Origin of the sequence: Luteibacter jiangsuensis (assembly GCF_011742555.1) — a bacterium.
Taxonomy (GTDB): domain Bacteria; phylum Pseudomonadota; class Gammaproteobacteria; order Xanthomonadales; family Rhodanobacteraceae; genus Luteibacter; species Luteibacter jiangsuensis.
Genome location: NZ_JAAQQR010000003.1, coordinates 229,206 through 286,876 on the forward strand (window position 1 = coordinate 229,206; position 57,671 = coordinate 286,876).

Here is a 57,671-nt window from a genome sequence, read left to right on the forward strand (position 1 = left end):
CATGGCGTGTCCTTGCATTGCATTTGCGATGCAAAGCTACCATGGCTGCCGCAGGGATTCCAACGCGAGGAAGGTCAGCTCTGGACGGGCAAGGCGCACGCTTCGGCGCGGGATTCCAGGAGCCGGCGCTCGCGGTCGTTTCGCGTCATGCCGGCGGCGCGGAGAAAAGCTTCGCGCGCATCCACCGGCCGGCCCAGGCGGAAGAGCAGGTCGCCGTGCACACTGGGAAGAAGGTGGTAGTCCTTCAACGCGGGCTCGTCGAGAAGCGATTCCACGATGGGCAAGGCGGCTCCCGGTCCTTCCGCCATCGATACCGCCACGGCCCGGTTGAGTTCGACCACCGGGGATGGAAGAACGGCCACCAGTTCCGCGTAGAGGGCGGCAATGCGCGGCCAGTCGGTGTCCTCGGCCCGCGTGGCGCGCGCATGGCAGGCGGCAATCGCGGCCTGCAATGCATAGGGGCCGCGCGCGCCACCCAGTTTTTCAGCGCGCTCCAGCGCTTTCAGGCCCCGGCCGATCAGCAGGCGGTTCCAGCGGCTCCGGTCCTGGTCGAGCAGCAGGATGGGCGCGCCGTCGGCGTCCGTGCGTGCGCCGGTGCGCGATGCCTGAATTTCCATGAGTGCGATCAGGCCGTGCACTTCCGGTTCGGCCGGCATCAGTTCAGCGAGCACGCGGCCGAGGCGCTGGGCCTCTTCGCACAATGCGGGGCGCATCCAGTCGCCGCCGGTAGTGGCGGCATAGCCTTCGTTGAAGACGAGGTACAGCACGCGCAGCACTGACGCGAGGCGTTCCTTCAGGGCCTCGCCGCGCGGCACCTCGTAAGCCACCGATTCAGCGGCGAGGCTACGCTTCGCGCGCACGATGCGCTGGGCCACCGTGGCCTCGGGAAGGATGAAGGCGCGCGCGATCTCGTCGGTGGTGAGGCCGCCCAGGAGGCGCAAGGTGAGCGCCACGCGTGCCTCGATCGACAGCACGGGGTGGCAGGCGGTGAAGATCAACCGCAGCATGTCGTCGCCGATGTCGTCGTCGAGCGCGTCGATCAGTTTCTCGTCGTGCGACTCCAGCAATCCTTCCATGTCCTGGCCCAGCGCTTCGAGCTTGCGCCCGGCCATGCGCTCGCGCCGGATGCGGTCCACTGCGCGATGTTTCGCGGCCTGGGTGAGCCAGGCGCCGGGATTGCGCGGCACGCCGTCGCGCGGCCATTGCTCCAGCGCGGAAACGAGCGCGTCCTGGGCCAGTTCCTCGGCAAGGTCGAGGTCGCGGACCATGCGCGCGATCGTCGCGATCAGCCGCGGCGATTCGATCTTCCAGATCGCGTCGATGGCGCGGTGGGTGTCGTGCGTGGTCATGGCCACGCATGACAGCATTCGCCGTCATGCGTGGCAAGCCGCGTTGCGGCAATTACGCGGGGATCAGGTCTTCCATCCGCCACAGCTCGCGGATCTCCAGGCGGGCATCGTCGCCGTCCGGGAACGGAAAGGTTTCCGTCCAGGCAATGACGTCGTCGATGCTGTCCACCCGGAGCACCCAGAAGCCCGCGACCATTTCCTTGATCTCGGCGAAGGGGCCGTCGAGCACCGTCGCCTTGCCTCCGGAAAAGCTGACCCGTTTCGCGTGCCGGCTGGAAGACAGACCATGGCCAGCGATGAGGAAGCCGGCTTCATGTCCCGCCCGGTTGGCCTCGCTCATGCGGCCGAGGATCTCCGGACCGGGGTTCCAGTCGGTTTCGCTGCGCTCGTTCGCCTTGAGCATGACGATGTAGCGTGGCTTGGGCGAATCCTCCTCGCTCGGATTGCCGAAACCGGACAAACCCCCGGGACAACCGATCGGGCGGATCTCTATCTCGGCCTGGCCGTTGGCATCCTCCGCCGGCCAGTCCTTAACCCATGCCACGGCCTCTTCCATGGAATCGGCTTCGATGATGCTGAAGCCGGCGACCAGTTCCTTCGTTTCGGTAAAGGGACCGTCCACCGTCACCGCCTTGCGCCCCGGCGCGAACGTGACACGCACACCGGTGCTGCTCGGCTTCAACCCTTCGCCGGCCAGCAGCCGGCCCTCGGCCGCCAGTGTGTCGATGTAGTCGCCCATGGCGTCGATCAATTCGCGGCTCGGCTTCACGCCGGCCTCGCTGTCATGGTCCGCCTTGCGGACGATGAGGAACTGCATGGCTCACTCCTTACGGACTGGGTTTGTCGCCTGCGTTGACCATCCACGGCACGCCGAACTTGTCGGTGCACATGCCGAAGCCCTTCGCCCAGAAGGTTTCCTGGAACGGCATCTTCACCTCGCCTCCTTCCGACAGCGCTTCGAAGACCTTGCGGCCTTTCTCGACGTCGTCGATGCCGATGGAGATGGAGAGGCCACGGACGGTACCTTCATCCTGCGGGCTGTCCGAGCCCATGAGCATCATCTGGCCGTCGACGGTGAGGTTGACGTGCATGATGCTCTCGTCGAATTTGGCCTTCTGCTCCGGCGTCATCGGACCGCAACCGTTGTCGTCGCCACCTTCCTGTGGGGGCATGTCCTTGTAGCGATGCAGCTCGTTGATCTTCCCGCCGAGGGCCTTCTCGTAGAATTTGAATGCTTCTTCGCAGTTACCGTTGAAGAACAGGTAAGGCTGGATATGCATGTGTGGACTCCTTTCGTTGGTTGGGGGTACTTAGTTACTGACGGGACGCCAGTTCGGCGCGCAGCCGTTCCTCCTGCGCACGCGCCTCGGGCGTGAATTCCGCGCCGAAGTCGTCGGCATCGTAAACGCGGCGAATCTCAATTTCTGAGTCGATGCCGCCTTCGAACGGGTTGGGCGCACGTTTCATCCACTCGATCGCCTCATCGAGCGAGCGCACCTGGATCAACCAGAATCCGGCGATGAGTTCGCGGGTTTCCGCGAAGGGCCCGTCGATCACCTCGCGGCGATCGCCGAGGAAACGCACGCGGGCCCCGGCGCTGCTGGGGTGCAAACCCTCGCCAGCCAGCATCACCCCAGCCCGGCACATCTCCTCGTTGAAATGGCCCATGGCCGTGAGCAATGCCTCACTCGGCATCTCGCCGGCCTCCGAGGCGGGTGTCGCTCGCACCATCACCATGAATCGCATCGTCGTTCTCCTACGCGAAGCCGGGGCTGTCCGGCCTTTCATGGAGACGTCGATTGTGAACCCGTTGGATCGACAAGGGCGACCGACATTTATTTCGACGCGTTGCCGGGGAGGGTCAGGCCGGGCGGGCGGGTGCCTCGAAAACGGCCCGCACCCCGTCCGGTTCGAAGCGTACGGCCGCCTCGCCATGCGCCTCGCACGCCAGCGTCCGTTCGATGAACCGGGTGCCGAACCCCCGGCGGAGCGGCGGCTTCACCGGCGGGCCGCCGCGCTCCTTCCACTCCAGCCGTACCCGGCCGCCGTCTGGACAGGGAAAGAAGGTCCACGCGAGGGTTACCGTGCCCGAGGCCGTTGAAAGAGCGCCGTATTTGCTCGCGTTGGTCATCAGTTCGTGCAGGGCCATGGCCACGGCCACGGCGGTCTCGCCGTCCAGCACGAGCGGCGGCCCGGAAAAGCTCACGCGGGCATTGCCCGGGTCGTGCGGCGCGATGGTGGACTCCACCATGCCGAAGAACGCGACGTGCCGGGAGGGTCCCGCCAGCAGCAAGTCGTGGGCGCTGGCGAGGGCACGCAGGCGGCTCTCGAAGGCCTCCATCGAGCAGTCGAGGGAGCGGTCGCAACGAAAGCTCTGCCGCGCCATGGCCTGCACGACCATGAGGATATTCTTCATTCGATGGTTCAGGTCGTCGATCACCACCCGTTGGGTGCGTGCCATGTTGCGCAACGTCATCACGTCGTCGAGGGAACTGGTCGCATCGTCGCTCATCGTTTCTACCGTCGGGCCCCGCGTCCGCCCCTGATTCCCCGGCGCAGGGCGTCCATGGCGGCAGAGGCGCTCCCTGCGCGCCTGCCACTACGCCCGAAACCGGGCGGCGTGGCGAAGATAAAGCAACATAACCGCGTGTTACATGACGTTACGCGGTCAGCGTGAGCCACGTCACGCGCGAAGTACTTCACTCTTATTTTCAGAATTCTTCTATTGTGTATCCAGGATGCAACAGCGCGCGCATTGCCTTTGCTGTGCCAGAATTCCGCCGTCGCTGCGGCATACGTTGCGCACAGCATCGTACGCAAGGGGATAGGTGGGCTTTTGATCCGGCCGTCGCAGTCGCGACGGGCGGTCTGCTCGCGTATCCGCAGCGCGCCGCGACGCCGTCAACCGGATTAAGGAAAGGGAAACGACCATGGACTTGCTTCGCTTCATCGCATTGTTGCCGCTGCGCCTCGTCCGCGGCCTTTTCCGGGCACTGGCCTGGGCGTTGCGGCCCCTTTTCGGCAATGTGTCCTGGTCGGCGCCGGCCTGGGTGCCCGCCACCGGCCGGGCGGCGCGCAGCCACCCCCTGAAATTCACCGCGACCGTCGCCGGCGCCCTGCTGTTGGCCGGTGCATGCTGGTTCGGCTGGCACTGGTGGCAGAACCGGCCGAGACCTGCCGAACCCGAGCGCATCACGTTCGAGGCGCCCGCGCCGCAGACCACCGACTACGCCAATACCCCCGTCACGATCCATCCCCTCGTCGTGACCTTCTCGGCCTCGGCCGCACGGCTGGAGTCGCTCGGCAAGCCGGTGACGGACGGCATCGCCATGGACCCGAAGCTGCCCGGCCAGTGGACCTGGGAGAACGACCGGGTGCTGCGCTTCACCCCGGCGGGCGACTGGCCCGTAGGCCGGAAGGTGAGCGTTCGCTTCGACAAGGCGAAGGTATTCGCGCCGCAGGCGCTCCTCGCCGATGACCAGTTCGCCTTCGAAACCGCGCCGTTCACCGTTCGCGTGGTGAACGGCGAGTTCTACCAGGACCCGCAGGACCCCACCCGCAAGAAGACCATCGTGCAACTCGGGTTCAACTACCCGGTGGACTCGGCGCAACTGGAGAAACGGCTGTCCCTGGAACTGCGCAACGGCAACGAGAAGCGCGGCAGCGATCTCAAGTTCACGGTGACCTACGACGAGCAGCGGCTCAACGCCTTCGTCCATTCGCAGCCGCTGCAACTGCCTCGCGACGACGGATCGGTGGCCCTGAAGCTAGACGACGGCGTCCGTTCCAGCCGTGGCGGCGACGGCACGGAGAAGGAGCTGGAAACCTCGGTGCGCGTGCCCGGCCTTTACAGCCTGAAACTCGACGAGGTGTCGGCCACCCTGGTGGACAACGAGCGCTTCGAGCCCGAACAGGTGGTGGTGATGCAGTTCGGTGGCCCGGTGAGCGACGCCGAGCTGGCGAAGAAACTGCAGGTGTGGGCGCTGCCCATGGACGACCACAAGCACTACGGCGTCGACACCATCGGCGAGGCCGACCTGCGTGGCTTCGCGCGGCTGAAGCCCGAGATCGTTCCGACGGAAAACGACTGGTCCGAAACCCAGAGCTTCCGTTACCACGCCCAGCCGGGCCAACGCATCTACGTGCGGGTCGACAAGGGCATGACATCCTTCGGCGGCTACGTGATGCCCAAGGCACGGGCGGACCTGCTTACCGTGCCCGATTATCCCAAGCTGCTGCGTTTCATGGCCGACGGCTCCCTGCTGTCGCTGAGCGGCGATCACCGCGTTTCCGTGGTGTCGCGCAACATGCCGGGCATGCGCATCGAGGTGGGACGGGTGCTGCCCGACCAGCTGCAGCATCTCGTTTCGCTCAATTCCGGCACGTACACGAAACCCGAGATGTACAGTTTCACGCCGGATCACATCGTCGACCGTTTCGTGAGCAAGGTGTCCTTCCCCGACGAAGGCCCGGGCAAGGCGCATTACGAAGGATTCGACCTGGGCAAGTACCTTGCTTCCGGCAAGCGCGGGGTGTTCCTCCTGAAGCTTGCCGGCTTCGACCCGAAGGCGGCCGAGGCTGCACGCGCGGCGCGCGAAAAGGCGGCCCGCGAGGCCGCTGCCCGCGAGGCCGGCGGCGATCCCGACGCGGCGGCCGCCGCAGCCGCCGCCGAGAAAGAGAACGACGGCATGATGTACGACGCGCCGCGGGACGAGCGCCTGGTCGTCATTACCGACCTGGGCATGATCGCGAAGAAGTCGCTCGACGGCAGCTACGACCTCTTCGTGCAGTCCATCCGCAGCGGTGCCCCGGTCGGCGGTGCTTCGGTGTCAGTCATTGCCAGGAACGGCAGCACGCTGTTCACCCAGACCACCGATGCCGACGGAAGTGCGCATTTCGCGGATCTGGCGGGCTTTACGCAGGAGAAGGCGCCGGCGATGTTCGTGGTGCGCCAGGGCGAGGATCTCTCGTTCCTCCCGATCGGCTCGTACGACCGGTCCCTGGATTTTTCCCGCTTCGATATCGGCGGCGAACCCAATGCGCACAGCCAGGGCCAGTTGTCGGGGTATCTCTTCTCGGACCGCGGCATCTACCGCCCCGGCGACCTTTTCCACATCGGCATGATCGTGCGGGCCAATAGCTGGACGCGCAGCGTGGCGGGCATGCCGCTCATTGCCGAAGTGGTGGACCCGCGCGGCACCACGGTGCGCCAGGAAACCGTGTCCATGGACACGGCCGGCTTCGCCGAACTGGCATATACGACCGCGGAAACCTCGCCCACGGGCAACTGGACGGTGAACCTGTACATCGCCAAGGACGGCAAGCCGTATTCGCAGATCGGCAGTACGACGGTGCAGGTGAAGGAGTTCCAGCCCGATCGAATGAAGGTGTCCGCGAAGCTTTCCACGACGGTGGCGGAAGGATGGGTCAAGCCCGCGCAGTTGAAGGCGCTGGTCGATGTGCAGAACCTGTTCGGCACGCCGGCGGCGAACCGTCGGGTGGAAGGTTCGCTCGTGCTCCGTCCGGCGTTCCCGTCGTTCCCGAGCTATAAGGACTACCGTTTCTACGACATCCGTCGCGCCAAGGAAGGTTTCGAGGAGAAACTGGCCGACGCGAAAACCGACGACAAGGGCCATGCGGAATTCGCGCTCGATCTCACGCGCTATGCCGACGCCACCTATCAGCTCTACTTCCTCGCCAAGGCGTACGAAGCCGAGGGCGGACGCAGCGTGGCCGCCGCCACGCAGGGCATGGTGTCTTCCAACGACTGGCTGGTGGGATACAAGTCGGTGGACAACCTGGATTACGTGAGCCGCGATGCGAAGCGCACCGTGAACCTCGTGGCCATCGATCCGGGTGCGAAGCGCATCGAATTGAAAGGCCTGAAACAGGCCATCGTCGAAACGCGCTTCGTGTCGGTCCTGACGAAGCAGGACTCCGGTGTATTCAAGTACGAATCCAAGGCACGCGAGACCACGCTTTCCGAAACGCCGCTCACGATCCCCGCGGCCGGACTCGACGTGGCGCTGCCGACGGACAAGCCGGGCAACTTCGCGCTGGTGGTGAAGAACGCCGACGGCAAGGAAGTGAATCGCGTGGCGTGGTCCGTAGCGGGCGATGGCAACGTTTCACGCTCACTGGAGCGGAACGCCGAGCTCCAGCTCACCTTGTCCAAGAAGGACTATGCGCCCGGCGAAGCGGTGGACGTGGCCATCCGTGCGCCATACGCCGGCTCCGGGCTCATCACGATCGAGCGCGACAAGGTGTACGCGCACGCGTGGTTCCACGCGGACACGACGAGTTCCGTGCAGCACATCACCGTACCGGCGGGCTTCGAGGGGAACGGCTACATCAACGTGCAGTATGTCCGAGATCCGTCATCCGACGAGATCTTCATGAGTCCGCTGTCGTTCGGCGTGGTGCCGTTCTCCGTGAACATGGACGCACGCCGCGATGCCATCACCGTGGAATCGCCCGCGCTCGTGAAGCCCGGCGACACCGTGACCTTCCATGTCACGTCGCCCACGCCCACCCGCGCCGTGGTGTTCGCGGTGGACGAGGGCATCCTCCAGGTGGCCCGTTACAAGCTGGGTGACCCGCTCCAGTATTTCTTCCGCAAGCGCATGCTCGAGGTCTCCACCTCGCAGATCCTGGATCTCATCATTCCGGACTTCCAGAAGCTGATGGGCATGGCGGCACCGGGCGGCGATGCCGAGGGCGCGATCGGGCGTCAGCTGAATCCGTTCCGGCGCAAGCGCGACAAGCCGGTGGCGTATTGGTCGGGCATCGTCGACGTCGACGGTTCGCGCGACCTCACCTACAAGGTGCCGGACTACTTCAACGGCAAGCTCCGCGTGATGGCCGTGGCCGTGTCGCCCGAGCGGATGGGCACCTTCGAGGGCGCGACCACCGTGCGTGGCGACTTCGTGCTGTCGCCGAACGTACCGACCACGCTCGCGCCCGGCGACGAAGCGGAAATCAGCGTCGGCGTGGCCAACAACCTCACCGGTCTGGGCGGGAAGGACGTGCCGGTGGCCGTCAACCTGAAGCTCGGTCCGCAGTTGCAGATCGTAGGCGACGCCGCGAAAACGCTCAGCCTTGGCGAGATGCGTGAAGGCGTGGCGATCTTCCGGGTCCGCGCCACGGACAAGCTGGGTTCCGGCAACATGACCTTCACCGCGAACTACGGCGGCAAGTCGGCGAAGCAAAGCGTGGACCTCTCGGTGCGGCCCGCCTCGCCGATGCGCACCGACCTCGCGTTCGGCCACGTGGATGCGCACTCGCGCGGCGACGTCACAGGTCTTCGCGACATGCACGACGAGTACGCCGTGCGCGACGCCGCGTTCTCCACGGTGCCGGCGGTGCTCGCGCGCGGGCTGGCGGCTTATCTCGTGGACTTTCCGCACTACTGCACGGAACAGGTGATCAGCGCGGCGATGCCGGCGCTGGTGTTCGGCAAGCATCCGGAGTTCGGCGACGTGAAGCCGGCGCACATGCAGGACGGCTCGGCACCGCCGGCGGACCCGGTGGCTGCCTTGCTCGACACGCTGCGTGCCCGGCAGAACGGGCAGGGTGGCTTCGGCCTGTGGACGGCCACGCCCGATACGCACGCCTTCGCCACCGATTACGCCGTGCATTACCTGATCGAGGCGAGCGACCGTGGCGTGGCCATACCGCGCGACATGCTCGCTTCGGCCGACAACGCATTGCGCCAGATCGCCGCCGACGACTCGGGAGACGCGTTGGCGGACATGCGGCAGCGTGCCTACGCCATCTATCTGCTCACCCGGCAGGGCAACGTCACCACGAACGACCTGGCGTCCGTGCAGCGGCGCCTGCAGGAGGCCTATCCGAAGGAATGGAAGAACGACCTGGCCGCCGCCTGGCTTGCGGCATCGTACAAGCTGATGCACCAGGACAAGCTGGCCGCCGACCTGATCGCGGGGCCGCGAAAGCTGCTCACGCGTACACCGGCGGATGAAGCGTATGCGTACGCGGACTACTACGACGCACCGATCCGCGATGCCTCGGTGCTCTACCTCCTGGCGAAGCACTTCCCCGAAGAGGCCAGGGCGCTTCCGCCACAGACGGTGGAGAACCTGGTGCGTCCGCTGGGCAAGGGGCACTACAACACCTTGTCGTCCGGCATGATCGTGCTTGCGCTCGACGCCTGGGCGAAGGAGGGCGGCGATTCCGCGAAGCTGTCGATCGGCGCGGTGGCTGCCAACGGCACGGTGACGCCGATCGGAGCGCCCAAGGGCGCCATCCTCGATGCGCATTGGACGGCGGGCACGCAGAGGCTGCGCCTCGTCAACGATGCCGACACCACCGCGTGGTACGGGGTGGCGCAGACGGGCTTCGACCGCAAGCCGTCGACCGACGTGCGCAAGGACGGCCTGGAAATCACCCGCACCTATACGACGCTGGACGGCAAGTCGGTCGACACCGTGAATACGGGCGACGAAGTGAACGTGCACGTGCGCATTCGCGCCACGAAGGATGACGGCGTGGCCGATGTCGCGATCGTGGACCTCCTTCCGGGTGGTTTCGAGCCGGTACTCGACACGGCGCCCGCGGAGGCGGCCGCAACCGAGGCCGCGGCTGGCGACGATGCTTCCTCGGAGGAATCGTCCGAGGAGGGCGAAGCGGAAGGCGGCGAAAGTCAGGACGGCACGCCAGCCTGGCGCTCGCCGGTTGGCCTTCCGGAGTCCACGTGGAAGCCGGAGTACGCGGACGTGCGGGAGGATCGCGTGGTGGTCTACGGCTACGCGAGCCGCGACGTGCAGGAGTTCGTCTACCGTATAAAGGCAACCAATGCCGGACGGTTCGTCATTCCACCCGCGCTCGCGCAATCGCTGTACGACCGCACCGTGCAGGCGCAGGCGCCGGGCGGCGGCACGCTGACCGTGGAGCGCAAACCCTGACCGCCTGTCTGTAGGAGCCGCCATGGCGGCTCCTACAGGGGGCGCGCCGGTCATCGCATCGCATGAGGTCCTTCCTTCCTTTCAGGCTTCCCCGCTGGCACAACGCGCTGGCGGCGGTGCTGCTGGTCGCCGGTGTCCTCGTCGGATGCCGCCTCTGGCCGCACGATCCGCTGCGTGCATCGTTTCCGTCGTCCACGGCGGTCTACGACGCGAACGGGCGGCTGCTGCGCCTTACGCTCGCCAGCGACCAGCAGTATCGGCTCTGGGTGCCGCTAGAGGACGTGTCGCCGGCGATGGTGAACGCGGTGCTCCTGCATGAGGATCGCTGGTTCCGCTGGCATCCCGGCGTGAGCGCATGGGGCCTCCTGCGCGGTGCCTGGATGACCTATGTCCGTGGGCGCCATCCGCAGGGTGGGTCGACCATCACGATGCAGCTGGCCCGATTGATGTGGCACCTCGACACGCGCAGCCCCGGCGGCAAGCTCGTGCAGGTGGGCCGCGCGTTGCAGCTGGAACTCTTCTATTCCAAGCACGACATCCTGGAGGCCTATCTCAATGCGGCGCCCTTCGGTCGAAACGTGGAAGGGGTTGGAGCCGCCAGCCTCGCCTATTTCGGCAAGGCGCCGTCGCGGCTCAGCCTGCCGGAGTCTCTTACCCTTGCAGTGATTCCGCAGGAGCCCGGCCGCGGCGTGCCGGGGCGCATGGACGGTGCAGCGGTGATCGACACGTCGCTGAAGATGTCGCGCGACCGCCTGTTCGCCCGCTGGATAACGCGGCATCCCGAAGATGCCGCCGCGCGTCCGCTTTTCGAACTTCCGTTGCGCCTGAGGCCGTTGTCCCGTCTGCCGTTCGAAGCACCGCACTTCGTCGAGCAAGTGCTAGCGGAGCGCCGCATCGACGGCGGCGACGACATGCGCGTTAGCACCACGCTCGATCTGGGCCTGCAGCACAGCCTGGAAAGACAGGTAAGGCAATACGTGGAGCGCGGGGCCGATCGTGGCATCCGCAACGCGGCGGCGATCCTCGTGGACACGCGGGACATGGGCGTGAAGGCCATAGTCGGCTCGGCCGACTATTTCGACGCCTCCATCCTCGGTCAGGTGAACGGCACACTGGCAAAGCGCTCGCCGGGCTCGACGTTGAAGCCCTTCATCTACGCGCTGGGCTTCGATCAGGGGGTGCTGCATCCGGAAACCGTGCTGCGCGATGTACCGTCGGCCTTCGGTCCCTATACACCGGAGAATTTCGACGGCCATTTCCTCGGACCGGTCACGGCGACGCAGGCATTGGTGCGCAGCCGAAATATCCCCGCCGTGCAGATCGCGGCGAAACTGGCATCGCCGAATCTCTACCAGTTCCTGCGCGACGCCGGCGTCTCGCGGATGGCCAGCGAACAGCATTACGGCCTGGCCCTTGTGCTCGGCGGTGGGGAAGTGACCATGCAGGAACTGGCTCGGCTGTACGCCATGCTGGCGAACCGCGGCGAGCTTCGGCCGCTTCGCCTGCTTGAAAACACGCCGTCCAGTCGCGGCACGCGCATGCTCAGCGAAGAGGCCAGCTTCATGGTCATGGACATGCTTCGCCAGAATCCGCGGCCCGACGATGCGCTGCCGGCGCAACCGTCGCGTCTGCCCGTGTATTGGAAGACCGGTACGTCGTGGAGTTTCCGCGATGCATGGACGGCCGGAAGCTTCGGTCCCTACGTGCTCGTGGTCTGGATCGGCAACTTCGACGGTGCGGGGAATCCCGCCTTCGTCGGCATCGACGCGGCGGCACCGCTGTTCTTCCGTATCGCGGATGCGTTGCGCGCCGAGCGGCCCGGCCTGGCCGAGCCGATCCGCCGCAATCCACCCAACCTCAGGCGCGTGCCGATCTGCCTCGCCAGCGGCGACCTGCCGAATGCCTGGTGCCCGCAAGTCGGCAGCACGTGGTTCATTCCCGGCAAGTCGCCCATCCGCGTAAGCAATGTGCACCGCCCGGTGGTCGTGGACATCGCCACCGGCAAGCCCGCATGCCCGCCGTACGATCCTGCGAGGACGCGCGTGGAAGTTTACGAATATTGGCCGTCGGATCTCGCGCGGGTCTTCGCGCAGGCAGGCATGCCGCGGCGCACGCCGCCCGCGCTTCCCGACTGCCAGGGCGGCGGACAACCGGCCGGCGACCCGCCCAGGATCACCTCGCCGCTCAAGGGCAGCAGCTACCAGATCCGCACGTCACGCATGGGCAGCGAGCGCATCGCCTTCGTCGCGACGGCCGACGCCGGGTCGCGCACGCTGTACTGGTTCGTCGACGACGCTTACCTGGGTAGCGTCCCGAACGGACAGCCGCTCATGTGGACCCCGGAACACGTGGGGCGCTTCCTCGTCCGCGTGGTGGACGACCAGGGTCGGACCGATTCGAGAGCACTGGTTCTGGAAGCGCGACAGTAGGCCAAACCTGTGGGAGCCGGCTTCGCCGGCGATCCCGCGGCAGCGGGCAAGCTTGCCGCAAGCGCCCATCGCCGCTGAAGCGGCTCCCACAATACCTACGGTATCCAAGACGCGCGGGCCCATTACGAGCGCGCACGGAAGGCGGGGGCCACCATCGTCGATGCCTACGAGGAAAAGGAATACGGCGGCGCCGGTTACTCGGCTCGCGACCCGGAGGGCCACCTCTGGTACTTCGGCAGTTATGATCCCTGGGTTCAGGGGGAAAGCGACGACAACTGAGCGGACGGTCCCTTGACACCCCGGGCAGTCGCCCGGGCACACGCGCGCCGCCCGGGCGGCGCGTACACAACTTCAATACATGTCACGGCATCCAATGCCGGGATCGCCACGCAAGGAACCGTTGATGGATGCCGCCACGCAGCAAACCCACGCCGCCCACCCCAAGGCGGCCATCGTCACCACCTGTATCCTCGCCGCCCTCGCGGGCCTCATGTTCGGACTCGATGTCGGCGTGATATCCGGCGCCACGCAGTTCATCCAGGCGGAGTTCAAGGTTTCGGACCACGTCATCGAGTGGATCGTCAGCGCGATGATGGGTGGCGCCGCTGTCGGCTCGGTGGGCGCTGGCTGGATGTCGGCCGCCCTGGGACGCAAGCGTTCCCTCATTCTCGCCGGCATCCTCTTCGTCGCCGGCTCGATCTTCTGCGCCGTGGCGGGAACGCCCACTATTCTCATTGTGGCGCGCTTCGTGCTCGGCCTCGCCATCGGCATCGCGGCATTCACCGCGCCGCTTTATCTTGCGGAAGTTGCGCCGGAGAAGATTCGCGGTGCGATGATCTCCACCTACCAGCTGATGATCACCACCGGCATCTTCCTTGCCTTCCTTTCCGACACGGCCTTCAGCGCCAGCGGCAACTGGCGCTGGATGCTCGGCGTGATCGCCGCACCGGGCGTGCTGTTCCTCATCGGCCTGTTCTTCCTGCCGGACAGCCCGCGCTGGCTGCTGCTCGTGGGACGGCGGCACGACGCGGAAACGGTGCTGACCAGGCTGCGCGGCGACCAGGACACGGTGCGGCGCGAAATCGCCGACATCGACGAGCAGCTCAAGACCCGCCAACACGGCTGGAGCATGTTCCGCGAGAACCCGAACTTCCGCCGCTCCGTGGGCCTGGGCGTCCTGCTCCAGGTGGTGCAGCAGTTCACCGGCATCAACGTGGTGATGTACTACGCGCCGCGCATCTTCAAGGAGATGGGTTACGACACGCACACCCAGATGGTGTTCACCGCGGTGGTGGGCCTCACGAACATGCTGGCGACGCTCATCGCGCTCGCGTTCGTCGACCGGTGGGGCCGCAAGCCCATTCTCTACGCCGGCTTCGCCATGATGGCCGTGGGCCTGGGCACCGTGGGCACCATGATGTCGCTCGGTATCGCCACGCGCGGCGAGCAGCTGTTCACCGTCGGCATGCTGCTGTTCTTCATCGTGGGCTTCGCGATGTCCGCGGGCCCGCTGATCTGGACGCTGTGTGCGGAAGTGCAGCCGCTCAAGGGCCGCGACTTCGGTATCGCCTGCTCCACGTTTACCAACTGGATCACCAACATGGTGGTGGGCGCGACCTTCCTGAGCCTGCTGAGCGGCTTCGGCAATGCGAACACGTTCTGGCTCTATGCCGGGCTGAACGCCGTTTTCATCGTCGTCACCTTCTGGCTGGTTCCGGAAACGAAGAACGTGAGCCTCGAGCAGATCGAGCGCAATCTCATGAGTGGCAAGGCACTGCGCAAGATCGGCCAATAGATCGCGGGCGCGCAATAACACGGTGGGCACCGGTCTGTCATGAGAACGGTGCCCCATGTGTCGCAAAGTGCGAGACTCTTCGGACTTCCGAAAGGAAGTCCGATTTTTGAGCAATCTTCCATATGGCTTGTAGGCCAAATCCGACAAAATCCTTGTCGCTCGCGTAGACGAGCACTCGGCTGCGTGAGCACGGGGAAAGGCCCCGTGCCTCCCTACGGCCGACGACCCACTCTGGGTCGTTGCTTCTCTAGAACGTAACAAGGTTAATCGGATGAACCTCAAGGCAATCACATCGGCCCTGCTCATCGCAGGGCTGGCGGCTCCGGCCGCCTTCGCTTCCACCGGCACGATCACGTTCACCGGTTCCATCAGCAATGTCACCTGCACCGTCAGCGGCGGCCAGCCCGGCACGGGCAACCCCGATTTCACCGTGCCCATCGAGGGCGTCAATGCCGGCGACTTCCCGAACGTGGGCAGCCACGCCGGCACGACGGGCTTTCGTATCTACGTGGGCCAGACCGGTGAAACGACCTGCACGAACGGCACTCAGGTGTGGGCGGCGTTCGAGCCGGGCTCCACGGTCGATCCTCTCACCGGTGCCCTCATCACCACCGGCGCCGCACAGGGCGTGCAGATCCGTCTGTTCAACAAGAACGGCGATCCCATCGACGTCTGGAGCCCGGACCAGAGCGTGATCAAGGAAACGGTTGCGGACAACCAGGCTGTGATCGCCCACTCCGCGGCTTTCGAACGCACCGGCAACATCACCGCCGGTGATGCGAACAGCTCGGTCGTGTACTCGATCCGCTACGAGGCACCGTAAGCAAAAGATCGGCCGCCGGCATACCGGCGGCCGAACGCCTTCGCCAAGGAATATCCGAACCATGCAAGGAACGATCCGCAAAGCGGGGCGCGGGATCTGTGTTGCCGCCGTCGCGCTGGCAGCCGCCGGCGCAGCGCAGGCCACTGTCGTGATGAACTCGACGCGCTATGTCTACGGAAAGAGGTAACCATGAAACAACGGACACAACCATTCCTTCGCCACGCGCTTTGCGGCGCCATCGCTTACGGAGCGATGCATGCCGCCCCTGCCATGGCTTTGCCGGGATGCGTCATGAACAATCTGGCCACGTACCAGATCGGCCAGACAACGTATGTCGACGTGTACAACGACATCCCCGTGGGTACGATGGTGCGCGAGGGGCGCGCCGCGGGCGAAGGCAAGCTCCTGCTCACCTGTGGCGCTGGCGATGCCACCTTCCGGGGACGCTGGCAGGCCGGCAATCCACCCGACGGTCTGCTGCCGCTCACGGTCGGCGGCAAGCCGTCCGGATTCGGCATCCGCCTCTTCCTCGAGGAAGGCGCGAGCGGCATCCGACGCAGCTTCCCGCACGACTTCACGCGAACGTTCAACGAAGGAGACACCGTTCGCAGCGACCAGGACGTGGTCAGCTACGAGATCTACCGCATGAGCGGTCCGGTGGAATTCGGAAACGTGGATCCCGGCGCCATCGCCCAATCGAACGTGGACCAGAGCGGCGGCGGTCTGGTCGTCTTCCGTTCGATGGAAATCTTCAAGCTGATCTTCCGGCGGCCCGCCTGCTCGATCGCCAGCGACAGCATCAACCAGGAGTTCAATGTCGGCGATTACAGCGTGGCGAACTTCGCCACGCCCGAGCGGGCTACACAGTGGAAGGAATTTCACCTCACGGTGGAGAATTGCCTGGAACCCGTGGGCATGGTCGCGCACTTCACCTTCGGCACTCCCGCCGATGCCGATGCGGATACCCCAGAACTGTTCTCGCTGCGTGGCAGCGATGCGCCCGAGAACGTGGGCCTCGAGATCGGCGACAGCCGGCGGAACACCATCAAGCCGGGCGAAGAGGTTCGCTTCAACGCAGTGGGGACGGGCGAGGACTTCGTTTTCAACGTGCGCCTGCGCGAAAGCAAACCGACCGTGCGCGGCGGCCGCTTCCGCAGGCCCGTTACGGTCCTCGTCGACTTCATGTGAGCGCGGTCGTGTCCGGGCATCGCGCGGCGTGGCTTCCGCGGGTCGCGCTGATTGCGCTTGTCACCTCGGTCACGGGCTGCGCATCAGTCGCGAGCGTCGGCAAGCGCGTCGACGGGGGTGACGACGTCGTGGTTCGCAAGCTGGCGCTCTATTCGTTCGCACCGCTGCATGCCATGGGGTACGAACGGTTGCATCGCGACGCAAGGCAGCTGGACAGCGAGCTTGCGAAGCAACTTGCGGCGCGCAACATCGAGACAATCGTCACCGACGTGGACGAATCCGTGCGGCGTCATGCGCTGGCCATCGACGTACGCGTGGCCGACGGCGAGGGTATGCGGCGCAGCAGTGTGCTACCGGAGAACGCATTGCTCGAGGCCCAGCGGCCGGACGAGTCGGCGGCAGGCGTCACGCATCGGCTCGTCATCGTGCCCTTGCGCCTGAACGTCGATGCCGGCACGGGCGTGGCGCATGGCGTGCTCCGCTGGCGTGTGGAGGCCGTGGACGGCGCCTCCACCGTGGCCGTGGGGTTGATGCGCTACACGGCGGATGCCAGAGGTTACCCCTCGAAGCGAATGGCGACCCTCCTCGTGGCGAAGCTTCGGTCCCTGGGCATCCGTTGAGGAATCTTCGGCGCTAGAATCGGGGGATCCGCAAGCAACGAAGCACGCACCATGCGCAACCCCCTGCAAGAACAGCTCCTCAAGGCCGGCCTCGTGAAGAAGGACAAGGCCGCCAAGATCGTTCGCGACCAGGCGAAGCAGCGCCAGGGCAAGGCACCCGCCGCGCCGGCGGAAGAGCAGGTGGACGCTCGCCGCCTGCAGGCCGAACGTGCCGAGCGCGACAGGGCCCTGGCAGCGGAACGCAATGCCGAGGCCCGTGCGCGGGAGATCCGCGCGCAGGTGCGGCAGATCGTCGAGACCACCCGCGTGAAGCGCGAAGGCGATGTCGCCTACCGCTTCCCCGACGGCGAGAAGATCGCCAGCATCTTCGTGAACGAATCCCTGCGCGGCCAGCTCGCATCCGGCGCACTGGTCATCGCGCGCCTTGGCGACGGCTACGAGCTCATCCCTCGACTGCCGGCGGACAAGATCCATGCGAGGTCCCCCGAAACCATCGTGCTGGATCACGGCCGGAAGGAAGGCGCGGCCGTGCAGTCCGAGGAAGAAGTTGACGACTACTACAAGCAGTTCGTCGTACCCGACGATCTCATCTGGTAAGGGACCATGACCGTCCTCGTCACCGGTAGCGCGGGGCACCTGGGCGAGGCGCTGGTGCGCCGCCTGCAGGCCGAAGGCCGCGACGTGCGCGGCCTCGACATCAAGCCTTCCGCGCATACGCATGTCGTCGGCTCCATTCACGACGAGGCCTTCGTGCGCGAGGCGTTGTCAGGTGTGGAACAGGTCATTCATAGCGCCACCCTGCACAAGCCGCACGTGGCCACGCATTCCAAGCGCGAATTCGTCGATACCAACGTGGGCGGCACCGTGGCGCTGCTGGAGGCCGCGGTGGCGCAGGGTGTGCGCGCTTTCGTCTTCACCAGCACCACCAGTGCGTTCGGTGCGGCGCTGTCGCCTGCGCCCGGCGAGCCGGCGGCATGGATCGACGAAGATGTGGTGCCGGTGCCGAAGAACATCTACGGTGCGACGAAGATCGCGGCGGAAGGCATGTGCGAACTGGTCGCCCGGAAAGAAGGCTTACCCGTGCTGGTGCTCCGCACCTCGCGCTTCTTCCCGGAGGACGACGACAACGCGCACGTGCGCTCCGCTTACGACACAGCCAATATGCAGGCCAACGAGCTGCTCTATCGCCGTGCCGACATCGACGACATCGTTCAGGCACATCTGCTGGCCCTCGAACGAGCCCCTGTGCTGGGGTTCGGCCGGTATATCGTGTCGGCAACGACGCCCTTCTCTCGCGACGACACAGCGGCCCTGCGTTGTGACGCCGCCGCCGTGGTTCGCCGCCTGTTTCCCGATGTCGACGCGCTGTACGCGACACGAGGCTGGAAGCTGCTGCCGTCGCTGGATCGTGTCTACGACAGCAGCCGCTCCACGCGCGACCTGGGGTGGAAGCCGAAGCGCGATTTCGCGTTCGTGCTCGACTGCCTGCGCCGCGGCGACGATTTTCGCAGCGAGATGGCGCGCGCGGTGGGAGTGAAGGGGTACCACGACACCGTGTTCGAGAACGGGCCGTATCCTGTGGTGGGGTGAGGCAAGCACCATCGCCGCTGAAGCGGCTCCCACAGAAAGCCGACAGCTCCAGGGGCAGCAGATATCCCGCCGAGCGCTCTTGGACTCGCCGCCGCCTGTGGGAGCCGGCTCTGCCGGCGATCCCGCGGCAGCGGCCAGCTACGGCAAGCCCGCGAACTTGCGCTCGTGCCGCAGCAGCCAGTCCTTCCGCCACAGCCCGCCGCCGTAGCCCGTCAGCGAGCCGTCGGCACCGATCACCCGGTGGCACGGAATCACAATGGCGATCTGATTCGCCCCATTTGCACGCGCCACGGCACGCACTGCCGTATGCCGGCCCGCCGCCGCGGCAATCTCCGAGTAGCTCCGCGTCGTGCCTGGGGGGATCGCCATCAGCTCGTCCCACACCGCGCGGGTGAAGGGCGAGCCATGCATCGCCAACGGCGTCTCGAACGTGTGGCGAGTACCCGCGAAATACTCGCGCAGTTCCGCTTCGATCCGCTCGATGGCGGCCGTACGGCCGAAGGCGATCGTGGAACGCGTGGCCGCACGCAGGCGTTTCAGTTCGTTCGGCAAGGCGGCACGGTCGAAGAATTCGAGCAGGTGCAGCGATCGTGCGTCGGCCACCGCAAGCATGCTGCCGATCGGTGTCTCGACCCACTCGGCCTTCAGCCATTCGCGGCCGCGCAGTTCGGTCGGACAGTCGCCCAGCAGTCTGGCGATCGCTTCGCGGAAGCCGCTACCCGACGCATATCCCGCCTCCTGCTGCGCGTCGATCACGCTGGCGCCGGCCGCCAGCCGGTCCATGCCTCGGCCGGCACGGCGCAACCGGGCCATGTCGAGGAAGGTGAGGCCAAGGTGGCGCTTGAAGCTGCGCCGCACCGTCGACGGGTCATAGCCGAGGCGCACCAGGTCGTCCTCCGACCATATCCGCTCCGGTTCGTCCTCGAGATGGCGCAGCAGGGCCGAGACCATCGGCTCGCGCTGGCCCAGGGGGTCGAGCGGCCGGCAGCGCAGGCACGGCCGGAAACCGGCCTCGAAACAGCCTGCGACGGAATCGAAGAAGCGGGTGTTCTCCAGCCTGGGCTTGCGCGCGGGGCAGGTCAGCCGGCAGAACACGCCGGTGCTCGTCACGCCGACGTACACGTGCCCGTCGTAAGCGGGGTCACGGTCCAGCAGGGCCCGGTAGAGGGTGTCGTGGTCGGGGAGGTCGAAGAGCATGGGCGCTAGGGTAGCGCCCGAACGGCCGGCCGCGCCGCCGGAGATCGGGCGGCTATTTCGGACGCCCGGCGCGGCAAGAGATGGGTAGGAGCGCGCCTTGCGCGCGACATGTTTTGAGTCCGTGCCCGGGAGCTGGCGCGCCAGCTCAAAGCCACCGCGAAACGATGTCGCGCGCAGGGCGCGCTCCTACGGGAGCCGCCCAGGTCACCCTCGGGGCTTACGCCTTGTTCTTGTCGGTTTCCAGCGCCCGGTTGATGCGCAGGGCCAGCAACGTGCAAGCCACGCCGGAGAGCAGGTAGAGGCTGACCGCGCCCAGGCCGAAGCGCTGGGACAGGCCCAGGGCCACCAGCGGCGCAAAGGCGGCGCCCACCAGCCAGGCGAAGTCGGAGGTCAGGGCCGCGCCCGTGTAGCGGAAGCGGCGGGCGAAATTGGCGGTGACCGTGCCGGCCGCCTGGCCGTACGACAGGCCCAGCAGCGCAAAACCGATGACCAGGAAGGCGTCCTGGGCCACCTTGCCGCCGCCCAGCAGCCACGGGGAGGCGATGGCGAAGAGGCCGATCAGCACGGCCATGGTGCCGAGCGTGTTGCGACGGCCCACCTTGTCGGCGATGACGCCCGAGGCCACGGTGGCCAGGATGGCCACGAAGGCGCCCACGATCTGCACGATCAGGACGTTGTTGATGTCCTGCGAGCGGGTGAGCGAGATCCACGACAGCGGGAAGATCGTGACGATGTGGAACAGGGCATAGCTGGCCAGGGCCGCGAAGGCGCCGATGAACAGGTTGTACCCCTGGGCCCGCACCATCTCGATGATGCCGATGGGCTCGAGCTGGCCTTCTTCGAGAAGCTGGGTGTATTCCTCGGTGACCACCAGGCGCAGACGGGCGAACAGGGCCACCACGTTGATGGCGAAGGCCACGAAGAACGGATAGCGCCAGCCCCAGCCGAGGAAGTCTTCACGCGACAGCTGGGTGTTCAGGAACAGGAACAGGGAGGCGGCGATCAGGAAGCCCGTGGGGGCCCCCAGCTGGCCGAGCATGGCGTACCAGCCGCGGCGGTGCTTGGGGGCGTTGAGCGACAGCAGGGAGGGCAGGCCGTCCCAGGAGCCGCCCAGCGCAATGCCCTGCAAGAAGCGCAAAACGGCAAGAATCACAATCACCGCGTAGCCGTGCGAGGTGTTCGCGGGCAGGAAGGCGATACATACCGTGGAGGTGCCGAGCAGGAAGAGGGCGGCGGTAAGCTTGGTGCCGCGGCTCCAGTTGCGCTGGATCGCCATGAACAGGGTGGTGCCGATCGGCCGGGCGATGAAGGCGAACGAGAAAATGGTGAAGGCCAGCAGGATGCCGTCCAGCTGGTTCAGGAACGGAAAGAACACCGACGGGAACACGAGGACGGACGCGATGCCGTACGTGAAGAAGTCGAAGTACTCCGAGGCGCGGCCGATGACCACGCCCACGGCGATCTCGCCGGGCGCGACCGCCGCGTGGCTGGTCTGGTGCTGGCGCCGGACGTCGCGTTCGGCGCCCTCGGCGGCATGGTGATCGGCGTGTGAAATCGACATCGTATTCGGCCCGCTCGGGGAAGGTGGATGGCAGGATAGCCAAGGATCGCACTACTCGGCTTGCAGGGCCATGGGACAAAGTGTCCTATGGTGGCCGCGAGCCGTTCGGCGTATTTTTTCGTGTCCCCACGGTTGCCTCCATCATGCGAATGTCCATGAAGATGTTGCGCGGATTACTCGTCCCCGCCCTGGCCCTGCTCTTGTCGGGCTGCGACGCCGTGCTGCTTTCCCCGTCCGGCGACATCGCCCGGCAGCAGCGCGACCTGATCATCATTTCCGTGGTCCTGATGCTGATCATCATCGTCCCGGTGATCGTGATGATCCTGGCCTTCGCGTGGAAGTACCGCGAGTCCAACAAGGCGGCCCATGCCGAATACGATCCGGACTGGAACCACTCCACGGTGCTGGAGCTGCTGATCTGGTCGGCCCCGCTGCTGATCATCATCGCCCTGGGCGCCGTCACCTGGACCAGCACGCACAAGCTCGACCCGTACCGTCCCGTGGACCAGATCGACCACGCCCGCGCCCTGGCGCCGAACACCAAGCCGCTGGTGGTCGAGGTCGTGGCGCTCGACTGGAAATGGCTGTTCCTTTACCCGGAGCAGGGCATTGCCACCGTGAACGAGATGGCCGCGCCGGTCGATCGTCCCATCGAGTTCCACATCACCGCCTCCACCGTCATGAACGCCTTCTTCGTCCCGTCCCTGGCCGGCATGATCTATGCCATGCCGGGCATGGAAACGAAGCTCAACGCGGTCATGAACAAAACCGGCGATTTCGAGGGCATTTCGGCCAACTACAGCGGCGCCGGCTTCTCCGACATGCGCTTCCGCTTCCACAGCCTGTCCGACGCCGACTTCCAGGCCTGGGTGGCCAAGGCCAAGGCCAGCGGCACGGCCCTGGGCCGCGAGGACTACCTGAAGCTCGAGCAGCCCAGCGAGAAGGAACCGGTGCACTACTACGCCTCGGTGGCCCCGGGCCTGTACAACGCCATCCTCAACCGCTGCGTCGAGTCCAACCGCATGTGCATGAGCGACATGATGGCGCTCGATGCCCAGGGCGGGCAGGGCATCGTCGGCACCTACAACGTCACGTCGCTCGATGCAGCCACGCGCACGCGGGTGGGCATTGCCGACGACAAGCGCTACGTGGGCGCCCTGTGCGTCGCCAGCAATGCCGGCGGCCAGCCGATGACGCCTGCCGGACGGCCGCTTTGAGCGCCCCGGCTTCCAACGAACTCAAGCCTTGCCGAGCCCGGTAATGAACATGCCCGATCTAGCCAAACTGATCTTCGGACGCCTCACCCTCGAGGCGATTCCGTACCACGAGCCGATCCTCATCGGCACCTTCATCGCGGTGGCCATCGGCGGCATCGCGCTGCTGGCGCTCATCACGAAGCACAAGCTCTGGGGTTATCTGTGGAGCGAGTGGTTCACCAGCATCGACCACAAGAAGATCGGCATCATGTACATGGTGCTCGGCATCGTGATGCTGCTGCGAGGCTTCTCCGACGCCATCATGATGCGCGCCCAGCAGGCCATCGCCTTCAACGGCAATCCCGGCTTCCTGCCACCGCACCACTACGATCAGATCTTCACCGCCCACGGCGTGATCATGATCTTCTTCGTGGCGATGCCGCTGGTCACGGGCCTCATGAACTACGTGGTGCCGCTGCAGATCGGCGCGCGCGACGTGGCGTTCCCGTTCCTCAACAACTTCAGCTTCTGGATGACCGTGGCGGGCGCCATGCTCGTCATGGCGTCGCTGTTCGTGGGTGAGTTCGCGCGCACCGGCTGGCTGGCCTATCCGCCGCTGTCGGGCCTGGCACAGAGTCCGGATGTCGGTGTCGACTACTACATATGGTCGCTACAGGTGGCCGGCGTCGGGACCACGCTATCGGGCATCAACCTGATCGCCACCATCGTGAAGATGCGCGCCCCGGGCATGTCGATGATGAAGATGCCCATCTTCACCTGGACCTCGCTCTGCACCAACGTGCTGATCGTCGCCGCCTTCCCGGTGCTGACGGCCGTGCTGGTGCTGCTCTCGCTCGATCGTTACGTAGGCACCAACTTCTTCACGAACGACTTCGGCGGCAACGCCATGATGTACGTGAACCTCATCTGGATCTGGGGCCACCCCGAGGTCTACATCCTGGTGCTGCCGGTGTTCGGCGTGTTCTCCGAAGTCACCTCCACCTTCAGCCGGAAGCGCCTGTTCGGCTATGCGTCCATGGTGTATGCCACGGTGGTGATCACGGTGCTGTCGTACCTCGTGTGGCTGCACCACTTCTTCACCATGGGCTCGGGTGCCAGCGTCAACTCGTTCTTCGGCATCACCACCATGATCATCTCGATCCCCACGGGCGCGAAGATCTTCAACTGGCTGTTCACCATGTACCGCGGGCGCATCAAGTTCGACGTGCCCATGCTGTGGACGGTTGGCTTCATGGTCACCTTCGTCATCGGCGGCATGACCGGCGTCATGCTTGCCGTGCCGCCGGCCGACTTCCTGCTGCACAACAGCCTGTTCCTGATCGCGCACTTCCATAACGTGATCATCGGTGGCGTCATCTTCGGCTTGTTCGCGGGCATCAACTACTGGTTCCCGAAAGCGTTCGGCTATCGGCTCGATCCGTTCTGGGGCAAGGTGTCCTTCTGGTTCTGGCTGGTCGGTTTCTGGGTCGCCTTCATGCCGCTGTATGTCCTCGGCTTCATGGGCGTCACCCGCCGCATGAACCACTTCGAGGACCCGTCGCTGCAGATCTGGTTCCAGATTGCCGCCTTCGGCGCCTTCCTCATCGCGCTCGGCATCGGTGCCTTCCTGGTGCAGCTCTGGGTCAGCTACAAGCGCCGCGACGAACTGCGCGACGTTACCGGCGATCCGTGGCACGGCCGCACGCTGGAGTGGTCCACCTCGTCGCCGCCGCCGGAATACAACTTCGCGTTCACCCCGGTCATCCATGACATGGACGCCTGGTGGGACATGAAGGAGCGCAACGCCGGCCGTCGCCTCGAAGGTTACCTGCCCATCCACATGCCGAAGAACACCGGCGCGGGCATCATCCTCGCGGGCCTCGCCTTCGTGTTCGGTTTCGCCATGATCTGGCACATGTTCCTGGTGGCCGGCCTTGCCTTCGTGGCCCTGATCGTCACGGCCATCGGCCACACCTTCAACTACAAGCGCGACTACCACATCCCCGCCGACGTCGTGGCACGGACCGAGGCCGCCCGCACGGAAGAGCTTGCCGCCCATGTCTGATATGCACGCCACGCCTTCCGCCGCCATCGCGGAACAGGACATCGAATTCTGGATGTCCAAGGACCACCACCCGGCCAACGGCACGTTGCTCGGGTTCTGGATCTACCTGATGAGCGACTGCCTCATCTTCGCCTGTCTGTTCGCCACCTATGGCGTGCTGGGGCGGAGCTATGCGGGCGGTCCGTCCGGTGCCGATCTCTTCGACCTGCCGCTGGTGGCGGTCAACACCACCATGCTTCTGCTGTCTTCCATCACCTACGGCTTCGCCGTGCTGGAGATGCAGAAGAACCGCCGCGGCACGATGATGGCCTGGCTTATCGTCACCGGGCTGTTCGGTGCGGCCTTCCTCGGCATCGAGCTCTTCGAGTTCGCACATCTGATCCACGAGGGCGCCGGTCCGCAGCGCAGCGCGTTCCTGTCCTCGTTCTTCACCCTGGTCGGCACCCACGGCCTGCACGTGACCTTCGGCATCATCTGGCTGATCACGCTGCTGTTCCAGGTGGGTCGCTTCGGCCTTACGCCCGCCAACAAGCGCCGCATCATGTGCCTGTCGATGTTCTGGCACTTCCTCGACGTGGTCTGGGTTGGCGTCTTCACCTTCGTTTACCTGATGGGAGTGCTGCCGTGAGCGCGCACATCGAATCGCACGACCACCACGACGCGCACGATCACCACGAGCACGACGACGGCCACGCGCCCAGCACGCTGAAGGGCTACATGATGGGGTTCTTCCTCGCCGTGGTGCTAACGGCGATCCCCTTCTGGCTGGTCATGGACAAGGTCATCCCGAACTCGCAGACGCTGGCGGTGGTGATCCTCACCTTCGCGGCGATCCAGATCGTGGTGCACATGGTCTACTTCCTGCACATGAACACGAAGGCCGAAGGCGGCTGGAGCATGCTGGCGCTGATCTTCACGCTGGTCATGGTGGTGATCACGCTGTCGGGCTCGATCTGGGTCATGTACCACATGAACTCGAACATGATGCCGGGCATGTCGCACGAGATGACCGAGCAGCAGGCCAAGAACCTGCCTTGAGCGCGCGCGTGGACACGGGTAACGACAAGCAGACGCCGCGCCCACCGCGCGGCGTCTTCGTTCTGGGGTCGCTCGCGCTGCTCGGTGCGGTGCTGTTCGCCGGCTTCATGGCGCTGGGCACGTGGCAGGTGCATCGGCGGGCATGGAAGCACGACCTCATCGCTCGCGTCGACGCGCGGGTACACGCGCAACCGGTGGACGCGCCGGCTCGCGGCCAATGGCCGGTCGTGAGCGCGGCGAACGACGAATACAGGCGGGTGCGACTCACGGGAACGTTCCTGCAAGACAAGAGCGTGCGTGTGCGTGCCAGCACGGAGCTGGGCATGGGCTCCTGGTTGCTGACGCCGCTCCGGCTGCGCAATGGCGACGTGGTGCTGGTGAACCGCGGCTTCGTGTCGCCTGGCTGGTGCGGCGGCAAGGCCACGTGCACGCCCGGTCCGTCCGGCGAGACCACGATCTCCGGGCTGCTGCGCATCAGCGAGCCGCGAGGCGCCTTCCTCCAGGCGAACGATCCGGCCAACGACCGCTGGTATTCCCGCGACGTGGCTGCCATCGCGGCTGCGAAGGGCCTGGACCACGTGGCTCCCTACTTCGTGGATGCCGACGCGGCCTCGTCTCCCGGCCGTGGCGGTGGCGACGACGGCCCCGTGGGCGGGCTCACGGTGATCGCCTTCCCTGACAACCACCTGATGTACGCCATCACCTGGTACGCGCTGGCCCTGCTGACCTTGCTGGGGGCCTGGATCGTCTGGAAGGACGAGCGGCGCAAGCGCGGCGCTTGAGGCAGCCCCATCGCCGCTGAAGCGGCTCCCACACAAAGCTCGCAGCATGCGGCGGCACTTGGGCCAGTATGGGGTGCCAGCGTGTGTCGTAAGCAGCGGGATCGTCCGTCGAACTGTGGGAGCCGGCTATCTGCCGGCGATCCCGCGGCAGCGGGCCATCTCGCAGTGGATTTCAATTTTTCGAGCCTCGCACGTCTTGTAGGCATGCAGTCCCGATATCAGCACAGTGCGCCTTACGACGACCTCGCCCTGGGTTGGCCTCAGGAGCGCCCCGAGCGCGGCCCTCTCGCGCTGGTTCTCGACCATGCCCGCCGGCGCGCGGCGCTGCGGCGGTTGCGGCCGATGCCCGAGCGCCGGCTGACTTACCTGCTGCGCACCCTTGCCGCCTTCCGACGCCAGGCCCAGTGGCTGCGCCTCGTCGGGGCGTCCCGCACGATGCGGGCGGCGGCCGAGTCCAACCCGCGGGTGTACGAGCGCTGGCAGTCGCACTACATCTCGCGGTCTTTCGACCTGGCGACCCGTGCGCGGCTCATCGAGGCGCACTATCGCTTCGTGGCGCGCGAGTTCCCGGAGCGGCTGCGCAGCCGCCTGCTGAAGGGCCACGACGTGCGCCTGGCCACCCTGCCGTTAGGCGGGGGCGAAGTGGCCTACCTGCACGCGCGGGCACCCGAGCACGAATGCACGGGCGAGCTCGGCCTGTTCCTCCTGAACGGCGACAAGGAAGTGATCTCCTCCTGCACCATCACTTTTGGTGGGGATGACGGGCTGCTCATCGGCGCGGTGCGGGGCTCCTGGGCCTACCTCGGCCGCGGTGCGATCGCGCGATTCACGCGCGCCACCGGCGGCGTCCGCCCACGCGACCTGTTGCTGTCGGTGGTGCGCGCGCTGGCCGGGCATTACGGGTTCGCACGGTTGCGCGGCGTGGGCCATGAGGCGCATCCCCTCGATCGTCGCGCCGGCGTTACCGTGGCGGCGTATGACCGGTTATGGCGGCGTCACGGGGGTGTCGTAGGTGACGACGGTTGCTACGACATTCCCCTTGTTGATGGACCGGCCGGTTTCGCCGGGAACGATGCGTTTCGCAGGGAGGCATGCGATGTCGCGCTGAAGACGTTCGGCAAGTCCGCGCCGGTTCCCACATAGGGCAGGCTGGCATTTGTGGGAGCCGCTTCAGCGGCGATGGGTGCTCGTGGCAAGTTTGCCCGCTGCCGCGGGATCGCCGGCGTAGCCGGCTCCCACAAAAATTAAAAGTCGTAGACGCCGGTGAGGAGTACCACGCGGCCTTGCCGGATCGGCACGAAGGTCTCGTCGAAGTTCACCGCGTAGAGCGTTCGCGCGAAAAGGTTCTTCACGCCGAGCGTCACGCGCCAGTTCGAGCCGTAGCGCGTGACGTTCGTCTCCACGCTTGCCTGGCCAGGAATGCCGAAATACTGGCCGTCCGCACTCGTGCGGCCCAGACTGCGGCTGCGCGCCAGCACGCCGGCTCCTACGCCCCACGGTTTCAGCGGGCCCGCGCCGAAACGGTAGCTTGCCCATACCGCAGCCTGGTGCTTCGGTGCGCCGGTGGGGCGGGTGTCGTCGTTGTTGCGGATGCGCGCCTCGGTGAGGCTGGCCAGCACGTCCAGCCCGGGCGCGATCCGTCCCGCGAATTCCACTTCGAGACCGCGGTTGGTCTGGCCCGGCCCTGGCGTGGCGAAGAAGGGCGGTTCCGGCGATACCAGATCCACGCTGTGGTCCACACGGATGCGGTAGAGCGCGGCCGTGAGCCGTGCACGCTGGTCGAACAGGTCGAACTTGCCGCCGACCTCCAGCTGGCGCGACGTCGCCACGGGCAGGGGTTGGCCGTCCTTGCCCAGCAATGGGTCGGGTTGGAAACCCGTGGACGTGTCGGCATAGAGAGAGACCTCCGGCGACACCTTGTAGACCACGCCCAGCTTCGGTATCCAGCGCGATTCGTCCACGCGGCGCGGCGACCCGTCTTGCCAGCGCGTGTCCAGGCGATAACTGGTGCGACGCAGGGCGGCAAGCAGGTTCCAGCGATCGGCGATCGCCACCTGGTCCTGGAAATACAGCCCGGCGTTCGTCTGCCATGAACCGCCCAGGTGCTGCACCGTGGTGTCGAGCGGTGCAACAAACGTGTCGAATTTCTTCGAGAAGGCATCCGTTGCACGCAGGAAAGCGACCGGCCGCGTGACGATCACCGCACTGCGGTTGCCGTCGTCCACGACGTCGCCTTCCTCGATGCTGCCGCTGCCGTTGTCGCCGGCGTGCGTGCGCGCCAGGTCGAGGCCCACGAGAACGTTGTGGGTGACATTGCCGTGGCGGAAGCTGGCGCTCAGGTCGTTCTGCCAGGTCCAGTAGGTGCCGGAATAACGGAAGCTGCGCGCCACGGCATCCAGCGAACCGACGAAACCGGTGGAGAGGTAGGACAGACTGCGGCCGTCGCTGCGCTGGCGCACGTATTGCCCCTGGCTGTGCAGCGTCCAGTCGCCGCCGAACTCGTGTTGCAGTTCGAACACGGCGCGGCTCGTGCGGAAACGCGAGACGTCGTTGGGATCGTCGCGGGTGCGCGTCGCGAGCGTCGCGGTGGACACCGTGGGCCCGAAGAGCACCGAGTGGTCGGGGCCGGGAACCCGGTTGTCCACGTATTCCAGACCCGCCATCACGCGGGTGTTCGCGCCCTGCCAGGCGAGCGACGGCGCGAGGTACGCGCCGCGCCCTCCGCCATAGCCTTGCGGAGTCTTCTCGCCGCGCTGTCCGGCGGCCACGAGGCGATAGCTCAGTGCGCCGTCGCGCGATGCCGCGCCCGCCAGGTCGACGCCGAGCCGTCCGCCATCGTATTCGCCGAGCGAGTAGGTGAGGGTTCGCACCGGGTCCGCCTGCGGACGCTTCATCACCACGTTGATCGAACCGCCGAAATTGTTGTTCTGCGACGCGTCGCCCAGGATGGCTTCCGGCCCGCGCAGGACCTCGACGCGCTCGATACCGATGAGCGGCGGAAGATCTTCCGTGCGCGCGATGCCGTTGGGCATGCCATCGGTCAGGCCGTGCCCCGCGTCGAATCCACGAATGAGGAACAGCGGCGAGCCACCGTAGCCATCGACGTACTGCACGCCGGCCACATAGCGGGCGACGTCGCCGATGTCGACCGCCTGCTGCGATTCGATCACGTCCCGTGTCACCACCGTGACCGATTGCGGCACGTCCGCCAGCGCCGTTTCCTGGCGCGTCACGGTGCGGGTGGTGTCGGCCTTGAAGCCGGTGTCGGACACGAGGCCCTGCACATCGACGGTGGCCAGGGGCACGACCGTGGTGGGGTCGAAGGGCGCCACCGGGTCGACGGGCGTGGGGGTGGCGTCGTTGGGATTCTGCCGCTGCCTTACGACCACCGTGCGCGGGTCGTAGCGCTCGCGCTCCAGGTCGGTGCCCTGCAGCAATTCGTCCAGGGCGGCATCGGGTGTGAGGACGCCATGGGCGCCGCCGGAACGCCAGTTGGCGATGGAACCGGACGCGGTGAGCACTTGCACGTTGGCCTGCTTGCCCCACGCGAGAAGCGCCGTGGCGAGGGGCTGCGGGGCAATGGCGAAAGCCATGGCGGGAGGACCGCTGTCGCCGGAGCCCTCGGCGGCACCGGCGGCCCGGGCGACGAGGGCCAGCGCGAGCGCGCCGGTGAGTACGCGCCGACGCCCGCGAAGCATGTGTTGCAAGACCAGCGGCCCCAATGGGTTCTACATGTTCAGCGCGGTCGGGCACCCCGCGCGGCGGTCGTCTGGCGTGCCAGCTCCAGTCGGTCGGGATAGGCGTCGACGCGGACCGGGAACACCCGCGGGAGTGCCGCCACCCAGCTGTCGATGGTATCGACCTGGACGGTGCCGGTAAACGTCATCCGGCCCAGCGACGGATCGGCGAGGCGGATGGGGCGGGCGCTGTAACGGTTCACGTTTTCCACCACCGAGGACAGCGGCTCGTTGACGAATTCAAGCCGATGGCCGCGCCAGGCCGTGGCGGTGGCCGGATCGACGTCCAGGATGCGCATGGCCTGGGTTTCCGGATCGAAGGACACCTCCCGGCCGGCGCCGAGTTCGACGGTGGCGGCATCGCCCTGGCCCGCCAGCGGCGAGACCCGCACCCTGCCTTCCGTGACTGCGACGGTCACCCGGTCGCCGGTGCGGCGCACATTGAATGCGGTACCGAGGTCGCGAATGCGCAGCGGCCCGGCGTTCACCACGAACGGGCGCTCGGCATGGGCCACGCGGAAGAAGGCCTCGCCGGATTCCAGGTCGATGGCGCGTTCGTCGCGCCCGTAGCGTGCGGTGACCGACGTGGCGCCGCCCAGTTCGATGCTGGAGCCGTCCGGGAGATCGATGTCGCGATGGCCCGCGCGCTCGCTGGTGTATTGCTGGGGAGCGCCGGACAGGCCGGGGCGCAGTCCGAGGAAGAGGCCTGCCCCGAGCACGACCAGGGCGACGGCGGCGGCCAGGCTCAGCACGAAGCGCGAGGGGCCGCGGCGGCCACCGCGGGCGGAGGCGAAGCGGCCTACGAATGCGCTGCGCGTCGCGGCGTCCATGGTGGAGGCGGACTCGGCCAGGGCACAGGCACGGTCGAAGGCGGCGGCGTGGCGGGGGTCGGCTTCCAGCCATTCGCTCCATTGCAGGAGGGCCGGTTCGGGCAGGGCCGGATCGCGCAGGCGTGCCCACCAGTCGGCGGCGGCATGCTCGATCTGCCGGTCGAAGGAATAAAACGTGGCGGTCATTGGGAGTTCTCCGCGTGGTCGCGGCGTTGGCGGCAGTGCGCCAGGGCATTGCCGACGTGGTAGCGCACCATGCGCTCACTGAGGTTCATCTCACGGGCGATGGCGGCGAAGTCGCGGCCGTCGATCACATGCATCACGAAAGCCCGGCTCGTCTTCGGCGGCAGTTCGTCCAGGGCCTGGCGCAAGTCGCGCCACTGTTCGTGGGCCGAGGTGTGCTGTTCCGGCATGGGCGTGACGTGCCAGTCGTCGTTGTCCGGATCGGCCGGCGCGGTGGCCCGGACGTTGCGCATGCGCAGGCGGTCCACGGCCAGGTTTGCCGCGGCTCGGAAGAGAAAGGCGCGAGGCGAATCGATCTTCGTGCCCTCGTCGAGCGAGAGCAGCTTGAGATAAACCTCCTGCGCCACCTCCTGTGCGTCGGCCAGCGAGTTGAGCCGTACGCGAAGGAATGCGACAAGGGCCGCGTTGTGCTCACGGAACAGGGCGACCACCTGGGCCGCCCGCGTACCCGGCGGGGACGCGCCCGTCTCCGATGGATCCATGGTCTGCCTGACTGCGTTCATGGGGCGGTAACTAATGGTCGCACGGTGGGAAATCGGCGCCCGTACGGGCAGGGACGAACGCCGATTTCCGCACCGGCGAAACCCTTAGACGTCCCAGCCCCGAAAAATTGAAATGGGTGCCTGCCGAATTCGCGCGACGCCCGCTAAGGAAACGATAGGGCAGGTGACGCGACGGTCCGTTAGGATGCGTCGATCATTCGACCAGACCCCGCCATGCCTCCCATCGACGAACGCTCCTCCCGCCGCGAGTTCGGCTGGTTCATGCTGATCGCCCTGGTCGTGCTGGCGGCGGGCATCGGCCTGCGTTCCCCCTGGCCGCCCGACGAGCCGCGCTTCGCCCTGGTGGCCCGGCAGATGCTCGAGTCCGGCCAGTGGCTGTTCCCGCACCGTGGCATCGAGCTGTATTCGGACAAGCCGCCCATGCTGATGTGGACGGAAGCCTTCTGGATGTGGCTCACCGGCGGGTGGCGCGGCGCCTTCCTGCTCACGTCGCTCCTTTCCGGCCTGGGCACCCTGGCCCTCGTCTGGCACCTGGGGCGCCGTCTCTGGAACGATCGCGTGGGCCTGATCGCCGCCACCCTGGTGCTGGCGACCATGCAGTTCGTGGACGTGGTCAAGCACGCCCAGATCGATCCGCTGAACCTCTTCTGGATCACCCTGGGCAACACCGGCATCCTGCTGCACTGCCTGCGCGGCCCCAACTGGCGCATGTACTGGCTGGGCTGCTTCGCTGCCGGCCTGGGGGTCATCACCAAGGGCGTGGGCGTCATCGCCCTCTTCATGCTGCTGCCCTATGCGGTCATGCGGATGCGCCAGTGGCCCGGGGTCGTCCGCACGCAAGGCGACGGCTGGCGCTGGGCGGGCGGCGCAGTGGCGTTCCTGCTGGCCATCGCGTTGTGGCTTGTACCCATGCTCACGGCCGCGTACGGGCTGCGCACGCCGGAATACCTGGCCTATGTGCAGGACATCCTGTTCCGGCAGACGGCCGAGCGCTATGCCAATTCCTGGCAGCACGAGGAAGCCCCGTGGTTCTTCCTGGTGGTGATTCTCCGGGAGTGGATTCCCACCTGGCTGCTGTTGCCCTTCGTCGTGGCGGGCTGGCGCGCTGCCCTGCGGTTGCGCGACCCGCGCGTGTGGTTGCCTCTGGCGTGGGTTGTGCTCGTGCTGGTGTTCTTCTCCATACCCAGTGGCAAGCGTGCCATCTACATCCTGCCCGCGCTGCCCATGCTGGCGCTGGCGATGGCGCCGGAGGTGGCCGCGCTGCTCAAGACCCGCTGGCTGCCCCGCGTCGCGTTCGGCATTGCTTCCGTCTGTGCCGTCGTCTTCGTCGGGGTCGGCGCATGGGCGCTGCTCAAGGCGCCCAAAGCCGCGCGGCGGATCGCCGAGGGCTACGAGCTGCCCGGCCACGGCGAGCCCTTGTGGTGGTGTGTGATCGCCGTGGGCGTCGGCTTCCTGGTCGCGGCAGCGGTGTTCCGGCCGCGCCGTGGCGTGGCCGCGTTACTCGCGGGCATCGGCCTCGGCTGGATCATCTGGCCCGTGGGCACCTATCCCTTGCTGGACGCGAACCAGTCCACCCGGCAGTTGATGGAAGAGGCCGATCAGCGCATCGGCCCGGACGGCCAGTTGGGTCTGGTCCTCTGGCGCGAGGAACTTCTGTACCAGGCGCGCCGCCCGGTGGCCGAGTTCGGGTTCGCGCGCGACGCCGCGGACCAGCTCCGAGACGGCCGGGCCTGGCAGGCCGCCGATCCGGCGCATCGCTGGTTGCTGATCAACGACGAAGCGCTCGATGCGTGCGTAGTGACGGAGAAAGTGGTGCCGCTGGGCGTCGCGAACCGCACCCGGTTCTCGCTGCTGCCCGCGGACGCGTCGAAGCCCGGCTGCGTTCCGACTGCCCCGAAGCCGTAGGAGCGCGCCCTGCGCGCGACAGCTTTTCGCCCCTGTTCCCGGCCTGGCGCGCCAGCTTCCAGGCATCCGCGAAAAACTGTCGCGCGCAAGGCGCGCTCCTACCGGGCTGGCAGCTACGCCGATGTGGGCGCTTCCGCCTTTGTCCTCCGCACCATCCGTTCGTACTTCTTCTTCGTGCGCGATGCGTTGTGCGCGCGGCTCATGGAGCAGTGCGGGATGATGTTCTTCTCGCCGAAGCCGTCGATCATCACCAGGCGCGGTCCGCCGCGCGAATCCTCGCCGTACACGACGTTCCATGCATGAAGATCGGCGGCGATGGTGTCGTGCGAGAGCAGTCGCGCGTAGAACGCCTCCAACTCGGCCTGCGTCTTCCCGGTGAACCCCTCGGCCTTCACCCAGTCGTGCAGCGTCGGCGCGAGCCCGCCGTCGGGTGCGCGCACCTTCTCGACGATCTGCCCCAGGCCGATGTCGGTCATTTCCAGTCCGACCACACGGGCGATGGGGGACGTGGCATAGCCCCCCACGTAGATGCCCGTGACGTATTCACGGAACTCGCGGACGAAATCCTTGTAAGGTCCGCTGCGCGCCATGCGGCGGTACCACGGGGCCTTGTTCCAGCGCTCTTCGATGGAGCCGCTGGCGATCACCTTGATCAGCAGATCGGCGTCGTCCGGGTGCTGGTACACCTCACGGACGTGCCCGGTGGCGATCGGCGTGGCCTCGGCCAGTCTGAACATCGTCGGTCCTCGCGCGGCGGCCGAAAGGCCCCCGTAAGTTGTCGAAAAGACCGTCAGTGTAAAGTCTCAGGCCTGTAACATGCCTCTTTCACGCGTGGCGGCTGCCGCGCCCACCCCGGACCACTCAACGTGCGCAAGCTTACCTGGCGCTTCATCGTCGCCGCCCTCGTGTTCCTGACCCTGTCCCGCGTGGGGCTTTCGCTGTGGCAGTGGACCCGCGTCCACGACGCGGGCGGGCTGTGGCCGATCCTCCTTGGCGGCTGGCGTATCGATCTTTCTCTGGTGGCCATGATTGTCGCCTGGCCCGCGCTGCTGTCGCCCTGGCTCGGGCATCGCGCCTGGCCCACGCGCATCGCCGCGTGGTGGCTGCGCTTCTGGTGGCTGGCCTTCGTGCTGCTGGAAGTGTCCACACCCCAGTTCATCGTGGAATACGACACGCGTCCGAACCGTCTGTACTTCGAGTACCTGACCAGCCCGAACGAAGTGCTGGCGATGCTCTGGCACGGCTACAAGGTGGTGGTGGCCGGTGCGCTCATCGTCTTTGCGTTGGTCGGGTGGGTGGGCTTCCGCCTGTTGCCCACGCGTCGTCCCGACCCTGTGCCGATGCGCGGTTGGCTGCGCCCGGTGGCGACGGTGCTGGCCTTCGTCGTCCTTTTCCTGGCCGGCCGCGGCACCTTGCAACATCGTCCTTTGAACGCGTCGCAGGTGGCGTTCACCAACGACGCGATGGTGAACGCGCTGCCGCTCAACTCCCTTTACAGCGTGCTCAACGCGGCCATCGCTCTGGGCAACGAGCGCTCGGCGTCCGCCGTGTACGGCAAGATGCCCGAAGCCGAGATGCAGTCCATCGTGCGCGCCACCGCCGGATTCGAAGGCGCGCCGCTCGATCCGCAATACCCGAGCCTGCACCGCCAGCAGGCCACGCGGCAAGGCGACAAGCCGCTCAACCTCGTCATCATCCTCGAGGAAAGCCTCGGTGCGCAGTTTGTCGGCAGCCTGGGCGGCGCGGGCTACACGCCCGAACTCGACAAGCTGTCGAACGACGGCTGGTGGCTCACCCGCACGTATGCCACGGGCACGCGCAGCGCGCGCGGCCTGGAAGCGGTGACCACCGGGTTCCTGCCCACGCCGGCCGAGGCCGTGCTGAAGCTGCCGCGCAGCCAGCGCGACTTCTTCACCCTGGGCGCGCTGCTGGATACCTTCGGTTACCACACCCGGTTCCTTTACGGCGGCGAGGCGCACTTCGACAACATGCGCTCGTTCTTCTTCGGCAACGGGTTCAACGAGGTCGTCGACCGCGCCACCTTCAAGACGAAGCCGGCCTTCGTCGGTTCCTGGGGCGCGTCCGACGAGGACATGTTCAACGAACTGCACCAGCGCCTGCTCGACGACGGCGACAAGCCGACCCTGACCGTCGCCTTCTCCGTATCCAATCACACGCCGTGGGAATACCCTGCCGGCCGCATCAAGCCGGAAGGCGATCCGGCGAGCAACGCGAACGCGGTGCGCTACGCCGACTGGTCCATCGGACAGTTCTTCGCCAAGGCGAAGCAGTCGCCGTACTGGAACCACACCGTGTTCCTCGTGGTGGCCGACCACGACGCGCGCGTGTTCGGCGCCAGCCTGGTGCCGGTGCGCCACTTCCACATCCCGGCGCTGATCATCGGCGCGGGCGTGCCGGTGAAGAAGGACGATCACATCGTCAGCCAGGTGGACCTCGCGCCGACCCTGCTCTCGCTCATCGGCATCAGCAGCGAACACCCGATGCTCGGCGCCGATCTCACCCGGCATTACCCTGACCGCGCCATCATGCAGTACGGTGACAACTACGGTTATCTCAGCAAAGACACCCTCGTGGTATTGCGCCCGAACCAGCCTGCCGCGCAGTACCACTACACGGTGGAGGGGGAGAAGCTGGAACCGGAGGCGGTGGACCCGCAGCTCGAAAAGGTGGCGCTGGCACACGCGCTGTGGCCGAGCTGGGCCTACGGACACCAGCGATACCGCCTGCCGCAGGCCATCGGCAAGAAGGACTGAGCCCGCCGGACCCGGCACTGCGCGACTACCTCGTGCGCAACCTGCGCCTCGGCGGCAAGGCCCTCACCATGGCAGCAAGCGCCAGCCCTCCGGCGTCGGCGACAGCCGGTCCGTGAGGGCAAGCCGGTCGAGGAACGCCTCGTCGTGCGATACGACGACGAGTGCACCCTCGTACTGCATCAGCATCGCCTCCAGGGCTTCCAGCGAAGCGATGTCCAGGTGGTTGCCCGGTTCGTCGAGCAGCAGCAGCTCGGGCGGCGGCTCCGCCACCAGCGCCTGGGCAAGGGCCGCTTTCAGGCGCTCGCCACCGCTGAGCGAGCCCGTCGGTATACCGATCTTCCGCGCGTCCAGGCCGAGCAAGGCAAGGCGCAGACGCAAGGTGTCCTCGGCGACCGAAGGCGCGGCCTCGCGCATCTGCACGATGAGTGGACGTGCCGGGTCCAGCGTGGCAAGGCGCTGATCGAGCCAGGCGACGCGCACGGGCACGTCGATGCTTCCGGACAGGGGCGCGATCCGCCCTGCGAGCACATGCAGAAGCGTGGACTTGCCGCTGCCGTTTCGACCCGTGATTCCGACGCGCTGGTTTCCCCTGAGCACCACATCGATGGTTCGCGCACCGCCACGCACGTGGGGGAGCACCACGTCCTGGAGCACCGCGACACGCCTGCGGGCAACCCGAGCGGTGCCGGGTACCAGCAGCGCGGGTGCCACGTCCTCGTTCACGCGGCGTGCCGCGTCAGCCACCTTCGCCGCAAGGGCTTCGCGAGTCGCTTCCCGCTGCTGCTCCAGCTTGCCGGCGGTCGCTTCGCTGCGGCTCTGCCTTCCACCGAGCATGATGCGCGGCAGGTTGGCGTCGCCGGCGTCGCGCCTGCCACGCGACTGTCGCCGCACCTGCCTTTCCTGTTGTTCGCGCATCGCCTGTTCGGCCCGTTTCCGTTCGAGCTTGCTCGCATCCAGCGAGCGCTGCGCAGCGTCCCGTTCCTGGGCGCTGGTTTCCGCATAGAACGCGTAACCGCCACCGTAGCTGCGCAACCCCTGTGGCGATAGTTCGACGATGCGCGCCATGTCGCCGAGCAATTCGCGATCGTGACTCACGACCAGCAACCCTCCGGTCCATGTGCGAAGCCAGTTGCGCAGTTCGCTTCGCGCCTCGCGGTCGAGGTGGTTGCTGGGCTCGTCGAGGATCAGGTAGTCGGCGCCGCACAGACGCGCGCCGAGCAGGCCGACACGCATGGCTTCGCCACCGCTCAGCGCGCTCGTACGCGCGTCGGGAGTGAGATGACCAAGCCCCTCGGCCTGCAATGCATCGAGCAGGCGCTCGCGCATGTCCCAACGCTCGTCCACCGCGTCGAAGTCGCGCTGATCGCTGCTTCCCGCTTCGATGCGTGCCAGCGCGGCGATGGCTTCGCCTACGCCGGCAAGCTCGGCCACCGAACTTGCACTGTCGTCGGCGGCACGTTGCGCGAGGTAATACGTGGTGGCGGCCCGCCCGATCCTGCCGCGCGCGGGCGCCTCGTGTCCGGCCAGCATGCGGGCAAGCGTGCTCTTGCCCACGCCGTTACGGCCGACGAGGCCCGTCGGGCGATCGTCGAACGATTCGTGGAGATCGGAGAAGAGCGTCCGGCCGTCCGGCAGGACAGAGGCGACGCCGTCCAGCGTCAGAAAGGTATTCGCCATGCGTTTTTTCCAGTCATGCCACACGTTCTCCCGAGGGGGAGAGTTCGTTGTCGGCCCGAAGATCGGGCGGGCATTACTGGCGCATCGGACGAATACCTCGTTGGATGATCTACGAAATCATACTACGGCATCACCTGCTCCACCATGCTCGCCAGCGCCGCCTGGGAATAGGGCTTCGCAAGGCGCGGGAGGTCGATCTGCGGTCCCGCGGGCAGATCGGCATAGCCGGTGGCAAGCACGATGGGGAGCGTGGGATACCGTTCGCGCAGCCGGATGGCGAGTTGCGTGCCGGTCATCTGCGGCATGGCGTGGTCGGTGATCACCAGGTCGACCGCGGCTTCCTCGATCAGGTTCAGCGCCTCCGCGCCGGAGCGCGCCGCGATCACGGCGTAGCCTAAGTCTTCCAGCATCTCCACTGTGGTCGCGCGCACCAGCTCGTCGTCGTCGACGGTAAGGATGCGCAGGGTCCGCGTCGTGGGAATGCGGCAGAAGGACGGCGCGGTGGCCGGCGCAGCGGGTGCGGCGGCCTGGAGCGCAGGGGCGGCCGGAAGCCAGATTTCCGCCGTGGTGCCTTCGTCCTTCTTGCTGCGCATCACCAATGCGCCGCCGAGCTGTTCGGCGAGGCCGTGCACCATCGACAGGCCCAGACCGGTGCCCTTGCCCACGCCCTTCGTCGTGAAGAATGGCTCGATCGCGCGATTCAACGTGGCTTCGTCCATGCCCGAACCCGAGTCCGACAACGACAGGCGCACGTAGTGCCCGGGGCGCACGGGTCCGTCCGTGTTGCGGACCCACTTCTCCGCGGTGGAAATGACGATCGTGCCGGCGCCGTCCATCGCATCGCGCGCGTTCACGGCCAGATTGAGCAGTGCCGATTCCAACTGGTTGGCATCGGCCTCCACGGGAGGAACGTCGGGGGCGAAGCGCGTTTCGACCACGATCGTGCCGCCGAGCGAGCGCTGCATCAGCTCCTTCATGCCCTCCACGAGCGCGCGCAGGTCCACTCGCTCGGCCTTCAGTTCCTGCTTGCGTGCATAGGCGAGCATGCGCCGCGTCAGCGTGCTGCCGCGCTGTGCCCCGGCCATCGCGTTGTCCAGCAGGCGAAGCAGCATCGGGTCCTGCGGCATGCGTTCGCGCAGCAGTTCCAGGCTGCCGTGCACGGCCATCAGCAGGTTGTTGAAGTCGTGCGCGATGCCGCCGGTGAGGTTGCCCAGTGCCTCCATCTTCTGCACCTGCATCAGCGCCTGTTCGGCCTTGCGGATGTTTTCCTCGCTGCGCTCCAGGGCGGCGGTGCGCTCCGCCACCTTCGCCTCCAGTTCTTCGCGGAAGCGCCGCTCGCTTTCGCGGACCTCCGCTTCGGCCAGCACGCGCTGGGTGGTCTCCACGACGATGGCGATGACGCCGGCCGGCGTGCCGTCCTCGCCCAGCACGGGCGAATAGTCGAGGTTCATCCAGACCGGTTCGGGTGCGCCGTGCCGGACCAGGGTCAGTTCCTGGTCCTTGTACGCCAGAGTTCCGCCGGCCAGGCCCACCCGCATCACGTTGTCGTTGAAGTCGGCGACCTCGGCCCAGCCCTTGCGGACTTCCGAGCCGAGCAGCGACGGGTGGCGGCTGCCGGCGAAGACGGAGTAGGCATCGTTGTAGATCATGATCCCCTTCTCGCCCCACAGCAGCACCAACGGCACAGGCGAAAGCAGCAGCAGCGCGGTAATGGAGCGCAGGCTCTGCGGCCAGGTTTCGATCGGCCCGAGCCCGGCAGCGTTCCAGTCGAACGCCCGGATCAGCGCCCCCGCCTCGCCACAGCCGTCGAGCCAGGCCAGGTCGCGGTTATCGGGCGGGGAGTTGCTGGGGGGCGTCATCGGGTCGATCCGTGCGAGTGGATGGCCGATGGAGTTTAGCCAAGGCAGATGTGACGAGGACCGCAACGCCTGGTGTGTCCGTTAAGGATGCTTCGACACCCGGCTGCGGGCTTCGTCGAGCACGCGACAGAGCGTGGTCACACCCGACAGTATCGAGGGGGAGGGCAGGGCCAGGGTCGGCGCGTCGAGGGAAAGCACGTTGCCGTTCCGCGCGGCCGGGAGGAAGCCCGTGCGCTTCCAATCGTCCAGGGCGCCGCCGTCGCCGCCGCCGAGGATGACGTCGGGGCGGCGGGCGATCACGGCCTCGCGCCCGACGGTGGGCGCGGCCTGGGTGAGGTCGGCGAAGATGTTGTCGCCGCCGCAGAGATCCAATGCGTCGTCGATGATCTGGGCGTGTCCGACGGTCATCAGGGGGCGGTCCCACACCTGATAGAAGACCCGCAGCCGCCGCTTCCCGGCGTAGGCGGTACGCAGGGTTTTCAGGGACGACTCGAAGGCGCGGGCGCGCCGTTCCGCCGTGTCTTCCGTTCCCGCCAGCACGCCGAAGCGCCGTACCGCGGAAGGAATGTCGGCGAGTCGTGTCGTTTCCGCATAGAACACGGGCAGGCCCAGGCGAACGAGCTTGTCGACCTGCGCGGCGGCGTTTCCGCTTTTCCACACGATGACGATGTCGGGCTTCAGGCCCACGATGCGCTCAAGGTCGATCATCGTGGCGTCGCCCACCACCGGCACCTTTTTCGCTTCCGCCGGGTATTCCGTGAACCGCGAGGTGCCCAGCACGTAGTTTCCCGCGCCAGCGGCGAACAGCGTGTCGGTGATGTTGGGAGCGAGGCTGACGATGCGCCGCGCGGGTGCGGGCAGCACGACGGTTCGCCCCGCGTCGTCGACCACGCTGACGGAGGCCACGGCCGGTGTGCAGGCAACGAGCAGGGCAAGGCAGGCGAGCAGGCGTTTCACGTGGAGGTTCCATGCAGCCGCGCGGCGCGAAAGAAGGGCTCGTTGCCGAGCAGCACGCCATGGATGGGATGGTGGAAGGCAGCGGTCAGATGCTCGCTGGTTATCACATCGTCCTTCAACCCCGCCAACGCACCGCCCTTGCCGTCGAGCAGCACGGCGTGCGTCGCATGCTGGAAGGCGAGGTTGATGTCGTGCACGGTGTAGACCACCGCTTTGCCGTGCACGGACGCCGCGCGCATCAGTTCGTGCAGCGTCTTCATCTGGTGGTGAAGGTCCAATGACGACAGCGGCTCGTCGAGGAGCAACACGTCCACATCCTGCGTGAACAGCGTGGCGATGTTCACGCGCTGGCGTTCGCCTCCCGACAGGGTGGTCACGTCGCGATCCGCCAGGGATTCCAGTTCGAAGGTGTGCAAGGCGTGTTCCGCCGGGCCGGTGTCGCGCTCTCCCCAAGCCCAGAACGGCAGGCTGGGATGACGTGCCGACATCACGGCTTCCATCACGGTGAGGCTGAACGCGTCCACGATCGTTTGCGGCAGGAAGCCACGCCGACGCGCGAGTTCGATGGGGCGATAGCCGGCGACGTCGCGGCCGCCCAGCAGCACGCGCCCGCCGTCGGCCGCACGCAAACCGGCCAGCGTGCGCAGGAGTGTGGATTTGCCCGCGCCGTTGGGGCCCAGCACGCACCACACCTGCCCCGGCGCCACACGCATATCCAGCGCCCGGATGAGCGTGCGGCCGCGCATCGACAGCGCGAGCGAGTCGGCGACGAGATCGAGGCTCATCGCCGCCGTACCAGCAGGAACATGAAGGTCGGGACGCCGATGACGGCCATCACCGCGCCCACAGGCAGCTGGATGGGGTCGGCCACGACGCGCGAGATGGTGTCGGCAACGGTGACCACGATGCCGCCGCCGATGGCGCAGGCGGGCAGAAGCACGCGCTGGTCGTTGCCGACGAGGCGTCGCAGTGCGTGCGGCACCACCAGGCCGACGAAGCCCACCGTCCCCGCCGTGGTCACGGCGACGGCGGTAGCGAGGGAAGCGACAACGAAGATGGCGGACTTGACGACATTCGGACGCACACCGAGTGCGCTGGCCGATTCTTCGCCGCGCATCAGCAGGTTCAGCTGGCGGCCGAGCGGCGCGACGAAGAGTACGCATGCCAGCAGCATGACCACGGGCAGCCACGCATGCGCCACGCCGCTCAAGTCGCCCATCATCCAGAAAAGCATGCCGCGCAGGTTCCTGTCGGGCGCGAGCACCAGCATCATGCTGACGATAGCGCCGAAACCTGAGGCGAGCATCACGCCGATCAGGATGAGGTCGGTGGAATCCTCGCGTTGCGCCGCGCGGGCGCGAGCGAGCAGGTCGCGATGGGCGAGCACGAACACGGTGACGCACGCGAGCAGCGCGCCGGCCGCGGCGCCCATGGCGGTGATCGCCGCTCCCGCTCCGGCCAGCATGGCGGCCAGCGCGCCGACGGCGGCACCGCCGGACAGGCCGAGCGTATAAGGGTCGGCGAGCGGATTACGCACGAGGATCTGCATGAGGCACCCGGACACCGCCAGCAGGCCACCCACGCCATAGGCCGCGACGGCGCGCGGCACGCGCAGCTCCCACACGATGGCGTGCATGGCGGTATCCGCGGGCGACACCAGCGCCTGCCAGGACGCGGCGATGCTGGAATCGGCACCGCCCAGAAGCACAGAACCCAACAGCACTCCCAGGCCGCACGCAAGCATCACGGCCCACAGGCGAAGGGCCGAGGCGAAGGTGGTCGTGCGGGGTAGCGCCGGCTCGCGACGGGCGGCTGCCAGGTCCGGGTGGTGTCGTCGATGCATGCCTCGGGAAGCGTAACATGAGGGGCTTCATCCGGCCGTCCCCACATCCCAGCGGAGCCCCCCATGACCTACCAGGCAGCCTCGGATCGTTACGACAACCTCATGCCCTATCGCCGCTGCGGACGCAGCGGCATCGACCTTCCCGCCATCTCGCTCGGCCTGTGGCAGAACTTCGGCGGTGCCGACGTGTTCGAGACGGGCCGCGCCATCCTGCGCCGCGCCTTCGACCGGGGCGTGACCCATTTCGACCTCGCGAACAATTACGGCCCGCCGTATGGCTCGGCGGAAGAGAACTTCGGCCGGGTGATGGCGAGCGACTTCGCGCCCTACCGCGACGAGTTGATCATCTCCACGAAAGCCGGCTGGGACATGTGGCCGGGCCCCTATGGCGGCATCGGCGGCAGCCGCAAGTACCTCATCGCCAGCCTGGACCAGTCGCTGAAGCGCATGGGCCTCGACTACGTCGACATCTTCTATTCCCATCGCGTGGATCCCACGACGCCACTCGAGGAAACGATGGGCGCGCTTGCGCACCTGCACCGGCAGGGCAAGGCGCTGTACGTGGGTATTTCCAGCTACTCCCCGGAACTGACCCGGCAGGCAGCGGCCATCCTCGCCGACGAGCGTGTGCCGCTGTTCATCCACCAGCCGAACTACTCCATGTTCAACCGCTGGATCGAGGACGGCCTCCTCGACACGCTGGAAAGCCTCGGCACCGGTTGCATCGCGTTCTCGCCGCTGGCGCAGGGTCTGCTCACGTCGAAATACCTCGGCGGCATCCCGGCCGACGCTCGCGTGACCCGCGAGGGTTCGCTCGGCAAGACGCAGTTGAACGAGACGAACCTCGCGCGCGTCCGCGCCCTGAACGCCATTGCGGAGCGCCGCGGCCAGACGCTCGCGCAGATGGCCATCGCGTGGGTGCTTCGCGATCCGCGCGTCACCTCGGCGCTCATCGGCGCCCGCACGGTCGCCCAGCTCGACGATTCCCTGGGCGCCCTGCGCGGGCTGGCCTTCTCGACAGAGGAACTGGCCGAGATCGATCGCTACGCGAGCGACGGCGGAACGGATCTCTGGAAGGTATCGGCGGAGCTCTGAGCCGCGCTTACACGGAAGTGTCGAGCACGGCACCGCAGCGGCGGCAGAACCTTGCATCCGCTTCGTGCTCGTCGCAATGGCAAACGCCGCAGCGTGCGTGGGTTCTCGCCTCGCGCATGCCTGCGGCAAGCTCGGCGGCGAAGATGCCCGTGGGTACCGCGATGATGCTGTACCCGACCAGCATGATCACGGACGTGAGCAACTGTCCAAGCACGGTGTGTGGCGTGATGTCGCCGAATCCCACGGTGGTCATCGTCACGACGGCCCAGTACATGGACGTGGGTATGCTAGTGAAGCCATGTTCCGGCCCCTCGATCACATACATCAGGGCACCGAAGATCATGACGAGGGTGAGGATCGCGCACACGAAAACCAGAATCTTGTGCCGGCTGCGCGCCAGCGTGGACACGAGCAAGTGCGACTCGTCGACATAACGGTTGAGCTTGAGTATGCGGAAGATGCGCAGCATCCGCAGCGCCCGTATCACCAGCAGGTACTGGCTCCCGGCGAACAGCAGGCTGAGGTACGCCGGAAGCAGGGACAGCAGGTCCACGCAGCCGAAGAAACTCCGCATGTACCTGACCGGCCGGTTCACAACGGCGATGCGCAAGACGTATTCCACACTGAACGCCGCCGTGAACAGCCATTCCAGGACGTAGAACGTGCGGGCATAGCCGCCATGAAGCGCAGGCACCGAATCGAGGATCGTCACCAGCACACTGGCCAGGATGGCGACAATGAGGACGACGTCGAACGCGCGGCCAGGCGCGTCGTCGTGGCCGAAGATGATATGAAACCACCGGGACCGCCAAGGGGCTCCTTCCGCCGGGCCATAAGGCAGTTCCTCCGTGCTGTGTGACGCTCCGCTCATATGCGATCGCTTCCTCCTGGAGGGTGCCACGGCATCATAAGCCACGGGCACGGCCCCGGTTCCCCGATACGGAATAGGTGCCTTGATGCGACATGGCGATCACCGGCGCCATGGCTGCCGGCGGGCATTCGTGTTCCGTATCGCAATTGGTGAGGAGCAGGGTGCGCACGCGCCTGTGGCGACCTTCCGCGCTTGAGTCGCCGGGTGCCTGCCTTTGCAGGCATGACGATATGGCGGCAAGAAGACCGACCCCGATCCCCACGAAATACGAGTACTTCGTGCTCTGTGTGGGAGCCGGCTTCGCCGGCGATTCCGCGGCAGCGGGTGAGCTTGCCACGAGCACCCATCGCCGCTGAAGCGGCTCCCATAAGAGCGCGATGCGACGGTTTCGCAGCGTCCCCACCTACCGTCGTGCCTGCGAAAGCAGGCACCCAGCGCCTCGGTCGGCAAGATGCGAGAGCACACCGTTGGGAGAGTCGAAGCATGAGCCGATGGAGTTATCGGTCGCTGCCCCGCACCGGATGCGCGATGCGGTAATGCTCGTCGGCGTTGAAGAAAACCACGTGATTGGCGTCTGCCACGGCCTGATCGCGGCCGACATGCCGCACGTAGACGCCGCGGTAGGGAAAGACGAGGTACGTCGCGGCGGCGCATTCCTCCGGTCCGCGGTGCGCGCATCCGCCATGGCAGACCATGTTGCGCACGGACACGCTCGCCGTATCCAGCGAAGCGCTGACAGTCAACTCGTTCGTGTCGGCTTGCGGCATCGGAGGGCCTCCGCCGCGAGCCTAGCATGTGGGTGTGTGCCGCGCTCCGATACCCGGATCAGCCGCCCGGACGGGATCGCAGGTCGGCGAGATAGGCGCACACCATGTCCGCCATCGCGTCGGCATACGTTTCGATTTCCTCGTCGCTGCGCGGTCGTTCCGAGAACTCCTTGCCCACGGCGCTCAGCGTCGTCTTGAGCAGGTCGCCGACAAGGGCCCGAACCGATGCCGGAGTGTCGGGCAGCGCTTCCGCCATGAAGTCGGCCACGATACGCGCGCCGGCGGCGCGCACCTCGTGCGCCTCCGGCGCGTCGCGATAGAGCGGCGCGGCATCGTTCAGCGCCACACGCATGTCGGCTTCTTCGCATTCCGAACGGACGAAGGCGTGAACCAGCGTGCGCAATCGCTGCGGCGGCGATTGCGACGTGTCCTCGAGAATGCCCCGCAGCATGTCCGTGGTCTGACGCCACTCGTCGCTCTGCAAGCGGAAGAGGATGGCGGCCTTGTTCGGAAAGTACTGGTAAAGCGAACCGACGCTCACGCCGGCCTTCTCGGCAACCCGTGCCGTGGTGAAACGTTGCGCACCCTCTGCCGCCAGAACCTGAGCAGCCGCCTCGAGCACCGCGGAAACCAGATCGTTCGAGCGGGCCTGTTTCGGCTGTTTTCGCGAGGAAATAAGAGGATTCGGTCTCTTGGCCATGGGGGTCCCGGCAATGCGAATAGGAAACCTGACGAATCCGTCGCATTCTACTTCGGCCGGCACTTCCTCGTATTCCGACTGGAGCACGTTCCCATGACCATCCTTTCCTCCGCGCCCCTGGCGTCCCTGCTCGACCGCCTGTTCGAGGAGGCCGATGCCAACTCGCCGATGGCGGTGCCCTCCATTGCCGCCATGCCCCGCGACGAGCACGAGCGCCTGATGCGCAGCAAGACCGACTACGCCGAATTCTATGGACGGCTGAAAGACTTCCCCCTTGCCGTGTCGCGATCCACGGGCCGGCTCCTCTACATGCTTGCCCGCGGTTGCGGGGCGCGCAGCATCGTGGAGTTCGGCACGTCGTTCGGCATTTCCACCATCCACCTGGCTGCCGCGCTGCGCGAGAACGGTGGCGGGCGGCTGATCACCAGCGAGTTCGAGTCGTCCAAGGTGACGCGCGCCCGCGGCAACCTCGAGGCTGCCGGGCTCATGGATCTCGTGGAAATCCGCGAGGGCGACGCTTTGCAGACGCTGGCGACGAACCTCCCCGAGACCATCGACCTCGTGCTGCTGGACGGTGCGAAGGCGCTCTATCCCGAGATACTGGATCTTCTGGAAAGCCGCCTCCGCCCCGGTGCGTTCGTCGTCGCCGATAACGCCGATTACAGCCCTGACTACCTGGCGCGCGTGCGCTCGGTGGACGGCGGCTACATGTCGCTGCCGTTCGACGAGGACGTGGAAATGTCGATGCGACTCGGTTGAGCCGACCCGGCTGGCGTGACACGATTCGTGCATGTCCAGCCGGCCCGCCACCGCCCAACACCTGCGCGATCTTGCCCGTCTTCGCCGCGTCCGCGACCGTATCGATCGCGACTATGCGCAGCCGCTCGACGTGGAAGCGCTGGGCCGTGCCGCGGGCATGTCGGCAGGCCACCTGAGCCGGCAATTCCGGCTGGCGTATGGGGAGTCGCCGTATTCGTACCTCATGACGCGGCGCATCGAGCGTGCCATGGCGCTATTGCGTCAGGGCGAACTGAGCGTCACCGAGGTTTGCTTTGCTGTCGGTTGCGCATCGTTGGGAACCTTCAGCACCCGTTTTGCCGAACTGGTAGGCGTGCCGCCAAGTGTCTACCGGGCGACGGAAGCGCGAGCCACGGAAGGGTTGCCCGCCTGCGTGGCGAAGCAGGTGAGCAGACCCGTCAGGAATCGAGAAGCGCCCATCGAGGAGTCAACCGTAGACTGATCGCCGTGGAATTCGCCACGCATGGGAACACTCATGATGGATATCAGCATCTACTCCAGCTTCCTTCCGCAGGTCGACCCCGAAGCTTCTCTGGCCTTCTACCGCGACACGCTCGGCTTCGAGGTGCGCAAGGACGTCGCCTATGGCGGCATGCGTTGGATCACGGTGGGCCCCAAGGGCCAGCCGGACACATCCATCGTCCTGCATCCGCCCGGCGCGACCCCTGGCCTCACCGACGACGAACGCCGCACCATCTCAGAGATGATGGCCAAGGGCACGTACGCCATGATCATTCTCGCGTCGCGCGACCTGGATGCTACCTTCGAGCGCATTCAGGCGACGGGCGCGGAAGTGGTGCAGGAACCGACCATGCAGCCTTACGGCATACGCGATTGCGCCTTCCGCGATCCGGCCGGTAACCACGTGCGCATCAACGAAGTGACGTAACGCGCAAGGCGTGGCTCGCGACGATCACCCAGCCGCGGCTGGCCCTCCTGGTGGGATGCGCCATGGTGCTACATGAACGGCCCCGGCGGGGTGAAGCCGGCAATACCGTGTAAAATCGCGGTTTTGTCTCAATAAGTTAACCGTGCAAGCTCTCCAGCGGACGACCGTCCGCGGCCCGACCTTCATCCGCCTGCTCGCGCGCCTCACGGCCGTCGAGGCCGGGGCATCGGGTCCGTCCCTGCCCGACCGGCTCAGCCGGTGGCTGGACTGGACCCACGCCATCGCGCTCTCCACGGCCCTCGACGGGCGTACGCCCCCGGCGCCGGACGACGTCCCCCCGTTCGAGAGCCGGGAGGACGCCGAGTGCGCGCGTGCCCGGGCCACGCTGGTGAAGGCGATCGAAGGCGCACGGGAGCTGGCGCCCCGGGCGGCGAGTCGCTCCGGCAAGGTCGACGCGCTCGCGGACTTCGCGCCGTTCCGGCAGCGCTACCTCACGCTCCAGCGATCGATGCAAGGCACCACGGGGCAGCTGCGTGGCCGCCTGCGCGACATGCTGGCGCAGGTTTCGCCGTCCATGGCCCGCCTGGCCGAGGTGGATGCGGTCATGGAGATGGCATTGAGCCCCCGCGAACAGAAGCTGCTGGCCACGGTGCCGGCGGTGCTCGGCGACCACTTCGACCGGCTGCGTCGTGCGGGCGAGGCGGAAGCCGCCTCCCTGGAAGAGGGCACGGTGCCTTCGCAGGACAGTTGGCTGGACAGGTTCCGCGGCGACATGCGCAGCGTGCTGCTCGCCGAGCTGGACGTACGTTTTCAACCGGTGGAAGCGCTGCTCGCCGCGCTTCGCACCCGCTAATCGGGTAGTCATGGTCAAGAATCTTCTCTACATCGCCGTTTTTGTCGTGGGCTTCATCGCCGTGGGCTGGATCGGAGTGGGCTATGTCGGCTCCAACCCGCTCGGCGCCCTCGTCGCGGCGCTCATCGGCGCCTGCTATCTCGCGGGCGCCGTGGAACTGCAGCGATACCGCCGCGCCACGCACACGCTGCGCGACGCACTGGCTGGCCTGGACGACGTGCCGCCCACGCTCGGACCTTGGCTGGAGCGCCTGCACCCGAGCCTGCGCAGCCCTGTGCGCCTGCGCATCGAAGGCGCGCGCATGGCCTTGCCCACGCCAGCAATGACGCCCTACCTCGTCGGCCTCCTCGTGCTGCTGGGCATGCTCGGCACGCTCCTCGGCATGATGGCCACGCTACGCGGCACCGGCGTCGCGCTCGAAAGCGCCACCGACCTGCAAGCCATTCGCGGCTCGCTCGCCGCACCCGTGAAGGGTCTGGGCTTCGCCTTCGGCACATCGATTGCCGGTGTCGCGAGTTCCGCGATGCTCGGCCTGCTGTCCGCGCTTTGCCGCCGCGAACGTCTGCTTGTGGTGCAGCGTCTGGACGCACGCATCGCCACGACCCTGCGTCCCTATTCGCAGGCCCACCAGCGCGACGAGGCGTTCAAGCTGTTGCAGCAGCAGACCGCCTCGCTGCCCGTGCTGGTCGAGCGGCTGGAAGCGATGATGGCGGCGATGGAGCGGCAGAACCTCTCGGCCAGCGAGCGCCAGCTGGCGAACCAGGAAGCTTTCCACTCGCGCACGGAAGCGGTGTACGCGCGCCTTGCGTCGTCGGTAGAGCAATCGCTCCGCGACAGCGTGACCGAGAGCGCCCGTGCGGCCGGCGCGGCATTCCAGCCCGTCGTGGAATCGACCATGGCCGCGCTCGCTCGCGAAACCGCTGCCTTGCACGACACCGTGACCCAGTCCGTGCAGCGCCAGCTCGACGGTCTGTCCGGGCATCTCGACGCGTCGTCGCGGTCGGTGACGGGCGCATGGAAGGACGCCGTCGCCGAGGCCACCGTGGTGTTCCGCGAAGGCGGCGCCTCGATGCTCCAGGCCGTGCAGCAGTCCCAGGCGAATCTCGAGGCGACTCTCGCCGCACGCGACGCCGAACGGCTGGCCGCATGGACGGATGCCCTCGCTGCCACCGCGGCGGAACTCAATGGGCGCATCGACCGCTCCGGCGAAGAAGCGGCCAACCGCCAGAAGGAGATCTGCGACACCCTGGCACGCACGGCCGCCGAGGTGGCGGAACGCACGCAAGCGCACGCGAGCCATACGATCGCGGAGGTGTCCCGACTGGTGGACGCCGCGACGGAAGCGCCGCGCATCGCGGCCCAGGTGGTTGCGGAGCTTCGCGAGAAGCTCTCCGAGAGCATGGTGCGCGACACGGCGATGCTGGAGGAACGCAGCCGCCTGCTTGCCACGCTGGAAACCCTGCTGGACGCCGTGAACCACGCGTCGACGGAACAGCGCACCGCCGTCGATGCGCTGGTGGCCACCTCGGCCGATCTGCTCGACCGCGTGGGCTCGCGTTTCGCGGAGCAGGTGGAGGCCGAAACCGGCAAGCTCGCGAACATCGCTGCCGGCATCACGGGCAGCGCCACCGAGGTGGCGAACCTCGGCGAGAGCTTCGGCGCGGCCGTCGAGGCCTTCGGCAAGTCCAACGAGTCTCTCATGGAGCGCCTGGACCGCATCGCCGGCGCGCTCGACGCCTCGCTGGCGCGCAGCGACGAACAGCTTGCGTACTACGTGGCGCAGGCGCGCGAGGTGGTCGATCTCAGCGTGCTGTCGCAGAAGCAGATCATCGAAGACATGCAGCGACTCGGCAGCCGTCCCGAGACGGCAGGAACCGACGCGGCATGAGCGACGAACTGGAGATGGAAGGTGAGGCCGGCGTACCCATCTGGGCAGCCTTCGGCGATCTGATGTCGGTGCTGCTGGGCACGTTCGTGCTCATCCTCGTGGGCGTGATCGGCGTGCAGCTGCAGCTGTCGCACCGCCTGGACGAGGAAGTGAAGCAGCGACAGGCCGAGCAGCAGCGCCGCACGTCGCTGGAACAGGCCCTGGCCGCACCGCTGGCAGCGGGCCGGGTCACGCTGGTGGACGGGCGTATCGGCATTCGCGGCAACGTGCTCTTCGCGTTGAACTCCGACCAGCTCCAACCGGAAGGCCGAGAGCTGTTGAAGAGCCTGGCCGGTCCGCTGACACGCTACCTCACGTCGCGCGACGAGATCCTGATGATCAGCGGATTCACCGACGACCAGCAGGTGCACGACGGCAACCGGCACTTCGCCGACAACTGGGAACTCTCCGCCGAGCGTGCGCTCACGGTGACCCGCGCCCTCGTCGCCGAAGGCGTGCCGGCGTCTTCCGTGTTCGCGGCCGCGTTCGGTTCGCAGCAGCCGGTGGACTCGAACCAGAACGAAGAAGGCCGCGCGAAAAACCGTCGCGTCGAGATCGCGCCCATCCCGAAGCCTTCCGACACCGCCGCGACGTCCCATGGCCCGTGAGCAGGACAAGGCCGGCACGTGCGCGGAGCGGCCACGCGGCCCGCTCGGCCGTCTCGTCGACGAACTCGCCGGCTCGGCACAGGCCTCCGCGTACCCCGAGCTGCCGGCGTTGGGCGAGTTCCAGAAGATCTGGTCGCGCGTCCGCGCCGAGAGCCAGCTTCGGCAGTCGCTCGAAGACACCCCCGAGAACGCGGGCCCGCTCAATTCCAGCGCACTCGTGCACCGGTCGATGGCCCTGATGCGCGAGACCGCGCCGGGCTACCTCCGCCATTTTCTTTCCTACATCGACGACCTGTCCTGGCTGGAGCGGCTGGGCGAAGGCAAGGCCGCCGTGACCGCTACGGGCCAGACGGCGGCAAGCATCGGAAAGCGGCCAAAGAGCCCCAAGGCCCGAAAGTCTCGCGCGAAGCCGCCGGGCTGATCGCCGAACTGGCGCGCGTGCTAGCGCGCGGTGGCGTTCGCTTTCCCGTCGCCGGCGTCGAGCGTGCCCGACCGGACGAATTCCACGAACGCACGCAAGGGCGAGGGAAGGTGCTTGCGGCCCGGATAGTAGAGGAAGGCCCCTTCGAACGTCTGGCACCAGTCGTCCAGCACGGTCACCAGCGCGCCGCTGGCCACCTCCGGCGCCAGCCAGTCGTCGAACAGGTGGACGATGCCCAGGCCCGCCACGGCGGCCTGCACGGCGAGGTCGAATGCCGCGCCGGTGCGCACGAGCAACGGGCCGGGCGCATCGACACGGATCACCTCGCCGTCGCGCTCGAACTCCCATGGCGGCGTTGCGCCGCCGGAGAACTGGCCGCGCAGGCAGGCATGTTGCAGCAGGTCGCGCGGATGCCGCGGGACGCCGTGTGCCGCCAGGTATGAAGGCGCCGCCGCGGTGATCAGGCGTTGCGCGCGCGGCCCGATGGGCAGGGCGATCATGTCCTGCTCCAGGCGTTCGTCATAGCGGATACCCGCGTCGCAGCCGGCCGCGATGAGATCGACGAAGCTGTCTTCCACCACCACCTCCAGCCGTACGTCGGGATATCGCCGGAGGAAAGGGACGGCGATGGGCGCGAGCACCGTGCGTGCGATGTTGGCGGGCACGTTGATGCGCAGGGTGCCGGCGGGGCGGTCGCGATAGAGGTTCACCACGTCGAGCGCCGCCTCCACCTCGCCGAGGGCCGGTACCAGGCGTTCCGCCAGCCGCGCCCCCACTTCCGTCGGCCGCACACTGCGGGTGGTGCGATGGAGCAGTCGCACGCCCAGGCGAGTTTCCAGACGGCGCACGGCCTCGCTCAGGCTGGAAGCCGACATGTCCCCTGTGCGCGCGGCTTCGCGGAAGCCCCCGGCGCGCAGGACGGAGAGGAAGGCGAGAAGGTCCTGGGGATCGGCGTTCATTGTTCGGTATTCCGTACAACCCGTGCCGATTCCACCGGATTATCGAGCGACGGGTCAATCCCTATCCTCTGTGGCGTCCAACCCACATCATCTTCTGGAGACGCACATGAGCAGCTTGAGCAAGGCGGGTACGTACACCCTCGGCGACCGCGCCGTGAATCGCATGGGCTATGGCGCCATGCAGCTGGCCGGGCCCCAGGTGTTCGGGCCGCCGAAGGATCACGCGGGTGCCCTGGCCGTGCTCCGCGAGGCCATCGCCGCCGGCGTGAACCACATCGACACCAGCGACTTCTATGGCCCGCACGTCACCAACCGGATCATTCGCGAGGCGCTCGCCCCCTATCCGAAAGAGCTGACCATCGTGACGAAGGTGGGAGCGGTTCGCGGCGACGACGCCTCGTGGTTGCCGGCCCTCGAGCCGCATCAACTGGAACAGGCTGTCCACGACAACCTGCGCAACCTCGGGGTCGACGTGCTGGACGTGGTGAACCTCCGGCTCATGGGCGATATCCACGCGCCCAAGGAAGGCTCCATCGAAGCGCAGTTCGCCACGCTGGCCGCGCTACGCGAGAAGGGGCTCATCCGTCATCTCGGCCTCAGCAACGCCACCCTGACCCAGGTGAAGGAAGCCCAGGCCATCGCGCCGGTGGTCTGTGTGCAGAACCAGTACAACCTGGTGCAGCGTGGCGACGACGCCATGATCGACGCGTTGAACGGTCTGGGGATCGCCTACGTGCCGTTCTTCCCCCTCGGCGGTTTCTCGCCGCTGCAGTCGGACGCGCTCAACGCCGTGGCGGCAAAGCTGGGCGCCACGCCCATGCAGGTGGCGCTCGCATGGCTGCTGCAACGTTCGCCGAACATCCTGCTGATCCCCGGCACCTCTTCCGTGGGACATCTTCGCGAGAACCTCGCCTCGGCGGAGCTGGTCCTGTCGGCGGAAGTGCGGGCGGAACTGGAGACCATCTGATCGATCCGGGCCGGCGGCGCAGCGCCGGCCCGCTCATCCACAAGGTCTTCACATGCCGCTGGGCTTAAATTCACGGTTGCCTTCAGCCAGCGAAGACCATGGATTCCCATCTCCGGACGCGTGACGGTGTCGTCCTTGCCACCGTAGCGCTCATTTTGCTGTCGACCCTCGTGGCGGACGCCGTTACGCCCCTGGGCTACGCGGTCTGGTGCCTCTATTTCATTGCGGTGGGGCTGACGCTCTTCCAGCGCCGCCTTGCCTTGCCCTTCATGACCGCCGCCGTCGCCACAGCGTTCGTGATCCTCGGCATGAAACTGTCGCCTGACGGCGCGAGGTCCGGTTACTCGTTCGTCAACCGGTTCATCGGCGTGATTTCGGCCTGGGCCATGGCGGCTGTGGTGTGGCAGGCCTTGCGGGCTCGCGAAGGTGCCACCCGCCTGTTGTGGTTGCAGGAAGGCCAGACGGCCCTGGCCGCGGCCTTGCGCGGCGAGCAGACGCCGCAGACCGTGGCAGCGAACGCCGTGCGCGCGCTTGCCGCTCGGGTCGGCGCTGTCGTGGGCGCCCTGTACCGAGTGGAGGGCGACCGGCTGGTGCTCGCGGGAGGCATGGCATTGCACGGTGGCCAGCCGAAGTCGTTGCCCTTGCACGAAGGGCTGCTGGGCGAAGCGCTGGCACAGAACGGCGTTCGCCGCCTCGACAACCTGCCCGGCGACTATCTGCCGCTCGCCTCCACGCTGGGGCAGGGCAAGCCCGTGGAAGTACTGCTCATGCCCGTCACGGCCGACGGCGTGCCGATGGGGGCGATCGAACTCGGTCTGCTCGACGCCGACGATCCTTACCTCGCCCGCGAGGCGCTCCTGGAACAGAGTGCGGAAGTGGTCGGGATAGCGATGCGCACCGCGCTCTTCCGCCAACGCCAGGCCGAGTTGCTCGAGGAAACGCAGCGTCAGAGCGAGGAACTGCAGACGCAGCAGGAAGAACTGCGTGTGGCCAACGAGGAACTCGAAGAGCAGAGCCGCGGACTGCAACAGTCTCAGGCCTCGCTGGAAGCGCAGCAGGCCGAACTGGAGCAGACCAACGTGCAGCTCGAAGAGCGTACGCACGAACTAGAGGCGCAGCGGCAGGCCCTGATCCGGGCCCAGACGGAACTCACCCGCAACGCCCGCTCGCTCGAGGCCACCAGCCGCTACAAGTCCGAGTTCCTGGCGAACATGTCGCACGAACTCAGAACGCCGCTGAACAGTTCGCTGATCCTCGCCAAGCTGCTCGCCGACAACAAGTCCGGCACGCTCACCGAGGAACAGGTGAAGTACGCCCAGGCCATCCACGCGTCCAACAACGACCTGCTGGCGCTGATCAACGACATCCTCGACCTGTCCAAGATCGAGGCAGGCCACGTCGAGTTCGCCGCCGAACCTGTGGCCATACCGGCGGTGATGCAGCGTCTGCGCGAAACGTTCGAGCCGCTCTGCCGCGAGAAGAGGCTGGGCCTCGTCATCGAGCAGGCGGTGGGCGCGCCCGACGAGCTGACCGGCGACATGCAGCGCCTTCAGCAGATCCTGAAGAATCTGCTCGCCAACGCCCTGAAGTTCACCGAGGTGGGCCAGATATCGCTGCGTATCGAAGGTGCGGGCAATCGCATTCGTTTCGTGGTGTGCGACACCGGCATCGGTATTCCGGCCGACCAGACCGAAGTGATCTTCGAGGCTTTCCGCCAGGCTGACGGCAGCACCAGCCGTCGTTTCGGCGGCACCGGGCTCGGGCTTTCCATCTCGCGCGACCTCGCGCGGCGCATGGGCGGCGACATCACGGTGGCGAGCGAGCCTGGGCGCGGCAGCTGCTTCACGCTCGACGTGCCGCTGGAGCCGCCGGCCGACGATGTGGCACCGCGCGCGGTGTCGCCGGTCGCGACGCCGCCCGTGCCGGTCTCCGGCCCGAGCGAAACCGCCGTGTCCGCAGTCGCTCCGGCATCGGAGCCGGCCTCGCTCGTGCCCGACGACCGCGCAGGGCGTTCACGGCCTGGCAGGTTGATCCTCGCCGTGGAAGACGATCCCGTGTTCGCCGAAGCGCTGGTGGGACTGGCGCACGAGCTGGATTTCGACTGCGTCGTGGCCGGCACGGCCGACGAGGCGCTGCGGCTCGCCGCCGACATGGGACCGAGCGGCATCCTGCTCGACATCGGCTTGCCGGACGTTTCCGGACTCAGCGTGCTCGAACGCCTGAAGCGCGACCCGGCCACGCGGCATGTGCCCGTGCACGTGGTGTCGGCGATGGAGCGCTCGCAGGTGTCCCTTGAGCTCGGCGCCGTCGGCTACCTGCTGAAGCCGGCGAGCCGCGACAAGCTTGCCGCTGCCATCCGCCAGCTGGAGGAACAGCATCAGCGCGTGGTGCGGCGCCTGCTCATCGTCGAAGACGACGAGCAGCTCCGCGCCAACCTGAAGCTCCTGCTGGCGAGCCACCAGCACGAGATCGTCGCGGTGGGCACCATCGATGCCGCACTGCGCGAACTCACGACGTCCACGTTCGACTGCATGGTGACCGATCTGGCCCTTCCCGACGGCACGGGTTACGACCTGCTCGAACGCATGGCCGGCAGCGACGCCTTCGCCTTCCCGCCGGTCATCGTCTACACCGGGCGCTCGCTCACGCGGGACGAGGAACAGAAGCTGCGCCGCCATTCGAAGAGCATCATCATCAAGGGCGCCCGCTCGCCCGAGCGTCTGCTCGACGAAGTAACGCTCTTCCTGCACAGTGTCGAGGCCTCGCTGCCTTCCGACCAGCAGCGCCTGCTCAAGGAGGCACGCCAGCGCGACGCCATGCTCGACGGCCGCACTGTGCTCCTCGCCGAGGACGACGTGCGCAACGTCTTCGCGCTCACGAGCGTGCTGGAACCGCTGGGCGTGAAGCTGGACATCGCGCGCAACGGCGTGGAAGCCCTGGAACGGCTGACTGCCAACGAGCCCGACCTCGTGCTGATGGACGTGATGATGCCGGAGATGGACGGCCTGACCGCCATGCGGCACATTCGTGCCGACCCGCGCTGGAAGAACCTCCCCATCATCGCGCTGACCGCGAAGGCCATGGCCGACGACCGGGAGTCGTGCCTGCAGGCAGGTGCCAACGATTACATGGCCAAGCCGATCGACATCGACAAGCTGGTGTCGCTCTGTCGCGTATGGTGTTCGCGGAGATGACCGACGACGCCACCGAACTGTTCGACATCGAGCTGAAGCTTCTGCTCGATGCCGTGTACATGCGCTACCACTACGACTTCCGCGGATACGCCATGAGCTCGCTGCGGCGGCGCATGCGCCATGCCATGGGGCGGTTCGACTGCGAACGCATGAGCGACCTGCAACATCGCATCCTGCACGAGCCTGCGTTCTTCGCCGACGCCATGCAGTACTTCACCGTGCAGGTTTCGGAAATGTTCCGCGATCCGGCGTATTTCCTCGGCCTGCGCGAGCAGGTACTGCCGGTGCTGAAAACCTATCCGTCGATCAAGGTATGGGTGGCCGGTTGCAGCAGCGGCGAAGAAGTGTGGTCGCTGGCCATCCTGCTCGCGGAGGAGGACCTGCTCGACCGGTCCGTGATCTACGCCACGGACATCAATCCGGAAGCGCTGGCGAAGGCGGAACACGGTACCTTCGCCGCCGACCGGATGCCGCTTTTCAGCCGTAATTACCTCGCCGCGGGCGGGCGCGGTTCGCTGTCCGACTACTACACCTCCGCTTACGGCAACGCGATGTTCGACCGCCGGCTGAAGAAGCAGATGGTCTTCGCCGACCACAGCCTGGCGACGGATTCCGTGTTCTCCGAAGTGCACCTGGTGTCGTGTCGCAACGTGCTCATCTACTTCAATCGCGAACTACAGGACCGGGCCGTGGGACTGTTCCGCGAAGCGCTCGTGCGCAGGGGCTTCCTCGGGCTG

General features: G+C 66.8%; 49 protein-coding genes and 1 pseudogene (2 of these 50 cut by a window edge). 29 read left to right on the plus strand and 21 right to left on the minus strand.

Annotated elements, in window-relative coordinates:
- The 6 genes from HBF26_RS07840 to HBF26_RS07865 all read right to left on the minus strand — a co-directional run.
- Positions 1-3: the beginning of a YlcI/YnfO family protein gene (locus HBF26_RS07840; protein ID WP_167124783.1), read on the minus strand. Its footprint begins 273 nt before the window's first position; the window shows 3 of its 276 coding nt (coding positions 1-3); its start codon is at positions 1-3; its stop codon lies off the left edge, out of view.
- A gap of 71 nt (positions 4-74) precedes the next feature.
- Positions 75-1,349 carry an RNA polymerase sigma factor gene (locus HBF26_RS07845; protein WP_167124785.1) on the minus strand — a complete coding sequence of 425 codons (1,275 nt, stop codon included), beginning with the start codon at positions 1,347-1,349 and terminating at the stop codon, positions 75-77.
- Positions 1,350-1,401: 52 nt separating this feature from the next.
- Positions 1,402-2,166 (minus strand): YciI family protein, encoded by a 765-nt coding sequence (locus tag HBF26_RS07850; protein ID WP_167124787.1) that lies wholly within the window; start codon positions 2,164-2,166, stop codon positions 1,402-1,404.
- 10 nt (positions 2,167-2,176) lie between these two features.
- A complete protein-coding gene (locus HBF26_RS07855; RefSeq protein ID WP_167124789.1) occupies positions 2,177-2,629 on the minus strand; it encodes a VOC family protein in 453 nt (150 codons plus the stop codon).
- A 34-nt stretch (positions 2,630-2,663) separates the two neighbouring features.
- Positions 2,664-3,095 carry a YciI family protein gene (locus tag HBF26_RS07860; RefSeq protein ID WP_167124791.1) on the minus strand — a complete coding sequence of 144 codons (432 nt, stop codon included), beginning with the start codon at positions 3,093-3,095 and terminating at the stop codon, positions 2,664-2,666.
- 115 nt (positions 3,096-3,210) lie between these two features.
- Complete coding sequence (locus tag HBF26_RS07865) at positions 3,211-3,861, minus strand: HWE histidine kinase domain-containing protein (protein ID WP_167124793.1); 651 nt, start codon at positions 3,859-3,861, stop codon at positions 3,211-3,213.
- 418 nt (positions 3,862-4,279) lie between these two features.
- Here HBF26_RS07865 and HBF26_RS07870 point away from each other — a divergent pair, with 418 nt between their 5' ends.
- The 10 genes from HBF26_RS07870 (at position 4,280) to HBF26_RS07905 (ending at position 18,718) form a co-directional block, all read left to right on the plus strand.
- Positions 4,280-10,273: an alpha-2-macroglobulin gene (locus tag HBF26_RS07870; protein WP_167124795.1), complete on the plus strand. Its 5,994-nt coding sequence runs from the start codon at positions 4,280-4,282 to the stop codon at positions 10,271-10,273.
- 62 nt (positions 10,274-10,335) lie between these two features.
- A complete protein-coding gene (gene pbpC / locus HBF26_RS07875) occupies positions 10,336-12,702 on the plus strand; it encodes a penicillin-binding protein 1C (RefSeq protein ID WP_167124797.1) in 2,367 nt (788 codons plus the stop codon).
- A gap of 102 nt (positions 12,703-12,804) precedes the next feature.
- A complete protein-coding gene (locus HBF26_RS19525; protein WP_425482984.1) occupies positions 12,805-12,981 on the plus strand; it encodes a VOC family protein in 177 nt (58 codons plus the stop codon).
- Between the two features lie 124 nt (positions 12,982-13,105).
- Entirely contained in the window at positions 13,106-14,497 is a 1,392-nt protein-coding gene (locus HBF26_RS07880) for a sugar porter family MFS transporter (protein ID WP_167124799.1), read from the plus strand.
- A 271-nt stretch (positions 14,498-14,768) separates the two neighbouring features.
- The gene (locus tag HBF26_RS07885) at positions 14,769-15,320 is read left to right on the plus strand and encodes a fimbrial protein (protein WP_167124801.1); all 552 of its coding nucleotides are present in this window, start codon (positions 14,769-14,771) and stop codon (positions 15,318-15,320) included.
- A 61-nt stretch (positions 15,321-15,381) separates the two neighbouring features.
- Positions 15,382-15,507 (plus strand): hypothetical protein, encoded by a 126-nt coding sequence (locus HBF26_RS19755; protein WP_275690571.1) that lies wholly within the window; start codon positions 15,382-15,384, stop codon positions 15,505-15,507.
- A gap of 104 nt (positions 15,508-15,611) precedes the next feature.
- Positions 15,612-16,508: a fimbrial protein gene (locus tag HBF26_RS07890; protein ID WP_167124803.1), complete on the plus strand. Its 897-nt coding sequence runs from the start codon at positions 15,612-15,614 to the stop codon at positions 16,506-16,508.
- Positions 16,509-16,516: 8 nt separating this feature from the next.
- Positions 16,517-17,128 carry a hypothetical protein gene (locus tag HBF26_RS07895; protein WP_167124805.1) on the plus strand — a complete coding sequence of 204 codons (612 nt, stop codon included), beginning with the start codon at positions 16,517-16,519 and terminating at the stop codon, positions 17,126-17,128.
- Positions 17,129-17,179: 51 nt separating this feature from the next.
- A complete protein-coding gene (locus HBF26_RS07900) occupies positions 17,180-17,725 on the plus strand; it encodes a DUF2058 domain-containing protein (RefSeq protein ID WP_167124807.1) in 546 nt (181 codons plus the stop codon).
- 6 nt (positions 17,726-17,731) lie between these two features.
- Entirely contained in the window at positions 17,732-18,718 is a 987-nt protein-coding gene (locus HBF26_RS07905; RefSeq protein ID WP_167124809.1) for an NAD-dependent epimerase/dehydratase family protein, read from the plus strand.
- Between the two features lie 138 nt (positions 18,719-18,856).
- On the opposite strand, the gene HBF26_RS07910 is transcribed toward HBF26_RS07905, so the two are convergent.
- Positions 18,857-19,915: a bifunctional transcriptional activator/DNA repair enzyme AdaA gene (locus HBF26_RS07910; RefSeq protein WP_167124811.1), complete on the minus strand. Its 1,059-nt coding sequence runs from the start codon at positions 19,913-19,915 to the stop codon at positions 18,857-18,859.
- 217 nt (positions 19,916-20,132) lie between these two features.
- A complete protein-coding gene (locus HBF26_RS07915; RefSeq protein ID WP_167124813.1) occupies positions 20,133-21,476 on the minus strand; it encodes an MFS transporter in 1,344 nt (447 codons plus the stop codon).
- A gap of 143 nt (positions 21,477-21,619) precedes the next feature.
- Between HBF26_RS07915 and cyoA the strand changes: the two genes are divergently transcribed.
- From cyoA to HBF26_RS07945, 6 genes are all read left to right on the plus strand, one after another.
- Positions 21,620-22,693, plus strand: coding sequence for a ubiquinol oxidase subunit II (gene cyoA / locus HBF26_RS07920; protein WP_240151252.1), 1,074 nt, complete (start codon positions 21,620-21,622; stop codon positions 22,691-22,693).
- 49 nt (positions 22,694-22,742) lie between these two features.
- On the plus strand, positions 22,743-24,737 hold the full coding sequence (gene cyoB / locus HBF26_RS07925) for a cytochrome o ubiquinol oxidase subunit I (RefSeq protein ID WP_167124815.1): 1,995 nt from the start codon (positions 22,743-22,745) through the stop codon (positions 24,735-24,737).
- Between the two features lie 52 nt (positions 24,738-24,789).
- Positions 24,790-25,365, plus strand: a complete 576-nt coding sequence (cyoC, locus tag HBF26_RS07930) for a cytochrome o ubiquinol oxidase subunit III (protein WP_208382077.1) — start codon at positions 24,790-24,792, stop codon at positions 25,363-25,365.
- Positions 25,362-25,775, plus strand: a complete 414-nt coding sequence (gene cyoD / locus HBF26_RS07935; RefSeq protein WP_208382024.1) for a cytochrome o ubiquinol oxidase subunit IV — start codon at positions 25,362-25,364, stop codon at positions 25,773-25,775. Before cyoC ends, cyoD begins: the two co-directional genes overlap by 4 nt.
- Complete coding sequence (locus tag HBF26_RS07940) at positions 25,772-26,557, plus strand: SURF1 family protein (RefSeq protein ID WP_167124819.1); 786 nt, start codon at positions 25,772-25,774, stop codon at positions 26,555-26,557. Before cyoD ends, HBF26_RS07940 begins: the two co-directional genes overlap by 4 nt.
- Positions 26,558-26,761: 204 nt before the next feature.
- Positions 26,762-27,700, plus strand: a complete 939-nt coding sequence (locus HBF26_RS07945; RefSeq protein WP_167124821.1) for a DUF535 family protein — start codon at positions 26,762-26,764, stop codon at positions 27,698-27,700.
- A gap of 101 nt (positions 27,701-27,801) precedes the next feature.
- On the opposite strand, the gene HBF26_RS07950 is transcribed toward HBF26_RS07945, so the two are convergent.
- From HBF26_RS07950 to HBF26_RS07960, 3 genes are read right to left on the minus strand one after another with little or no spacing between them, the layout of a single operon-like run.
- Positions 27,802-30,255, minus strand: a complete 2,454-nt coding sequence (locus HBF26_RS07950) for a TonB-dependent siderophore receptor (RefSeq protein WP_167124824.1) — start codon at positions 30,253-30,255, stop codon at positions 27,802-27,804.
- 38 nt (positions 30,256-30,293) lie between these two features.
- Positions 30,294-31,310: a FecR family protein gene (locus tag HBF26_RS07955; RefSeq protein ID WP_167124826.1), complete on the minus strand. Its 1,017-nt coding sequence runs from the start codon at positions 31,308-31,310 to the stop codon at positions 30,294-30,296.
- Positions 31,307-31,870, minus strand: a complete 564-nt coding sequence (locus HBF26_RS07960; protein ID WP_240151253.1) for an RNA polymerase sigma factor — start codon at positions 31,868-31,870, stop codon at positions 31,307-31,309. The genes HBF26_RS07955 and HBF26_RS07960 overlap by 4 nt, the downstream gene beginning before the upstream one ends.
- A 213-nt stretch (positions 31,871-32,083) precedes the next feature.
- On the opposite strand from HBF26_RS07960, the gene HBF26_RS07965 reads away from it, so the two are divergent.
- The gene (locus tag HBF26_RS07965; protein ID WP_167124828.1) at positions 32,084-33,775 is read left to right on the plus strand and encodes an ArnT family glycosyltransferase; all 1,692 of its coding nucleotides are present in this window, start codon (positions 32,084-32,086) and stop codon (positions 33,773-33,775) included.
- Positions 33,776-33,888: 113 nt separating this feature from the next.
- On the opposite strand, the gene HBF26_RS07970 is transcribed toward HBF26_RS07965, so the two are convergent.
- The gene (locus HBF26_RS07970; RefSeq protein WP_167124830.1) at positions 33,889-34,512 is read right to left on the minus strand and encodes a YrbL family protein; all 624 of its coding nucleotides are present in this window, start codon (positions 34,510-34,512) and stop codon (positions 33,889-33,891) included.
- A gap of 129 nt (positions 34,513-34,641) precedes the next feature.
- Here HBF26_RS07970 and HBF26_RS07975 point away from each other — a divergent pair, with 129 nt between their 5' ends.
- Positions 34,642-36,549, plus strand: coding sequence for a sulfatase-like hydrolase/transferase (locus HBF26_RS07975; protein WP_167124832.1), 1,908 nt, complete (start codon positions 34,642-34,644; stop codon positions 36,547-36,549).
- Positions 36,550-36,612: 63 nt separating this feature from the next.
- Here the strand turns inward: HBF26_RS07975 and HBF26_RS07980 are convergent, their stop codons facing one another.
- The 5 genes from HBF26_RS07980 to HBF26_RS08000 form a co-directional block, all read right to left on the minus strand.
- Positions 36,613-38,226 carry an ABC-F family ATP-binding cassette domain-containing protein gene (locus HBF26_RS07980; RefSeq protein WP_167124834.1) on the minus strand — a complete coding sequence of 538 codons (1,614 nt, stop codon included), beginning with the start codon at positions 38,224-38,226 and terminating at the stop codon, positions 36,613-36,615.
- Between the two features lie 122 nt (positions 38,227-38,348).
- Positions 38,349-40,085, minus strand: a complete 1,737-nt coding sequence (locus HBF26_RS07985) for a response regulator (RefSeq protein ID WP_167124836.1) — start codon at positions 40,083-40,085, stop codon at positions 38,349-38,351.
- An 81-nt stretch (positions 40,086-40,166) separates the two neighbouring features.
- Complete coding sequence (locus tag HBF26_RS07990) at positions 40,167-41,042, minus strand: helical backbone metal receptor (protein ID WP_167124838.1); 876 nt, start codon at positions 41,040-41,042, stop codon at positions 40,167-40,169.
- Entirely contained in the window at positions 41,039-41,827 is a 789-nt protein-coding gene (locus HBF26_RS07995; RefSeq protein WP_167124841.1) for an ABC transporter ATP-binding protein, read from the minus strand. The genes HBF26_RS07990 and HBF26_RS07995 overlap by 4 nt, the downstream gene beginning before the upstream one ends.
- Positions 41,824-42,885, minus strand: a complete 1,062-nt coding sequence (locus HBF26_RS08000; RefSeq protein ID WP_167124843.1) for a FecCD family ABC transporter permease — start codon at positions 42,883-42,885, stop codon at positions 41,824-41,826. The genes HBF26_RS07995 and HBF26_RS08000 overlap by 4 nt, the downstream gene beginning before the upstream one ends.
- A gap of 63 nt (positions 42,886-42,948) precedes the next feature.
- On the opposite strand from HBF26_RS08000, the gene mgrA reads away from it, so the two are divergent.
- Positions 42,949-43,980, plus strand: a complete 1,032-nt coding sequence (gene mgrA / locus HBF26_RS08005; RefSeq protein WP_167124845.1) for an L-glyceraldehyde 3-phosphate reductase — start codon at positions 42,949-42,951, stop codon at positions 43,978-43,980.
- A 7-nt stretch (positions 43,981-43,987) separates the two neighbouring features.
- Here the strand turns inward: mgrA and HBF26_RS08010 are convergent, their stop codons facing one another.
- From HBF26_RS08010 to HBF26_RS08020, 3 genes are all read right to left on the minus strand, one after another.
- On the minus strand, positions 43,988-44,851 hold the full coding sequence (locus tag HBF26_RS08010; protein WP_167124847.1) for an ion transporter: 864 nt from the start codon (positions 44,849-44,851) through the stop codon (positions 43,988-43,990).
- A 497-nt stretch (positions 44,852-45,348) separates the two neighbouring features.
- Positions 45,349-45,618 carry a hypothetical protein gene (locus HBF26_RS08015; protein WP_167124849.1) on the minus strand — a complete coding sequence of 90 codons (270 nt, stop codon included), beginning with the start codon at positions 45,616-45,618 and terminating at the stop codon, positions 45,349-45,351.
- Between the two features lie 58 nt (positions 45,619-45,676).
- Positions 45,677-46,318, minus strand: coding sequence for a TetR/AcrR family transcriptional regulator (locus HBF26_RS08020; protein WP_167124851.1), 642 nt, complete (start codon positions 46,316-46,318; stop codon positions 45,677-45,679).
- Between the two features lie 93 nt (positions 46,319-46,411).
- On the opposite strand from HBF26_RS08020, the gene HBF26_RS08025 reads away from it, so the two are divergent.
- The 7 genes and pseudogenes from HBF26_RS08025 to HBF26_RS08055 all read left to right on the plus strand — a co-directional run.
- On the plus strand, positions 46,412-47,077 hold the full coding sequence (locus tag HBF26_RS08025; protein WP_167124853.1) for an O-methyltransferase: 666 nt from the start codon (positions 46,412-46,414) through the stop codon (positions 47,075-47,077).
- 31 nt (positions 47,078-47,108) lie between these two features.
- The gene (locus tag HBF26_RS08030) at positions 47,109-47,558 is read left to right on the plus strand and encodes a helix-turn-helix transcriptional regulator (RefSeq protein ID WP_167029001.1); all 450 of its coding nucleotides are present in this window, start codon (positions 47,109-47,111) and stop codon (positions 47,556-47,558) included.
- 33 nt (positions 47,559-47,591) lie between these two features.
- Complete coding sequence (locus tag HBF26_RS08035) at positions 47,592-48,005, plus strand: VOC family protein (protein ID WP_240151254.1); 414 nt, start codon at positions 47,592-47,594, stop codon at positions 48,003-48,005.
- Between the two features lie 142 nt (positions 48,006-48,147).
- On the plus strand, positions 48,148-48,858 hold the full coding sequence (locus HBF26_RS08040) for a DUF3348 family protein (protein ID WP_167124855.1): 711 nt from the start codon (positions 48,148-48,150) through the stop codon (positions 48,856-48,858).
- 10 nt (positions 48,859-48,868) lie between these two features.
- Positions 48,869-50,746 carry a coiled-coil domain-containing protein gene (locus tag HBF26_RS08045; RefSeq protein WP_167124857.1) on the plus strand — a complete coding sequence of 626 codons (1,878 nt, stop codon included), beginning with the start codon at positions 48,869-48,871 and terminating at the stop codon, positions 50,744-50,746.
- Positions 50,743-51,393 (plus strand): OmpA family protein, encoded by a 651-nt coding sequence (locus HBF26_RS08050; RefSeq protein ID WP_167124859.1) that lies wholly within the window; start codon positions 50,743-50,745, stop codon positions 51,391-51,393. Before HBF26_RS08045 ends, HBF26_RS08050 begins: the two co-directional genes overlap by 4 nt.
- Positions 51,371-51,814, plus strand: a pseudogene (locus tag HBF26_RS08055) (DUF2894 domain-containing protein); the annotation flags it as partial. The gene HBF26_RS08050 and the pseudogene HBF26_RS08055, both read left to right, overlap by 23 nt.
- A gap of 20 nt (positions 51,815-51,834) precedes the next feature.
- On the opposite strand, the gene HBF26_RS08060 reads toward HBF26_RS08055, so the two are convergent.
- Positions 51,835-52,773, minus strand: coding sequence for a LysR family transcriptional regulator (locus HBF26_RS08060; RefSeq protein ID WP_167124863.1), 939 nt, complete (start codon positions 52,771-52,773; stop codon positions 51,835-51,837).
- 106 nt (positions 52,774-52,879) lie between these two features.
- On the opposite strand from HBF26_RS08060, the gene HBF26_RS08065 reads away from it, so the two are divergent.
- The 3 genes from HBF26_RS08065 to HBF26_RS08075 all read left to right on the plus strand — a co-directional run.
- Positions 52,880-53,740: an aldo/keto reductase family oxidoreductase gene (locus HBF26_RS08065; protein WP_167124865.1), complete on the plus strand. Its 861-nt coding sequence runs from the start codon at positions 52,880-52,882 to the stop codon at positions 53,738-53,740.
- 98 nt (positions 53,741-53,838) lie between these two features.
- Positions 53,839-56,934, plus strand: a complete 3,096-nt coding sequence (locus HBF26_RS08070) for a response regulator (protein ID WP_167124867.1) — start codon at positions 53,839-53,841, stop codon at positions 56,932-56,934.
- Positions 56,907-57,671, plus strand: the 5' portion of a protein-coding gene (locus HBF26_RS08075; protein ID WP_167125503.1) for a CheR family methyltransferase. It continues 93 nt past the right edge of the window; 765 of the gene's 858 nt are visible here — the first part of the coding sequence; it begins with the start codon at positions 56,907-56,909; its stop codon lies off the right edge, out of view. Before HBF26_RS08070 ends, HBF26_RS08075 begins: the two co-directional genes overlap by 28 nt.

Excerpts from the sequence above, each read along its gene's own strand:
- HBF26_RS07970 (WP_167124830.1), bottom strand. The coding sequence starts at position 34,512 with ATGTTCAGACTGGCCGAGGCCACGCCGATCGCCACCGGGCACGTCCGT.
- HBF26_RS07965 (WP_167124828.1), top strand. The coding sequence starts at position 32,084 with ATGCCTCCCATCGACGAACGCTCCTCCCGCCGCGAGTTCGGCTGGTTC.
- HBF26_RS08010 (WP_167124847.1), bottom strand. The coding sequence starts at position 44,851 with ATGAGCGGAGCGTCACACAGCACGGAGGAACTGCCTTATGGCCCGGCG.
- HBF26_RS07985 (WP_167124836.1), bottom strand. The coding sequence starts at position 40,085 with ATGACGCCCCCCAGCAACTCCCCGCCCGATAACCGCGACCTGGCCTGG.
- HBF26_RS07855 (WP_167124789.1), bottom strand. The coding sequence starts at position 2,629 with ATGCATATCCAGCCTTACCTGTTCTTCAACGGTAACTGCGAAGAAGCA.
- HBF26_RS08025 (WP_167124853.1), top strand. The coding sequence starts at position 46,412 with ATGACCATCCTTTCCTCCGCGCCCCTGGCGTCCCTGCTCGACCGCCTG.
- HBF26_RS07905 (WP_167124809.1), top strand. The coding sequence starts at position 17,732 with ATGACCGTCCTCGTCACCGGTAGCGCGGGGCACCTGGGCGAGGCGCTG.
- HBF26_RS07980 (WP_167124834.1), bottom strand. The coding sequence starts at position 38,226 with ATGGCGAATACCTTTCTGACGCTGGACGGCGTCGCCTCTGTCCTGCCG.
- HBF26_RS08020 (WP_167124851.1), bottom strand. The coding sequence starts at position 46,318 with ATGGCCAAGAGACCGAATCCTCTTATTTCCTCGCGAAAACAGCCGAAA.
- HBF26_RS07880 (WP_167124799.1), top strand. The coding sequence starts at position 13,106 with ATGGATGCCGCCACGCAGCAAACCCACGCCGCCCACCCCAAGGCGGCC.
- HBF26_RS07995 (WP_167124841.1), bottom strand. The coding sequence starts at position 41,827 with ATGAGCCTCGATCTCGTCGCCGACTCGCTCGCGCTGTCGATGCGCGGC.
- HBF26_RS07900 (WP_167124807.1), top strand. The coding sequence starts at position 17,180 with ATGCGCAACCCCCTGCAAGAACAGCTCCTCAAGGCCGGCCTCGTGAAG.
- HBF26_RS07890 (WP_167124803.1), top strand. The coding sequence starts at position 15,612 with ATGAACAATCTGGCCACGTACCAGATCGGCCAGACAACGTATGTCGAC.
- HBF26_RS07945 (WP_167124821.1), top strand. The coding sequence starts at position 26,762 with ATGCAGTCCCGATATCAGCACAGTGCGCCTTACGACGACCTCGCCCTG.
- HBF26_RS07950 (WP_167124824.1), bottom strand. The coding sequence starts at position 30,255 with ATGCTTCGCGGGCGTCGGCGCGTACTCACCGGCGCGCTCGCGCTGGCC.
- HBF26_RS07910 (WP_167124811.1), bottom strand. The coding sequence starts at position 19,915 with ATGCTCTTCGACCTCCCCGACCACGACACCCTCTACCGGGCCCTGCTG.
- HBF26_RS08045 (WP_167124857.1), top strand. The coding sequence starts at position 48,869 with ATGGTCAAGAATCTTCTCTACATCGCCGTTTTTGTCGTGGGCTTCATC.
- HBF26_RS08070 (WP_167124867.1), top strand. The coding sequence starts at position 53,839 with ATGGATTCCCATCTCCGGACGCGTGACGGTGTCGTCCTTGCCACCGTA.
- cyoC (WP_208382077.1), top strand. The coding sequence starts at position 24,790 with ATGTCCAAGGACCACCACCCGGCCAACGGCACGTTGCTCGGGTTCTGG.
- cyoB (WP_167124815.1), top strand. The coding sequence starts at position 22,743 with ATGCCCGATCTAGCCAAACTGATCTTCGGACGCCTCACCCTCGAGGCG.
- HBF26_RS07860 (WP_167124791.1), bottom strand. The coding sequence starts at position 3,095 with ATGCGATTCATGGTGATGGTGCGAGCGACACCCGCCTCGGAGGCCGGC.
- HBF26_RS08030 (WP_167029001.1), top strand. The coding sequence starts at position 47,109 with ATGTCCAGCCGGCCCGCCACCGCCCAACACCTGCGCGATCTTGCCCGT.
- HBF26_RS07960 (WP_240151253.1), bottom strand. The coding sequence starts at position 31,870 with ATGAACGCAGTCAGGCAGACCATGGATCCATCGGAGACGGGCGCGTCC.
- HBF26_RS07885 (WP_167124801.1), top strand. The coding sequence starts at position 14,769 with ATGAACCTCAAGGCAATCACATCGGCCCTGCTCATCGCAGGGCTGGCG.
- HBF26_RS07865 (WP_167124793.1), bottom strand. The coding sequence starts at position 3,861 with ATGAGCGACGATGCGACCAGTTCCCTCGACGACGTGATGACGTTGCGC.
- pbpC (WP_167124797.1), top strand. The coding sequence starts at position 10,336 with ATGAGGTCCTTCCTTCCTTTCAGGCTTCCCCGCTGGCACAACGCGCTG.
- cyoA (WP_240151252.1), top strand. The coding sequence starts at position 21,620 with ATGCGAATGTCCATGAAGATGTTGCGCGGATTACTCGTCCCCGCCCTG.
- HBF26_RS08015 (WP_167124849.1), bottom strand. The coding sequence starts at position 45,618 with ATGCCGCAAGCCGACACGAACGAGTTGACTGTCAGCGCTTCGCTGGAT.
- HBF26_RS07915 (WP_167124813.1), bottom strand. The coding sequence starts at position 21,476 with ATGTCGATTTCACACGCCGATCACCATGCCGCCGAGGGCGCCGAACGC.
- HBF26_RS08065 (WP_167124865.1), top strand. The coding sequence starts at position 52,880 with ATGAGCAGCTTGAGCAAGGCGGGTACGTACACCCTCGGCGACCGCGCC.
- HBF26_RS08060 (WP_167124863.1), bottom strand. The coding sequence starts at position 52,773 with ATGAACGCCGATCCCCAGGACCTTCTCGCCTTCCTCTCCGTCCTGCGC.
- HBF26_RS07870 (WP_167124795.1), top strand. The coding sequence starts at position 4,280 with ATGGACTTGCTTCGCTTCATCGCATTGTTGCCGCTGCGCCTCGTCCGC.
- HBF26_RS07845 (WP_167124785.1), bottom strand. The coding sequence starts at position 1,349 with ATGACCACGCACGACACCCACCGCGCCATCGACGCGATCTGGAAGATC.
- mgrA (WP_167124845.1), top strand. The coding sequence starts at position 42,949 with ATGACCTACCAGGCAGCCTCGGATCGTTACGACAACCTCATGCCCTAT.
- HBF26_RS19755 (WP_275690571.1), top strand. The coding sequence starts at position 15,382 with ATGCAAGGAACGATCCGCAAAGCGGGGCGCGGGATCTGTGTTGCCGCC.
- HBF26_RS08000 (WP_167124843.1), bottom strand. The coding sequence starts at position 42,885 with ATGCATCGACGACACCACCCGGACCTGGCAGCCGCCCGTCGCGAGCCG.
- HBF26_RS07850 (WP_167124787.1), bottom strand. The coding sequence starts at position 2,166 with ATGCAGTTCCTCATCGTCCGCAAGGCGGACCATGACAGCGAGGCCGGC.
- HBF26_RS08035 (WP_240151254.1), top strand. The coding sequence starts at position 47,592 with ATGATGGATATCAGCATCTACTCCAGCTTCCTTCCGCAGGTCGACCCC.
- HBF26_RS08050 (WP_167124859.1), top strand. The coding sequence starts at position 50,743 with ATGAGCGACGAACTGGAGATGGAAGGTGAGGCCGGCGTACCCATCTGG.
- HBF26_RS07955 (WP_167124826.1), bottom strand. The coding sequence starts at position 31,310 with ATGACCGCCACGTTTTATTCCTTCGACCGGCAGATCGAGCATGCCGCC.